Source organism: Myroides sp. WP-1, from assembly GCF_014145635.1.
In the GTDB taxonomy this organism is placed as follows: Bacteria; Bacteroidota; Bacteroidia; order Flavobacteriales; family Flavobacteriaceae; genus Flavobacterium.
Genome location: NZ_JACHTC010000005.1, coordinates 57672 through 115342 on the forward strand (window position 1 = coordinate 57672; position 57671 = coordinate 115342).

General features: G+C 34.9%; 56 protein-coding genes and 2 tRNA genes (1 of these 58 only partly in view). 16 read left to right on the forward strand and 42 right to left on the reverse strand.

The window, feature by feature from the left end:
- Positions 1-64 precede the first annotated feature (64 nt).
- Positions 65-883, forward strand: coding sequence for a DUF2971 domain-containing protein (locus H4K33_RS06660; RefSeq protein ID WP_182647694.1), 819 nt, complete (start codon positions 65-67; stop codon positions 881-883).
- A gap of 703 nt (positions 884-1586) precedes the next feature.
- Here the strand turns inward: H4K33_RS06660 and H4K33_RS06665 are convergent.
- The 4 genes from H4K33_RS06665 to H4K33_RS06680 all read right to left on the reverse strand — a co-directional run bounded on the left by H4K33_RS06665 (position 1587) and on the right by H4K33_RS06680 (position 5708).
- Positions 1587-2612: a hypothetical protein gene (locus tag H4K33_RS06665; RefSeq protein WP_182647695.1), complete on the reverse strand. Its 1026-nt coding sequence runs from the start codon at positions 2610-2612 to the stop codon at positions 1587-1589.
- Between the two features lie 729 nt (positions 2613-3341).
- Positions 3342-3415: transfer RNA gene (locus tag H4K33_RS06670), tRNA-Arg, on the reverse strand.
- Positions 3416-4185: 770 nt separating this feature from the next.
- Positions 4186-4965: a hypothetical protein gene (locus H4K33_RS06675; protein WP_182647696.1), complete on the reverse strand. Its 780-nt coding sequence runs from the start codon at positions 4963-4965 to the stop codon at positions 4186-4188.
- Positions 4966-5634: 669 nt separating this feature from the next.
- Positions 5635-5708 (reverse strand) — tRNA-Arg (locus H4K33_RS06680).
- A gap of 210 nt (positions 5709-5918) precedes the next feature.
- Here H4K33_RS06680 and H4K33_RS06685 point away from each other — a divergent pair.
- Both H4K33_RS06685 and H4K33_RS06690 read left to right on the forward strand, forming a co-directional pair.
- Positions 5919-6803, forward strand: coding sequence for a hypothetical protein (locus H4K33_RS06685; RefSeq protein ID WP_182647697.1), 885 nt, complete (start codon positions 5919-5921; stop codon positions 6801-6803).
- Positions 6804-6939: 136 nt separating this feature from the next.
- Entirely contained in the window at positions 6940-7323 is a 384-nt protein-coding gene (locus H4K33_RS06690; protein WP_182647698.1) for a hypothetical protein, read from the forward strand.
- A gap of 149 nt (positions 7324-7472) precedes the next feature.
- Here H4K33_RS06690 and H4K33_RS06695 read toward each other — a convergent pair whose 3' ends face one another.
- Entirely contained in the window at positions 7473-7838 is a 366-nt protein-coding gene (locus tag H4K33_RS06695; RefSeq protein WP_182647699.1) for a hypothetical protein, read from the reverse strand.
- 129 nt (positions 7839-7967) lie between these two features.
- Positions 7968-9794 carry a transcription termination factor Rho gene (gene rho, locus H4K33_RS06700; RefSeq protein ID WP_182647700.1) on the reverse strand — a complete coding sequence of 609 codons (1827 nt, stop codon included), beginning with the start codon at positions 9792-9794 and terminating at the stop codon, positions 7968-7970.
- A gap of 192 nt (positions 9795-9986) precedes the next feature.
- Between rho and H4K33_RS06705 the strand changes: the two genes are divergently transcribed.
- Positions 9987-10403, forward strand: coding sequence for a DUF4293 domain-containing protein (locus H4K33_RS06705; RefSeq protein ID WP_182647701.1), 417 nt, complete (start codon positions 9987-9989; stop codon positions 10401-10403).
- Between the two features lie 43 nt (positions 10404-10446).
- Here H4K33_RS06705 and H4K33_RS06710 read toward each other — a convergent pair whose 3' ends face one another.
- Entirely contained in the window at positions 10447-10959 is a 513-nt protein-coding gene (locus H4K33_RS06710) for a metallophosphoesterase (RefSeq protein WP_182647702.1), read from the reverse strand.
- A gap of 20 nt (positions 10960-10979) precedes the next feature.
- Positions 10980-12260, reverse strand: coding sequence for a M64 family metallopeptidase (locus tag H4K33_RS06715; protein ID WP_182647703.1), 1281 nt, complete (start codon positions 12258-12260; stop codon positions 10980-10982).
- 203 nt (positions 12261-12463) lie between these two features.
- Between H4K33_RS06715 and truA the strand changes: the two genes are divergently transcribed.
- The 3 genes from truA (at position 12464) to lpdA (ending at position 16904) form a co-directional block, all read left to right on the forward strand.
- Positions 12464-13201, forward strand: a complete 738-nt coding sequence (gene truA, locus H4K33_RS06720) for a tRNA pseudouridine(38-40) synthase TruA (protein WP_182647704.1) — start codon at positions 12464-12466, stop codon at positions 13199-13201.
- On the forward strand, positions 13198-14952 hold the full coding sequence (locus H4K33_RS06725; RefSeq protein WP_182647705.1) for an ABC transporter ATP-binding protein: 1755 nt from the start codon (positions 13198-13200) through the stop codon (positions 14950-14952). The genes truA and H4K33_RS06725 overlap by 4 nt, the downstream gene beginning before the upstream one ends.
- 560 nt (positions 14953-15512) lie before the next feature.
- Positions 15513-16904, forward strand: a complete 1392-nt coding sequence (gene lpdA / locus H4K33_RS06730) for a dihydrolipoyl dehydrogenase (RefSeq protein ID WP_060875137.1) — start codon at positions 15513-15515, stop codon at positions 16902-16904.
- A 584-nt stretch (positions 16905-17488) separates the two neighbouring features.
- On the opposite strand, the gene H4K33_RS06735 is transcribed toward lpdA, so the two are convergent.
- Both H4K33_RS06735 and H4K33_RS06740 read right to left on the reverse strand, forming a co-directional pair.
- A complete protein-coding gene (locus H4K33_RS06735) occupies positions 17489-18181 on the reverse strand; it encodes a LytTR family DNA-binding domain-containing protein (RefSeq protein WP_182647706.1) in 693 nt (230 codons plus the stop codon).
- Positions 18157-19149 carry a sensor histidine kinase gene (locus H4K33_RS06740; RefSeq protein WP_255493598.1) on the reverse strand — a complete coding sequence of 331 codons (993 nt, stop codon included), beginning with the start codon at positions 19147-19149 and terminating at the stop codon, positions 18157-18159. Before H4K33_RS06740 ends, H4K33_RS06735 begins: the two co-directional genes overlap by 25 nt.
- Before the next feature lie 160 nt (positions 19150-19309).
- Between H4K33_RS06740 and H4K33_RS06745 the strand changes: the two genes are divergently transcribed.
- Both H4K33_RS06745 and H4K33_RS06750 read left to right on the forward strand, forming a co-directional pair.
- A complete protein-coding gene (locus H4K33_RS06745; protein WP_182647866.1) occupies positions 19310-21691 on the forward strand; it encodes a TonB-dependent receptor in 2382 nt (793 codons plus the stop codon).
- A 4-nt stretch (positions 21692-21695) separates the two neighbouring features.
- Positions 21696-22538 (forward strand): DUF4249 domain-containing protein, encoded by an 843-nt coding sequence (locus H4K33_RS06750; protein ID WP_182647707.1) that lies wholly within the window; start codon positions 21696-21698, stop codon positions 22536-22538.
- A 300-nt stretch (positions 22539-22838) separates the two neighbouring features.
- Here the strand turns inward: H4K33_RS06750 and recN are convergent, their stop codons facing one another.
- The 11 genes from recN to H4K33_RS06805 form a co-directional block, all read right to left on the reverse strand.
- Positions 22839-24494: a DNA repair protein RecN gene (gene recN, locus H4K33_RS06755; RefSeq protein WP_182647708.1), complete on the reverse strand. Its 1656-nt coding sequence runs from the start codon at positions 24492-24494 to the stop codon at positions 22839-22841.
- A 36-nt stretch (positions 24495-24530) separates the two neighbouring features.
- Positions 24531-25421 (reverse strand): DUF4835 family protein, encoded by an 891-nt coding sequence (locus tag H4K33_RS06760; protein WP_182647709.1) that lies wholly within the window; start codon positions 25419-25421, stop codon positions 24531-24533.
- Positions 25414-26619: a bifunctional phosphopantothenoylcysteine decarboxylase/phosphopantothenate--cysteine ligase CoaBC gene (gene coaBC, locus H4K33_RS06765; protein ID WP_182647710.1), complete on the reverse strand. Its 1206-nt coding sequence runs from the start codon at positions 26617-26619 to the stop codon at positions 25414-25416. The genes H4K33_RS06760 and coaBC overlap by 8 nt, the downstream gene beginning before the upstream one ends.
- 13 nt (positions 26620-26632) lie before the next feature.
- Positions 26633-26950, reverse strand: coding sequence for a DNA-directed RNA polymerase subunit omega (locus H4K33_RS06770; RefSeq protein ID WP_182647711.1), 318 nt, complete (start codon positions 26948-26950; stop codon positions 26633-26635).
- 12 nt (positions 26951-26962) lie between these two features.
- Positions 26963-27769 (reverse strand): outer membrane protein assembly factor BamD, encoded by an 807-nt coding sequence (locus H4K33_RS06775; protein ID WP_182647712.1) that lies wholly within the window; start codon positions 27767-27769, stop codon positions 26963-26965.
- Between the two features lie 134 nt (positions 27770-27903).
- On the reverse strand, positions 27904-28308 hold the full coding sequence (locus H4K33_RS06780) for a hypothetical protein (RefSeq protein ID WP_255493599.1): 405 nt from the start codon (positions 28306-28308) through the stop codon (positions 27904-27906).
- Between the two features lie 143 nt (positions 28309-28451).
- Positions 28452-28970, reverse strand: coding sequence for a ferritin (locus H4K33_RS06785; RefSeq protein WP_182647713.1), 519 nt, complete (start codon positions 28968-28970; stop codon positions 28452-28454).
- Positions 28971-28974: 4 nt separating this feature from the next.
- The gene (gene dapA / locus H4K33_RS06790) at positions 28975-29859 is read right to left on the reverse strand and encodes a 4-hydroxy-tetrahydrodipicolinate synthase (protein WP_182647714.1); all 885 of its coding nucleotides are present in this window, start codon (positions 29857-29859) and stop codon (positions 28975-28977) included.
- Positions 29860-29865: 6 nt separating this feature from the next.
- Entirely contained in the window at positions 29866-30378 is a 513-nt protein-coding gene (locus H4K33_RS06795; protein WP_182647715.1) for a hypothetical protein, read from the reverse strand.
- A gap of 64 nt (positions 30379-30442) precedes the next feature.
- Positions 30443-32443, reverse strand: a complete 2001-nt coding sequence (ligA, locus tag H4K33_RS06800) for an NAD-dependent DNA ligase LigA (RefSeq protein WP_182647716.1) — start codon at positions 32441-32443, stop codon at positions 30443-30445.
- Between the two features lie 10 nt (positions 32444-32453).
- Entirely contained in the window at positions 32454-32927 is a 474-nt protein-coding gene (locus tag H4K33_RS06805; protein WP_182647717.1) for a DUF6495 family protein, read from the reverse strand.
- Positions 32928-33085: 158 nt separating this feature from the next.
- Between H4K33_RS06805 and H4K33_RS06810 the strand changes: the two genes are divergently transcribed.
- Positions 33086-33556, forward strand: a complete 471-nt coding sequence (locus H4K33_RS06810; protein WP_182647718.1) for a DinB family protein — start codon at positions 33086-33088, stop codon at positions 33554-33556.
- Between the two features lie 34 nt (positions 33557-33590).
- Here H4K33_RS06810 and H4K33_RS06815 read toward each other — a convergent pair whose 3' ends face one another.
- The 14 genes from H4K33_RS06815 to H4K33_RS06880 form a co-directional block, all read right to left on the reverse strand.
- On the reverse strand, positions 33591-34547 hold the full coding sequence (locus H4K33_RS06815) for a YafY family protein (RefSeq protein ID WP_182647719.1): 957 nt from the start codon (positions 34545-34547) through the stop codon (positions 33591-33593).
- Between the two features lie 107 nt (positions 34548-34654).
- Positions 34655-35098, reverse strand: coding sequence for a 50S ribosomal protein L9 (gene rplI, locus H4K33_RS06820; RefSeq protein ID WP_115091383.1), 444 nt, complete (start codon positions 35096-35098; stop codon positions 34655-34657).
- 65 nt (positions 35099-35163) lie between these two features.
- On the reverse strand, positions 35164-35460 hold the full coding sequence (gene rpsR, locus H4K33_RS06825) for a 30S ribosomal protein S18 (RefSeq protein WP_002987043.1): 297 nt from the start codon (positions 35458-35460) through the stop codon (positions 35164-35166).
- Positions 35461-35465: 5 nt separating this feature from the next.
- Positions 35466-35807, reverse strand: coding sequence for a 30S ribosomal protein S6 (gene rpsF, locus H4K33_RS06830; protein WP_002987044.1), 342 nt, complete (start codon positions 35805-35807; stop codon positions 35466-35468).
- Between the two features lie 169 nt (positions 35808-35976).
- Positions 35977-36558 carry a helix-turn-helix domain-containing protein gene (locus H4K33_RS06835; protein ID WP_182647720.1) on the reverse strand — a complete coding sequence of 194 codons (582 nt, stop codon included), beginning with the start codon at positions 36556-36558 and terminating at the stop codon, positions 35977-35979.
- A gap of 61 nt (positions 36559-36619) precedes the next feature.
- Positions 36620-36931: a hypothetical protein gene (locus H4K33_RS06840; protein ID WP_182647721.1), complete on the reverse strand. Its 312-nt coding sequence runs from the start codon at positions 36929-36931 to the stop codon at positions 36620-36622.
- 177 nt (positions 36932-37108) lie between these two features.
- Positions 37109-37672: a DUF4375 domain-containing protein gene (locus H4K33_RS06845; RefSeq protein ID WP_182647722.1), complete on the reverse strand. Its 564-nt coding sequence runs from the start codon at positions 37670-37672 to the stop codon at positions 37109-37111.
- A gap of 80 nt (positions 37673-37752) precedes the next feature.
- Positions 37753-40203 (reverse strand): primosomal protein N', encoded by a 2451-nt coding sequence (gene priA / locus H4K33_RS06850; RefSeq protein WP_182647723.1) that lies wholly within the window; start codon positions 40201-40203, stop codon positions 37753-37755.
- 62 nt (positions 40204-40265) lie between these two features.
- Complete coding sequence (locus tag H4K33_RS06855; protein WP_182647724.1) at positions 40266-40619, reverse strand: WG repeat-containing protein; 354 nt, start codon at positions 40617-40619, stop codon at positions 40266-40268.
- A 199-nt stretch (positions 40620-40818) separates the two neighbouring features.
- On the reverse strand, positions 40819-41259 hold the full coding sequence (locus tag H4K33_RS06860; protein WP_182647725.1) for a DUF2147 domain-containing protein: 441 nt from the start codon (positions 41257-41259) through the stop codon (positions 40819-40821).
- Between the two features lie 200 nt (positions 41260-41459).
- Positions 41460-41885, reverse strand: a complete 426-nt coding sequence (locus tag H4K33_RS06865; protein WP_182647726.1) for a DUF2147 domain-containing protein — start codon at positions 41883-41885, stop codon at positions 41460-41462.
- Positions 41886-41928: 43 nt separating this feature from the next.
- Positions 41929-42825, reverse strand: coding sequence for a YihY/virulence factor BrkB family protein (locus H4K33_RS06870; RefSeq protein WP_182647727.1), 897 nt, complete (start codon positions 42823-42825; stop codon positions 41929-41931).
- A gap of 18 nt (positions 42826-42843) precedes the next feature.
- Positions 42844-43704: a carboxylating nicotinate-nucleotide diphosphorylase gene (gene nadC, locus H4K33_RS06875; RefSeq protein ID WP_182647728.1), complete on the reverse strand. Its 861-nt coding sequence runs from the start codon at positions 43702-43704 to the stop codon at positions 42844-42846.
- Positions 43705-43792: 88 nt separating this feature from the next.
- Complete coding sequence (locus tag H4K33_RS06880) at positions 43793-44368, reverse strand: DJ-1/PfpI family protein (RefSeq protein WP_182647729.1); 576 nt, start codon at positions 44366-44368, stop codon at positions 43793-43795.
- A 162-nt stretch (positions 44369-44530) separates the two neighbouring features.
- Here H4K33_RS06880 and H4K33_RS06885 point away from each other — a divergent pair, with 162 nt between their 5' ends.
- The 3 genes from H4K33_RS06885 (at position 44531) to H4K33_RS06895 (ending at position 47166) form a co-directional block, all read left to right on the forward strand.
- Complete coding sequence (locus H4K33_RS06885) at positions 44531-45028, forward strand: hypothetical protein (RefSeq protein ID WP_182647730.1); 498 nt, start codon at positions 44531-44533, stop codon at positions 45026-45028.
- 290 nt (positions 45029-45318) lie between these two features.
- A complete protein-coding gene (locus H4K33_RS06890) occupies positions 45319-46020 on the forward strand; it encodes a YceI family protein (protein ID WP_182647731.1) in 702 nt (233 codons plus the stop codon).
- Positions 46021-46185: 165 nt separating this feature from the next.
- A complete protein-coding gene (locus tag H4K33_RS06895) occupies positions 46186-47166 on the forward strand; it encodes a YpdA family putative bacillithiol disulfide reductase (protein ID WP_182647732.1) in 981 nt (326 codons plus the stop codon).
- Here H4K33_RS06895 and H4K33_RS06900 read toward each other — a convergent pair.
- Positions 47163-47573, reverse strand: a complete 411-nt coding sequence (locus H4K33_RS06900) for a Fur family transcriptional regulator (protein ID WP_182647733.1) — start codon at positions 47571-47573, stop codon at positions 47163-47165. The two genes, H4K33_RS06895 and H4K33_RS06900, sit on opposite strands and share 4 nt — an antisense overlap.
- A gap of 419 nt (positions 47574-47992) precedes the next feature.
- Between H4K33_RS06900 and H4K33_RS06905 the strand changes: the two genes are divergently transcribed.
- On the forward strand, positions 47993-49189 hold the full coding sequence (locus tag H4K33_RS06905) for an aromatic amino acid transport family protein (protein ID WP_182647734.1): 1197 nt from the start codon (positions 47993-47995) through the stop codon (positions 49187-49189).
- Between the two features lie 57 nt (positions 49190-49246).
- Here the strand turns inward: H4K33_RS06905 and H4K33_RS06910 are convergent, their stop codons facing one another.
- The 3 genes from H4K33_RS06910 to H4K33_RS06920 form a co-directional block, all read right to left on the reverse strand.
- Complete coding sequence (locus H4K33_RS06910; RefSeq protein ID WP_182647735.1) at positions 49247-49963, reverse strand: ThiF family adenylyltransferase; 717 nt, start codon at positions 49961-49963, stop codon at positions 49247-49249.
- Between the two features lie 43 nt (positions 49964-50006).
- Positions 50007-50642, reverse strand: a complete 636-nt coding sequence (locus H4K33_RS06915; RefSeq protein WP_182647736.1) for a TatD family hydrolase — start codon at positions 50640-50642, stop codon at positions 50007-50009.
- A 76-nt stretch (positions 50643-50718) separates the two neighbouring features.
- Complete coding sequence (locus H4K33_RS06920) at positions 50719-53352, reverse strand: valine--tRNA ligase (RefSeq protein WP_182647737.1); 2634 nt, start codon at positions 53350-53352, stop codon at positions 50719-50721.
- A gap of 224 nt (positions 53353-53576) precedes the next feature.
- Between H4K33_RS06920 and H4K33_RS06925 the strand changes: the two genes are divergently transcribed.
- Positions 53577-53966 carry a DUF1573 domain-containing protein gene (locus H4K33_RS06925; protein WP_182647738.1) on the forward strand — a complete coding sequence of 130 codons (390 nt, stop codon included), beginning with the start codon at positions 53577-53579 and terminating at the stop codon, positions 53964-53966.
- Positions 53967-54014: 48 nt separating this feature from the next.
- On the opposite strand, the gene H4K33_RS06930 is transcribed toward H4K33_RS06925, so the two are convergent.
- The 3 genes from H4K33_RS06930 to H4K33_RS06940 are packed head-to-tail and all read right to left on the reverse strand — an operon-like array spanning position 54015 to position 56966.
- Positions 54015-54752 carry a tyrosine-protein phosphatase gene (locus H4K33_RS06930; RefSeq protein WP_182647739.1) on the reverse strand — a complete coding sequence of 246 codons (738 nt, stop codon included), beginning with the start codon at positions 54750-54752 and terminating at the stop codon, positions 54015-54017.
- 6 nt (positions 54753-54758) lie between these two features.
- Positions 54759-55886 carry a DUF4105 domain-containing protein gene (locus tag H4K33_RS06935; protein WP_182647740.1) on the reverse strand — a complete coding sequence of 376 codons (1128 nt, stop codon included), beginning with the start codon at positions 55884-55886 and terminating at the stop codon, positions 54759-54761.
- A 3-nt stretch (positions 55887-55889) separates the two neighbouring features.
- Positions 55890-56966 carry a PorV/PorQ family protein gene (locus H4K33_RS06940; RefSeq protein WP_182647741.1) on the reverse strand — a complete coding sequence of 359 codons (1077 nt, stop codon included), beginning with the start codon at positions 56964-56966 and terminating at the stop codon, positions 55890-55892.
- Between the two features lie 150 nt (positions 56967-57116).
- On the opposite strand from H4K33_RS06940, the gene H4K33_RS06945 reads away from it, so the two are divergent.
- On the forward strand, positions 57117-57671 hold the 5' portion of the coding sequence (locus H4K33_RS06945; protein WP_182647742.1) for a phosphatidylcholine/phosphatidylserine synthase. It continues 186 nt past the right edge of the window; 555 of the gene's 741 nt are visible here — the first part of the coding sequence; it begins with the start codon at positions 57117-57119; its stop codon lies off the right edge, out of view.

Sequence of the window (57671 nt, forward strand, 5' to 3'; positions counted from 1 at the left end):
GATTTTTTTGTTTTTTATAAATGTACGACATTTACCAAGTTTAACATAAAAACAAACATAATTTATGAAATTTAAAGATCAAGAAGAGCTCGTTGCTCTATTAACACAAGGTATAGAGTTAGGGCAATTTCCAAACACATTATATCAGTTTAAACCATTAACAAAGTATACTGAAAATATTTTTCAGAATGATGAAATATTTTTCTCATCTATAACTAATTTTAATGATCCCTTTGAAGGCAAATTTATTCATGATGTAGACTATAAGGATTATGAGGTATATTTATATCTACTTGGACTTAAATATCAAAAGCATAATATTGATATTGATATTAATATTCTATATAACGCTGTTATAAATGATAGAATAACCTTTAATAAAAATAATTTAACGACTATAAATAATTTGTTAGAGAATTCTGGAGTTGGGTGTTTTGTCACTAATTATAATAATCTTTTAATGTGGAGCCATTATGCAAATAGTCATAAAGGAGTATGTATTGAATATGAAATTTTAAAGAGCCCTGAGACTTTTGTTTCTCCTATCCCAGTTGAATATAGTAACAAATATCCAAAGTTAAATTATATCAGAAATCAACATGATTTATTAGAAAAAACAATATGCCGTAAATCTACAGAATGGAGTTATGAAGATGAATTTAGGATATTAAAACCAAAGAATGGTGTTTATAAAATAAAAAAAGAATCTATAAGATCTATAAGTTTTGGCGTAAAATGTAGTGAAAATGACAGAATTGAACTTGTTAAAATATTAAAAAACAATAATTATAACCACGTTAAACTATATCAATGTTTATTATCACAGCGTTCTTTTGAGTTAGAAAGAAAAGACGTTACAGTTGATCTTTTTAGTAAAGTTTAAACTCTTACAATCCCAAAGCGCTTTCACTGTCTTAATCTTCTCTTTTTTATTGAGTTTTTCAATGATTTCAACCTTCATCAAATCCCTTTTAGAGGCACCTTTTACGTTATAAAGTTCAATAGGTATATCTACTCCCCAGTTAACATTTCGTGCATTTCTTGGCAAATTTGACGCTCTTTTACGGGCATGATATAAAGATGCTCATGTTTGTTTTTGTCTTTAGCTGCACAAGATACATATCCCATTCGGATAAGGCAGTCGATATTTTTGTAGGCACATTAGGTCTTGATTTTATACTATTCGATAATTCATATTATTATATACATAAAAACAACTTTATGGAAAGCTAGAAATATTGAAGGAGTTTGCGTTTTTGATTGGTTATTACATCTAATAGATAAAAATTGGAGTAAGGAGAATATAAACAGATTTAAATATAGCTTTTTCTTTTTGTTTAAATTAAATAAACTATCTAGTAAGAGGGAAATTTCTTCCGCTCAAACATTATATATCCAAGAGTATATGGTTAAAATTGATGAAGAACATAATAAGAATAACAATAATCAATATTCGAAAACACTTGTTGATTTTAATCCCTCTCATTTACTTCATGCTCTGTCAAAAAAAGCTAATATTAAAATCCTAAACTAAAAAAGCCCCAAGTAAGGGGCATTTTTAGTTTTATGGTTTATGTCTATTATTCTTAAGGTAATGCTACAATTGCTGCTTCTAATTGTTGATAATTCGTTGTATGAATTAAACTATTGCTAGTTATGGTATAAGTCGAATTATTTCCAACAGGTGCAGATAAAATACTATATACGTAATTTCCATTCACTTCAGCTACGAAAATAAGGTGAACATCTAAACCAACAGATGCTAAATCTGAAGGAAATTGAAATGAATTATTACCTGAATCAAATGTATCCAGTTGAAACATCATATTATTTTGTCCTTCTACAGCCATGTATACAGCTGAGTTTGTATGGTTAAATACTTGTGGAACAACTACTTTAATATTTGTTTTTTCTCCTGGAAATTTAATTAATTTATCAACATTACACCATCCAAAATTTCTAGAGTTCTTAATTAATACATCATACATTACTCCTCCTTCTCTTCCACTAAAAATTTGTCCATCATTTTCAAAATTTAAGTCATTTGGATCTGCTGGTAACCAAGTTAAATTATCATTTTGATCAATATCTCCATTCCATAAAACCATCCCGCGAGGTTCTGCCTCTGAGTTCCATGTACCAATATTGACTTTAATAGGGCTAACTATTTCTACTTGCTCTCTTCGATATCTAATATCTAAGTAAAACTCGCCACCTGTTACTAATAACTCTTTTTGTCCATTGACTAAAGCCATTGTAGGTGTATTAGCTACTAGCATTTTACTTCTATCAAAAATCTCTATGTAATCAATTCTTAAAACTCCATTGATATCTTCACCTCTCTTAGTTTTAATTGAAAAAGGTGGAATTACAATGCTAGATTTACTTTTTGTATGAAAAACAGCTCCTATTTCTGCATAATAATAAATTTCCCCTCCCTGGTTAAGATCATTCAAAGCCTCTCTTCTAAGGGCCCTTAAATTGTCATTAACCTCTGATGTTGATTTTAATAAAAGCTCATTTGAGTTTCCACTATCAGTACTAACTGAATCCGAACTACAAGAAGCAAGCGTTAATGACAAAGTCAATAACATAAAAAAAATTTTTTTCATAATTTAAGATTTAAATTGGTAATTATCTTTAATTCTACTCACAATAAGTAAAACCTGCTACTATATCTCATAAAATATTCCGGACTAAGTTTAAAAGAAGTTATAGCGACATAAATTTAGTTAAATAAAGTTAATTTACAAATTATAAATAAATTATATTTACTAAAAAAATATTGTTTAGGTATTTTTTTAAACAATAAAACAAGAGAATACACAGAAAAACACGCTATTTAACAACTTATATTGAATAATCAATATTCAAAAAAAAGCCCTAATCAAGAGACTTTTCTTGTTTATTTAGTATCAACATTCATCAGCTTTATTTGATCTTTGCCTTCAAAGTCTATTAAAAGATCGCGCAATTAACTTTTCTATTCTTTACCGCAAGAATGTTTTTGATTTGCGCTTTTTTGAATCCCAGTGATCAGGATTAATCGAAATTTGTGTTTTATGAAACACATCTATTTGTTTTGTATATAAAAATCTTAGATACAAAGTTGAGGGGATAGAATTCTCTTTGATAAGAAATTTAGAAGTAGCTATGTTTAATAGGGTTTTACTTCGATAAAATATTTTCACAACAGTCAAGAGTAGTAAATCTTGCACGACTATTGCACGATAAGTATCCTATTTACTTTTATTAAACAATGAAATCACATAAAATATTCTATGTAATTTGGCTAAAAAGCACAAAAAAAGGTTACACAAATGTGTAACCTTTTCTTTTTGTGACGATGACAGGATTCAAACCTGTAACCTTCTGAGCCGTAATCAGATGCGCTATTCAGTTGCGCCACATCGCCGTTGTTATAGTGACCACGGCAAGAATCTATAAAACATTCTTAACACTGTGGAAAACAAATGGTTATCATACCTTTACTTGTGTTTTGCACAACCCTTGTACAGCAAACCGTTTGTTTAACCGGTGCAAATATAGGTAAATAGATATAACTACCAAAACTATATTGTGATTTTTATATGTTTACAAAAATAGATTTAGCTGTAATTACTTATTTACAGACACTTAAATCAAATATTTTTTTCAATTTATTTGTTGGTGACACTCAAATTCATCCATAAAGCTTCTAAAAACAGCTCCAAAGTATCTAAGGAAAAACTCTTTTCCCATTTTCATAGTTAGGAATTTGAGCTCTCTTAGTTGGATCTCCCCAAACAAGTATCGCGAGTTCTTTCATGTAAGGCTAAGTTCTATTTAGGAATTGGCTATCTCCAAAAAGCCCTAATCCGCTTTCTGTTTTTTTTACAGTTTCATTAAAGATAACTGCTTTATAAACAACAAAGTTCTGTATTGATTTCATTAGTAAAAGTTATTACGAATTAATTCAAAAACAGAAAAATTCTATTTAAAAATATAAGTTTTACAGAAAACAAACAATAATGATTCACTTGTTGATATCAAGTTAACCTATTAAGTTTCTTTGATTAATAATAAAGTTATCATGAGATAGAAGATTTTTGAAGTTATTTGTTTGAAATCATCACTTTTCTTAATTAAAAAAGCCTATCATAATACGTGATAGGCTTTTTTAAATATTTAATACTAACTTGGTTTTTAAATTTTAATCATTTTAAATTCAACACCAGAAGTATTCACTTCAGCGGAAATTTCGTAAGAGCTTCCCTCATATACAAATTTCAGATAATCTTTCACTACATCAGTACTTCTTATTGTAGAACAAATTTCTAAAGATTCCCTGTTATAAATTAATTCATGTCCAAAAAAACTATCATTTATATTCAGAGATTCCCATGGATAGCTAAGTCCCGTAGTACTATCAAAATCATATTTAATAGGTATTTTAACATAGCCTATAAGTTCATTTCTGACATAAACTTCTATAAAATACAACTTCCCTCTCTTAGTTAAAATTGATAAATCTTCACCTGTATTTGGAGAATACAATGGAAAATTAAAATATCCTTGTCCTCCATTCCCAATATTAGTAGGAACAGAAGTTATATCAGATTTATTACTATACGAGCTATTTCCTTTAATAGTAAAATTTTCGGAAGACATAAAATTAGTGTATATCACTCCATTACTATTTAGTATTGGAAGATTTGAATTACTATAAGTACTATCACCGGTATAAAATGCTATTCCAAAGTAAGGAGTAATACTTATCTCTAGACTAGTGGTATTAGAAAAACTATAGCTAATAGAACCTGATTCCAAATTATATAGTTTAGTGTAATTATACGGCGACTTATACCCAATATTCGCATCCTTCGTTTTAGTTTCTTTCTCTGATTGATAACTTTCTACTAAACCATCTTCTTTTGAACAAGAAAAAAGCATTAAGATTAAACCTAATATTAAAAATTTCTTCATGATAAATATATTTGATTGATTTTATTTAACTAAAATTAACAACTATAAATTAATCATTTCTACAGTTAAACTACACAATTTGTTAATCATCTAAATTTTAATATACTACTCACTTTCCGAAGCTATCCATCCTACTATTCCCAAAACAAATAACACAATCATCCACTATCTCTACCAATCGAGATCAACTCCCTTTCTTATTTTAACATTAACTCTAATCATTATTTTAGTGATGACATCAACCCGTAATATCAGTTCATGTGTCAAAAAAATTGTAGGCAGAGTAACTTTACAACAAGGTTTTAAAAAAAGTGAGTAAATACAGTTGCTCTAACCACTTTATTATTTTCAATGGAAATCGTTGAGCAAACGTAGCGTTTCAATACTACCAATTACAAAGGCACATAAATTAACTCCTTTTGGTTTGAAGATTTTCATCCCCCAAAATATCTAGACCAAGGAAATGCACCATCCTATATTGCAAATCCTATTTGTTACCAGCGATTATTAGGATTTTGTAGCCTTCTTTTTTACAGTTGAAAAATTAAAACTCCTTGGACTAGTTTACCAAGGTCTCCCCCGCTCTTCGAAAGCATATAAAATATCTTATACTCTTTGAGTTAAAAGCATAAAAAAAGGTTACACAAATGTGTAACCTTTTCCTTTTTGTGACCACGGCAGGATTCAAACCTGCAACCTTCTGAGCCGTAATCAGATGCGCTATTCAGTTGCGCCACGTGGCCTAATTGCTTATTGCGAGTGCAAATATAAGACGATATTCTGTAAAACCAAACTAGAATAAGGAAAAAATAGATGTTTTTTTATTTCTCCCTATTAATCAATTAAGACATAGCTTTTTAGCAAAAAACTTTTTTTCTATCCCAACCCTTTTTCTTTTTCTGCGTCTATCCTATAGTAATTAACCCAACACATAAAACACAAACGAAAAAACGATGAAAAAACGCACACACACCTTAGCCTTTGCTTTTTTAGCCCTTTGCCTAACCAGTTGTAGTTCTGATGATACTACCTTAGAGATTAAACAACCGGAGCCAACCTATGAAAAACACTATTTTATTTCACAAATACAAACCGCTTTGTATTCTAAAGAATTTAAGCACGAAACCAACGGTTCTTACGAAGTACTTCCCATTCTAGAACAAGAGGATCTATTTCAACTCACCTATACGGAAGATTTTAAACTACAAACACTGCGTGATGTTTCAACGCTTTATAAAGACACAAAACCCAACAAAACCCACACGATCGACTACAACTTCGAACTAGACGAAAAAGGGCGCTTACAAACGATGGAAAAACAAACAGGCAACATCCTCATCAGCCATCTAGGTTTTGCGTATAAAGACAATTTGTTGCACACAAATATCATGCAAGAGGAAGGAGAAACATTAGAACAAACCTTTTTTTACAACCAAGCCAACCAATTTACCAGTGCCTTAGTCAAACCTTATAGTGTTAAATTTGACTACACCTACAACGACAAGAACCAAATGATTTCCATGAAAACCCAAGGCCTAGCGATAGAATTTGGCTATACAGATGGAAAAAATCCCTTTTCACACTTGCCTTTTGATATGACAACCCTCCTCCTAGACGAGTTAAGTTTAATCCCTTTAACCTATCACTTTCCCAATCTTATCCATTCTCTTGTCAGTCCTGACCAGGAAAACTTTACTATCGAATACACCTTCAATGAAGATCTGTACCCAATAAAAGCAACCATGTATGAGATTTTAGGCAAGAAAAAAGTAATTTACAAAGAATTCACCTATACCTATACGATTCAAAAAGTAGAAACAACAAAGCCCTTAAATTAAGGGCTTTGTTGTTTTGATGCTCTACTAGCATGGAGTACAGAAAAACTGTACATTATACTAAAGTTTTTAAAATGTATTTTATTGACTAAAAATAGTTAGTATTTTAACAATACCAATTCTATTAAAATACAGTATTATGAAAAAATTATTTTTAGCTCTTGCCTTTGTATTTGCATGTGGAACAACAACAGCTTTCGCGAATGAAAGTGATAGCCCAGAACAGATTTACAAGTATTTTAAACAATATGACTACGAAATTGTTGTTTGGAAACAATTGAGAAACAATGGTTCTGGTCCAACTATGATGCAGATACTTCACAAGGAAGTAGGAAGAAACACGATGTCTTTTATCAATAATCGCATCAATGCTTTAAAGCAATCCTATCCTGGTACTCCACAAGAACCCATTACGGTGATGAATATGATACCGTATGAGTATGAGCCGGGGGATTTTTATGATCCAATAATTACAAATCCAAATCCTAACGTTCCTTTTGAAGAAGTTATACCAAGAGGCTAATTTCAACTAAGTCAATGCGCTAACTAATCATTTTAAATAAAGCATGAGGAAGTCGTTTTAACGAATACTTCATGTGGTTTTTACACCTTAAAAGTTTATCAGTAATGTTCTAAATTTTTTTTGAACTTCTGATAAACTTTTTTTTATTACTACATCTTGTTGTAAAACAAGTAGATCAGCGTTGTAATTAAAAAAATAAGTAGGTAAAAATAGAGTGGATTTCCTGTAAACATTCCGATAATCAAGAACAAAAAAGTGGCTACCGCACCTATTAACAGGAAGTTAAACGTTTCTTTGTCGATAAAATCATCGAATTCATCTTCTTCTTCGCGTATTTCCTTTTCTAGTTGTTGGGTGCGTTCTTGCAGTTGGGCTCTTTTTTCTGCCCATGTTTTTTTTAGCGACTTATCCTTGAATTTTTTTGCCTTTTTTCGCACTACGAGTTGTGACTTACCGTAGCGATATCCTAGGTAGTCAAGTAATAAAACAAGTAATAGAAAGACAAATTTAATCATAGAATATAATAATTCACCCAATGGCAAAGCGCAAAAATAGTAAACTATCTAGTTTCTCTACAAAAAAAATAAAAAAAGAGAGTGTTTCAGCTGAAACACCCTCTTTTCAATTATATTCAAAATCACTAATTATCCTTGAATTTCAGCAAAAAACTCTTCGTTGTTTTTTGTGTTTTTGATCGAATCAATAATCGATGTCATCGCTTCAATAGAGTTCATGTCATCCATTACTTTTCGAACGGTCCACGTGCGTTGCAATGCATCTCTGTCTAGCAATTCATCATCGCGACGTGTACTTGATGAAGTAATATCAATTGCAGGATAAATGCGTTTATTCGCCAATTTACGATCCAATTGAAGCTCCATATTTCCAGTTCCTTTGAACTCCTCGAAAATAACCTCATCCATCTTAGATCCTGTATCAACTAAAGCCGTAGCAATAATACTCAACGATCCTCCGTTTTCGATATTACGCGCTGCTCCGAAGAAGCGTTTTGGTTTTTGTAGTGCATTAGCATCTACCCCTCCACTCAATACTTTTCCTGAAGCAGGTTGTACGGTATTGTAAGCACGTGCTAAACGCGTAATTGAATCTAATAAAATTACAACATCATGTCCACACTCCACCAAACGTTTGGCTTTTTCTAAAACGATATTGGCCACTTTTACGTGACGTTCTGCTGGTTCATCAAATGTTGAAGCGATTACTTCTGCACGTACGCTACGTTGCATATCCGTAACCTCTTCTGGACGTTCATCAATTAACAATACAATCAAGTAAACCTCAGGGTGATTGGCAGCAATTGCATTAGCAACATCTTTTAACAACATGGTTTTTCCCGTTTTCGGTTGGGCAACGATCATGCCGCGTTGTCCTTTTCCGATTGGAGCAAACATATCCATAATACGCGTTGAAGTTGTACTTCTCAACTCGTCTAATTTAAATTTTTCTGTTGGGAAAATAGGTGTTAAATGCTCAAATGAAACGCGATCTCTCACACTTTGAGGATCATGTCCATTGATTTTCAATACGCGTACCAAAGGGAAAAACTTTTCACCTTCTTTTGGTGGACGCACCACTCCTTTTACAGTATCTCCTGTTTTCAATCCAAAAAGGCGAATTTGAGATTGAGACAAATAGATGTCATCTGGTGAAGATAAATAATTGTAATCTGCAGAACGCAAGAAACCATAACCATCAGGCATCATTTCTAATACTCCTTCGCTTTCAATAATACCATCAAACTCATAATCAGGTTCTCTGAAATTATTCTTTTGTTGTGCGTTATTGTTGTTGGATTGGTTTTGATTTCGCTGTTGATTTCTATTGCCTTGTTGATTGGGATTTTGTTTTTTAGTTTCCTGTTCAACTGAAGGCTGTTCACTTACAACTGAAGGCTCAGTTTCGTTTTTTGTAGTATCTTGTGCAATAGGTTGACGTTGATCTTCTCCTTGTTGCTTTTTGTTATTCTTGAAGTCGCGCTTTTGGAAATCGCGCTTTGCGTTGTCATTTTTTTTCTTTGGGCTGAATTCTTTGCGGTTATCACGTGGATTCGCTTTTTGATCAGCTTTAACGGTATCTCGCTCTACTATTGCATTTTCTTCCGCAGATTCAATGACTTTATGTTCTATTTTTTCAGTCTTTTGTTGTTGTTTCCCTTCCACTGGTGTTGTTCCAACCTCCGTTGTTTGTTTCGCTAGTCTTGGGCGTTTAGTTTTTTCGACTGTCGTAGCTTCTGCTGGCGCTGTTTGCACTGCCTCTGCTTGAACTGCTTTTTCTTTTTGTGCAACAGGCTTCGGCGCTTTAGCTTTAACTTCTGTTGGAGCTTGAAGCGATATTATTCGCTCAATTAATTCTCCTTTTTTTAAAGTCGACACCTTAGTCAGCTTAGCCTTCTTCGCGATCTCCTGAAGGTCAGAAACCTTCATTTTTTCTAATTGGGAAATGTCAAACATATAAATGTTTATAGATTATAAATAAATGAGTTGTGTCTTAAAAATAAGAATGGAATTTTTATTAGTAGAAGTGTCGTATTATGAAGTACTTACGACATAACTGTTGCAATAATACGAATTATTTTTAATATTTAATATGTTTTTATAAAAAAGAAACCTTACTTTTGTGTGAGTTACAGAAAACCAATCATCATGCTACAGCGAATTCAAACCGTATATATGTTATTAGCCTTAATTGCGCTAGGCGTATTGCCCTTTGTTTTTCCTTTATGGTACAATGCACAACAAGAGGAAGTTTACTTTATGTTTGTTCCTAGTTTCACCATCTTATTTGGGGTGTGTACAGCATTGACAGCCGTAAGTATTATGAACTACAAAAATAGACAACGACAGTTTGTTTGCAACAGACTGACTATGATATTAAACGTTATACTATTAGGATTATTTGTTTATCGAACACTAACTGTATCTGGAGAAGCGTCAGAAATCGTTTCTGAGAAAGGTATTGGGATGTTCCTCCCTATTGTTTCTATCCTGTTGCTTGTATTAGCAAACAGAGCCATCAAAAAGGATGAGGATCTTGTAAAATCTGTGGATCGTTTGCGATAAACCTAACATCTTAGTTTATTAGTGCGTAGAAAAAACCGAACAATTACAATTGTTCGGTTTTTTTGTTTTTAGACCATTCTATTACCTCTAAATCCTTGATCGTACCCTGATCTACTACAAAACGCAGCATGGTTCGAACTTGATGGAAGCCACTAATACCTGCAGCTCCTGGATTTAAATGCAATACTTTGTATTGCGGATCATATTGCACTTTCAAAATATGGGAATGTCCACAGATATACAAACCTGGTTTTTCTTTGCTCAACTGATTCTTTACTTGCGTGCGATATTTTCCTGGATACCCTCCGATATGAATCATGTACACCTTCATTCCTTCACAAGTAAACAACTGTTCTTCTGGAAATTCAACGCGTGCTTCTGCATCGTCGATATTGCCATATACAGCGCGCAACGGTTTGTGTTTTTTTATCTCATCTGTCACCTCGAGATTTCCAATATCTCCTGCATGCCAAACTTCATCGGCTTGTTTGACATATTTAAGTATAGACTCATCCACACAACTATGTGTATCAGACAACAATAATATCTTCTTCAATTTACTCGTTTTAGTTGCTGTTAATCTATATAAAAATGAATCAATTTTTCAATCGCGTTTTGACAAACTACACAAAATTCATGGTGTTGATTGGTGCGCATACGACACTCCAACGCACCTTTGTAAATTCCATTCCCAGGCAACCCTTCATATACTCCTAATGGATATTTCTTCGCCTGATCCAACGATGTTGGCACAGGGGTTCCCTTCTTTAGCTGTCCCTTCCATTTAGATTCAAAATCCTTTAATGTCGTGATATTTTGTTCCCATGGCTCCGTCTGATTAGAAATGAAATCACTCAATACGTCTTGTTCATAAAAGTATTCATCTGCCAACCCAGCAAAACTATGTCCAAACTCATGAACTACCACAGGTTTGAAATCTTTGTGTCCTGTAGTGGTCAATGTATACGAATTGTAAATACCTCCTCCACCGTACACCTTAGTATTCGCCAAAATAACAATATGTTCATACGGAATTCCCGCTAAGAGATCGTGTACTTTCTTCAGGCGATTGGTCGTTAAATAACGTTCAGAATAAAACGTGTCAAAGTTAGACTCTACTGCTGTTTTCTTCCATTCTCCAGTACGTGGAACACTAACTCCTGAATCAATAGAAGTGCTCTTAACAGCAATAAAATTAAAATTATCCGAGAATTGATCAAAAGGTTTATGCTTGAATATTTCTTGTACAGCTATGCGTGCTGCTTCCATAAACTGATCCATTCCTTGTTCTGTGTATCCTTCTGCCATTAAAACCACATTGATCGCCTTGTTAGTATCCTTTGCACGGTGAAGATATTCATGAGGTGTTAACTCTTGTATTCCTTTATCGTGAATCAGGATATCATTGGGTTGAATAACGTGAGATAGCCTCGTTTTCTCTGCTCCTGATTCATCAAACAAAACAACTTCTACTCGCGTTTTTTGTTTGGGAAAAGGAACTAAAAATACATTTTCAAAACTCTTTATTGTCGTTCTGGCTTCTTCTGTTGATAACCATTCTTGAAATAAAGTACTAAAACTCGTGGTGTAAATTAACTGATTGGTTGCTTCATCGTAGAGGTGTATTTGTCCGTTACCTCGTAAAGCATTTTCCCCTAAATGATGTGTTCGCCCTGCCCATAAAGGATAACGTCCTAGCTCATCCAAAGAGATAAACTGTTGCGCTGCATTTCCTCCAAAAACATAATCTAAACGCAACGTCTTATTCTCAAAATACTGATCAAAATCTTGCGCTTGCATTGTTGTGCACATTCCTCCTAGTAATAGTGCTAAGGCGAGTTTTTTTATCGTTCTCATGATATCGTTTCTTTTCAAAAAGTAAAAATAGGATTATTTCGTTATTGTTTGGTATTTGTTTGATGTTTGTTGCTTGATGAATTCTCAATTAAAGATGATATCGCCTAACTTTAGCTAATACTCTTCATAATCGATTACTGCTTCCTGCTAACTATTTTCCACTTTTTTAAAGTATATTTGTAGCCTTATAAACTGAATTTATTTTGAGATATTTTATCGAATTTGCATATAACGGTACGGATTATCACGGTTGGCAATTACAACCCAATGCCCCTACTGTACAGCAAACGCTAACTGAAGCTATTTCGACTTTACTACGTCAACCCATCGAACTTGTTGGTGCTGGTAGAACAGATGCTGGTGTACATGCCAAGCAAATGTTTGCTCATTTTGATTATGAGCTACCGTTGGATAAATCTGCTTTAATTCAAAAAATGAATTCTTTTTTACCCCCAAATATAGTGGTCTATCAGTTTCACGATGTTGCGGCTGATGCTCATGCGCGATTTGATGCAACAGATCGAACATATGAATATCACATTCACCTGTTTAAAGATGCCTTTGTCCATCCGTTGAGTTATTATCACCACCGCCCTTTAGATGTGACATTGATGAATCAAGCGGCTCAAATCCTATTTGAATATGAAGACTTCGAGTGTTTTTCAAAAACACATACGGATGTTTTCACCTTCAATTGCACAATCTACAAAGCTGAATGGACTATAATCAACGACAATCAATTGGTATTCACCATACGTGCCAATCGATTTTTGCGCAATATGGTACGCGCTATTGTGGGGACTTTAATTAATGTTGGTTTACACAAAATCACATTGGATGATTTTAGAGCCATTATCGAAAGCAAAGACCGAGGAAAAGCTGGTTTCTCAGTTCCCGGAAAAGGCTTATTTTTAACAAAAGTAGGTTACCCTTATTTATGAAAAAACTAAACTCCATATCCCTGCGCAAAACCTTAGCATATGCCAAACCGTATCAAAGTAGATTTCGCTGGGTCATATTCTTTGCTATTGCCCTATCAATTTTTGCCGCGGCTCGTCCGTATATGGTTAAAGAAACGGTGAATCAATACGTTCAACCTCAAGATCAAAATGGTTTATTAATCTATGTTGGGTTAATGGCGATTGTGCTCTTTTTAGAGGTGATGTTTCAGTTTTTGTTTACCTATTGGGCAAGCTGGCTAGGTCAGGATATCGTCAAAGATATTCGCGAAAAGTTATTCAAGAAAATTATCTCTTTCCGCATGCGATACTTCGACAATGAACCTGTAGGAAAACTCGTAACTCGTTCGGTATCGGATATCGAATCAATTGCCAGTATCTTCAGTCAAGGACTGTTTATGATTGTCAGTGACTTATTAAAAATGGTTGTTGTTTTGGCGATTATGTTTTACATGAATTGGAAATTGAGTTGCATTGTTTTACTAGCGATGCCTATTTTACTGTATGCAACGCGTATTTTTCAAATCAAAATGAAAGATGCCTTCCAAGAAGTACGCACCCAAATTGCCAACCTCAACACTTTTGTTCAAGAGCGAATTTCGGGAATGAAAATCGTTCAACTATTTACTCGTGAAGAGATTGAGTATGAAAAATTTAAAGAAATTAACGAGAAGCACAACCAAGCATGGTTGAAGAATATTTTATATAACTCTATCTTCTTTCCCATTGCGGATATTGTCTCTTCTTTAACTTTAGGTTTAGTGATTTGGTACGGGGGAATGTCTATTGTACAAGGCGATAACCTAACAACCTTTGGAGATTTATTTGCCTATACGATGTTAATCAGTATGCTATTTAACCCATTGCGACAAATTGCAGATAAATTCAATGTCATGCAAATGGGAATCATCGCTGCAGAACGCGTATTTGAGGTGTTGGAAATGGATGAGACAATTGAAAACAACGGTACAATTCAAGCTACGTCATTCAAAGGAGATATTTCATTGCACAACGTTCACTTTAGTTATATTCCAGGGGTTGAAGTACTCAAAGGCATTGATTTAGAAATTAAAGCAGGACAAACCGTTGCCATTGTGGGTTCTTCTGGTGCTGGAAAATCAACAATTATTAACTTGTTAAATCGCTTTTACGATATCAATGCTGGAACTATCAAAATTGACAATATTGATATTCACGATTTTGAGTTGGCTTCACTTCGCAAACAAATTGCCATTGTTTTGCAAGATGTCTTCTTATTTAGCGATAGCATTATGAATAACATTACCCTTCACAACCCTGCTATTACTAGAGAATTTGTCATCGAATCAGCTAAAAAAATAGGCATACACGACTTCATCGTAAATTTACCTGGAGGTTACGACTATGACGTAAAAGAACGCGGAGTCATGCTTTCATCTGGGCAAAGACAATTAATTGCTTTTTTACGCGCTTATGTAAGTAAACCTAGTATTTTAATATTGGACGAAGCTACCTCGTCTATTGACTCTCACTCGGAAGAACTACTCCAAAAAGCAACCGATTACCTCACACATAATCAAACGTCAATTATCATTGCACACCGCTTAGCCACTATTGTTAATGCAGATGTGATTATCGTAATGGACAAAGGAAAAATTGTAGAAAAAGGTACGCATCAAGAGTTGTTATCCTTTGAAAATGGATATTATAGAAACTTATATGAATCGCAATTCAAGGTAGTAGAATCTGCTTAATGCGTTCTATTTATCAAAAAAAGGTCTGTTTATGTATAAACAGACCTTTTTTTTGGCTTCTACTTTTATTGACAAATCAAAAAAAACTTTCTTAAAAATATAATTTGGCTCACTTATTGAGGTTAGTATCTTATTAGGTAAGATAAAGAAGGTAAAACACTTTATTTCAATCTCTTCGCATGACTCTGAACAACAAAAAAGATGGAAGACAGCTTGATCTCAACTCTAGTAAACTTTTTCATCTGGATTACCTCGGGTAGTCTTAAATACTAACGCTTTGACCAATGGTAATACTGTATTACCCCGTATTGTTTTATTTTGATTTGAGCGTGAGATTTCTCCATAATCTCACGCTCTTTTATCGCTACACAAGGTCAATCACATTTAAAAAATTTATCGCATTTTAGATTAATAGTTAACAATCATCTTCCAAAACTCACACAAAAAGCACATCCATTTACAATTCGACAATTTACGGTCTATCAACTTTTCAAACCGAAAGTTTCAAGAACGGAAATAATTGATTATTTTCGTAGCGTAAAATATAGAAATACATACATATGAAATTCGATATTATTGTTTTAGGAAGTGGCCCTGGAGGTTACGTTACTGCAATCAGAGCATCTCAATTAGGCTTTAAAGTCGCAGTAGTTGAAAGAGAAAATTTAGGAGGTATTTGCTTGAACTGGGGATGTATTCCTACAAAAGCGCTTCTAAAATCTGCACAAGTATTTGAGTACTTGAAACATGCTTCTGATTATGGTTTGACAATTAATGGAGAAGTTGATAAAGATTTCGACGCGGTAGTTGCACGTTCACGTGGAGTTGCAGCAGGAATGAGCAAAGGTGTTCAATTCTTAATGAAAAAGAACAAAATTGAAGTTATCGATGGATTTGGAAAAGTAAAACCAGGTAAAAAAATTGATGTAACAGATAAAGATGGGAAAGTAACAGAATACAGTGCTGACCACATTATCATTGCAACTGGTGCTCGTTCTAGAGAATTGCCAAACTTACCACAAGATGGTACGAAAGTAATCGGATACCGTCAAGCCTTAACTTTACCTAAACAACCAAAGAAAATGATCGTTGTTGGGTCTGGTGCAATTGGAGTTGAGTTTGCTTATTTCTATAACGCAATGGGTACAGATGTAACTGTTGTTGAATTTATGCCAAATATCGTTCCTGTTGAAGACGAAGATATCTCTAAACAATTTGAGCGTTCATTGAAGAAAGCTGGAATTAAAGTGATGACGAATGCTTCTGTTGAGAAAGTTGACACAACAGGTGAAGGAGTTAAAGCAACAGTAAAAACAGCTAAAGGAGAGGAAATCATTGAGGCTGACATCGTTTTATCTGCTGTTGGTATCAAAACAAATATTGAAAACATCGGTTTAGAAGAAGTGGGAATTGCTACAGATAGAGATAAAATCTTAGTAAACGATTTCTACCAAACTAACATCCCAGGTTATTATGCTATTGGAGATGTTGTTCCTGGACAAGCATTAGCACACGTTGCTTCTGCAGAAGGAATTTTATGTGTAGAAAAAATTGCAGGTCACCATGTTGAACCATTAGACTACGGTAATATCCCTGGATGTACATATGCTACTCCTGAGATTGCTTCTGTTGGATTAACAGAGAAAAAAGCAATCGAAGCTGGTTATGAAATCAAAGTTGGTAAATTCCCGTTCTCAGCTTCAGGAAAAGCTCAAGCTGGTGGAACACCTGACGGATTCGTAAAAGTTATTTTCGATGCTAAATACGGTGAATGGTTAGGATGCCACATGATCGGTGCTGGTGTTACTGATATGATTGCTGAAGCTGTTGTAGCTCGTAAATTAGAAACAACAGGGTATGAAATCTTAAAAGCAGTTCACCCTCACCCAACAATGAGTGAAGCGGTAATGGAAGCTGTTGCTGATGCTTACGGTGAAGTAATCCACTTATAGTAGTAAATTCATTATAGTTTATATATAAAAAGTCTGTCGTAATTCGACAGACTTTTTGCATTTGTCTCTTTTCTCAATATAAATATTTATTCCTCAATCTTTTGAAATAAAAACATAATTAGCTATATTTAAACCTATTAACTATAAATATTCTATTTATGAAACGTTTTTCAACCTCCTTTTTACGGAGTCTTACCTTTTTATTTTTGGTCGTCGGTATGATACTAATGGTTCAAAATATCGATCACTTTCTCTATAAACAAACATTAGAATTCGGATCGTTAACCCTTGCTCTCACCTGCATTGCCATTAGTATTTATGGACAGCGAAAACTGAAGAAATCAACCCGCATTTCTCCTCTATAAGGATAGTCTAAAAATAGATCTACCTTCAAGAAATGGCTGTAAGGTAGATCTAAAATTGTATAACTCTATTTTATTCAATGCTAGTTAAATCCTCGTATTCTAGTTCTCTCTAAAACTCATTCACTACCTCATGTCTGTATCGACGCAAAAAAAATTGAGCTAATCATTAAACAGCAACCTAATGAGGTAAAAAAAGCAACCTCACAAACTCTTGTTGAATTACTCAATTAAAATCTGATACTTTCTACCAACCGGAATTTCGATATGGGTATGTAGTGTTACTTTCCCTAATTCTTTTTTCACAATCTGCTTGCGATTGACGATAAACGAACGATGTACCTGAATAAAATCGTCGGATAACTCCGTTTTAATACTCACTAAAGAGCCATAAACGAAATAACTCTTACTTCTATTCTCAACAAAAATCTTGATGTAATTCCCCGCGCTTTCGACAAAAATAATCTCGTCCATATCGATGGCTACATCTAATCCATCCTCGCGTATTCTCAATACATTGTCTTTGAATTCTTCTGTCGTTTCTTTTCTATTCTTACAAAAGATCTTAGCCTTTTCGATCGCTTTCAAAAATTTGCCAAACGAAATTGGTTTCAACAAATAATCTACTGCATCTTTTTCATACGACTCCAAAGCAAAATCAGAATAAGCTGTTGTAATAATTGTAATAGGCTTAACCGCCAACATATCTAAAAACTCCAACCCTGATATTAAAGGCATATTAATATCCAACAGCAAAATATCCACTTCGTTTTTTTGCAAAAAAAGCAGTGCTTCTTTACCCGAAAAAGCATTGCCTATACATTCTAAATCTTCGCATTGACTAATGTGGCTCATCAAAACTTGATGCGCTGGCTTTTCATCATCTACAATTAAACATTTGTATTTAGTCCCCATAATGTAAGTTTTGCTTTATAAATATTTTTTTGATCTTCCGATACAAATCGAGCGTGTATACCCGATACTTCCAATCGCCTTTTTAAATTACTCAATCCCAAACCTGTTCCTTGCTTTTGCTTTTCTTTAGATAAACAGCTATTAATAATCTCGAAGTAAATCTTTCCTTCTACCTCTTTCCACGAAATAGTAATAAAAGGGTTCTCGGTTTGTAAACTGAACTTCACCGCATTTTCTACTAAGCTAAAAAACAACAAAGGAGGAACGTTATATGCTTCAAGATCACCTTGATAATCAATATTTACCACAAGTGAGTCGCTGGTAAATTTATAGTAATCCAAATATTCATTGACAAAATCAATTTCCAACTCTAGTCGTACCTCTTCTTTTTTACTTGCTTCAATTTGATAGCGAAATAAGTGAGATAACTGCAAAATACGATTGGGTGTATCATTGGGATTCGTCAAGGCTTCTCCATACAAATTATTCATTGCATTCAATAAAAAATGCGGATTGAGCTGCATTTTCAAGAACTTGAGTTCTGCTTCGGTATTGGCCAACTTTCGTTCGCGCAGAGTGATATTCTGGAAAGCCCATTGGTGAATAAAATACGTTCCTGTACCCAAAATAGTAAAAAACAAGGTGTTGGTTACCTCTAGAATCAAAGACTTAAACTCTCCTACGTAAATGGCGTATTGACTCAAACAAAATACACTAAAAACCAAGTATACCAAAAACCACAGTAAAAATGAATCATACTTTTTGGTCAATAAAAATCGCTTGATTACAAACACGTTGTTGATATAAAGCAAGGAATAAATCAAAGCGATTGCAGGAACCATCTCCAACAGAATCTCGCGGATACTTTTATCACCTATCGTTGTGTATTGAATGAATCCAAAAATCAAACACAAAGTTAATAAACCAAAAATATTGCGATACCATATATTAGAATACCATCTCCACATGCTAAAAACTTTATGGACTAAAGATAGTTAATCCAACACATTGACTGCAAAAAACTTATACAAAAACCATTAAGATAAAAGTTCTTCCTTTTATATATTCTTTTCTTAAAAAACGCTAAAACTTACCTATTTTCGTACTCGAATTAATTATCAAATTATGATGATACATAATCAAATAAGAACAGTATTTCTATGCTGTGTATTGTTTTTTATCACTTTAGGAATGAAAGGTCAAGCGACTTATCTGCTACAAGGAACAATAAAGGACAACCATGAACCTTTAATTGGAGCTACGATTTATATCAATGAAATTAGCAATGGTGCCATCACCGATGAAAAAGGGCATTATTCTATTGAATTAAAAGAAGGTTCTTACACCTTAAAAATATCGTATATCGGCTATACAGATAAGTTCACAAAAGTTAACTTAACCAAAAACCAAACGTTAGATTTTGTACTATCTACAGATAATTCTGAGTTATCTGAGGTCGTGATTGTGCAAAACAGAAACAAAGCAGACATTCGAAAACCCGAAATGAGTGTCAATAAACTAACGACAGAAGAAATCAAAAAAATGCCTGTTGTATTAGGTGAATCTGATATCTTAAAATCTATTCTTCAATTACCCGGAGTGACAAACGCCGGAGAAGGTGCAGCGGGATTTAATGTACGTGGTGGAAGTGCAGGGCAAAACTTGGTTTTATTAGATCAAGCTACGGTATACAGTTCGTCACACCTTTTTGGATTCTTCTCTGTTTTCAATTCAGATGCTATACGTGATTTAAAACTCTATAAAGGAGGAATTCCTGCTCGTTTTGGAGGAAGAGCCTCTTCTGTACTAGATGTCAATCAAAAGGAAGGAAATAAAAACGATTACGCTCTTGAAGGAGGGATTGGAGTTATCTCTAGTCGATTACTTGCGCAAGGTCCTATTCAAAAAGGAAAATCGTCTTTCTTGATTGCAGGACGCGGGTCTTATGCCCACCTATTCTTAAAAATGACAGATAATAAAAACTCAGCTTATTTTTACGATATCAACACCAAATTGAGTTTTGAACTCAATAAAAAGAATAAAATCTTTTTCTCTGCCTATTACGGAAAAGATATTTTTAGCTTTACCGATTTGATGAAAAACAGCTTTGGAAACTTAGCTGCAACATTGGATTGGCAAACAACCTATAACGATAACCTAAGAGGAAACCTCACTTTATCTACTAGTCATTATACCTACGATTTAGACTTGGATTTGGTTGGATTCAACTGGACTAACGGAATTAAGAGTACACAATTGAAGTACGATTTCTTACACGATATCAACTCAGCCTTACAATTGCGCTATGGAGTTGGTCATATGGAGTATATTTTCTATCCTGGAACAATCAAACCTACAAAGAGTGACTCTTCAATCAATTATAAAAAAATTGACAATAAATACGCTTCAGAAAGCAGTGCATATGTGGAGGCCGAACAAAATTTTGGTCAGCATTTTAGTGTGAACTACGGACTTCGTTTTTCTCATTTTAATGCCAAAGGAAAGGGAATTGAACATACCTATGCCAACGATCAACCTGTTTGGTATGATCGCGAATTAGGTATCTATAAAATGGCTGATATGTTAGATCCGATCTACTACAAAAAGAATAAATCTATCGAACATTTCAACAATATTGAGCCACGTCTGGGAGTAGCGTATATCATCAATGACAATCAATCGATCAAGGCGAGTTATAACCGCATGACACAGTACATTCACTTGATGTCTAATACGGCTGCACCAACTCCTTTAGATATTTGGACACCTAGTGGAAAATACACCGATCCAGAACTAGTAGATCAAGTGGCTCTAGGGTACTTTCAGAACTTTTCAGAAGGTAAGTACAGCTTAGAAACAGAGGTTTTCTACAAAAAAGTAAAAAACAGCATCGATTATATTGACGGTGCTCAATTAGTGGGTAATGAAGCTATTGAACGCGTGATCCTCAATGGAGAAGCAAGAGCATATGGACTAGAAGTACTCTTCAGAAAAAACTTAGGCAAATTAACGGGATGGGTAGCCTATACTTTATCAAGAGCAGAGCAACGCACTCCAGGGAGAACTGCTGACGAACCAGGAATTAACAACGGAGATTGGTATAGAGCTTCTTATGATAAATTACACGATTTATCTATTACTGCCATGTATGAATACAATCCGAAATGGACCTTTAGTGCAAGTTTCACCCTTCAATCCGGACGTCCTATCACGTATCCAGAAGGACAATATGAATACTTAGGACTACGCGTACCTAAATTTGGAGATCGCTATGCAAACAATATGCCTGCTTATCACCATTTGGATGTTTCTGCTACGTATACGCCAAAACCAAATTCAACAAAACGCTGGAAAGGCGAATGGGTATTCGGCATTTACAATTTATACAGCCGATACAATGCTGCTTCTATCTCGTTTAGAGAAAATGAAGATATCCGAGGAAAAAATGAGGCAGAAAAAATGTCCATCTTCGGCTTAGTACCAAGTGTTACCTATAATTTTAAATTTTAAGCAGATGAGAATTTTACCCTATATACTTATTCTTTTCACCTTATCCTTTACTTCGTGTACAAAAGTAATTGATATTGATTTACCAACGGCTGAACCGAGATTAGTCGTAGAAGGAAATTTAGATTTCAACAAAATGGGAGATACAGACACTGTATTTGTAAAACTGAGTTTGACTACGGATTATTTTAATACAGAAATACCTCCCGTTAACAACGCGATTGTGCGCATTAGCGACAAACAAGGCAACCAATTTCTATTGCGTGAATTAGCACAAACAGGAAGCTACTACACCACAGAAATTGCCAAACCAGTAGATGGTGATACATTCAAATTACAAGTAGAATATGACAACGATTTATATGAAGCTACTGAAACCTATAGCTCAAGTCCCGAAATTCTTGAAATTACACAAAAACGCGAAAGATACTTTGAGAAAGATTACTATGTATTACGCGTCTATTACCAAGATACACCACGTGCAACTCAAAACTTAAATTACTACTATTTCTTTTATCAATATGCCTCAACAGCTCCACAACCGCGTGTATTGTCTAATGAATACTCTAAAGGCAATAAAATGGAATCGCTGTTCATCATTGATGAAGATGCACGTCCAGGAGAAAAAGTAGAAATCGAATTCGCACAAATTTCTAGAAACTACCACGATTTTGCCATGAGCTTTTTTGATGCTATCGGCAATGGTGGCGGACCGTTCCAAGTACCAAGCGGGCGAATTATAGGAAACATGAAAAATAAAACAACACCTGAAAAAGAAGCCTTAGGCTACTTTAGAGTGATTGAAAAACAAACGGCTACGCATACTATTTTTGAACAGTCTAAACAATAAAAAAAAGCGACAAAAACATTTCCGTTTTTGTCGCTTTTTTTTCAATTATCAGTGATTTGTCATGAGGTATCGGTAGATTTTTCTAAAATAAAAAGGTATTTTCTTTAAATGAAAATCTCAACGTCTCACCACCTCAACGTCTCACCACCTCAACGTCTCACCACCTCAACGTCTCAACACCTCAACGTCTCAACACCTCAACGTCTCACCACCTCATCATCTCACCAATCAAACAAGCAACACAAAAAAGCCATCCCTACAAAGGAATGGCTTTTCTATATTTATAACTGCTGTTAACCGTTAACTATTTAATAGTTCTTTCGCGTGTTGCAAAGCAGATGCGGTAATATCCTTTCCGGATAGCATTTGCGCAATTTCTTCTACCCTATGAGCTTCATCTAACTGAATGAGCTTCGACGTTGTAGATTCGCCTTCAGAGGCTTTAAATACTTTATAATGCTGATGTCCTTTAGCGGCAATTTGCGGTAAATGTGTAATAGCAAATACTTGCATGAGTGTACTCATATCCTTCATGATTACGCCCATCTTATCCGCTACTTCACCAGAAACTCCCGTATCGATCTCATCAAAGATAATGGTTGGCAAATTAGAATAGCGAGCTAAAATGGCTTTAATGGCCAACATAATACGCGACAACTCTCCACCAGAGGCCACTTTCTTTAGTAATCCAAAATCCATTCCTTTATTAGCAGAGAATTGCAACTGCATTTGATCTTTTCCGTTAGTCAAATATTGCTCTACTGTTTTAAAATCAAATTGAAACAACGCATGAGGCATCCCTACTAAGGTCAATATCTCAACTAACTGGTTTTGCAGTGCAGGAATTGCTTGCTGTCTTGCTTGAGACAATTGATTCGCTAAATCATCGAGTTTTACAATTAGCGCAGCGATTGTCTTTTCTACCGCAATAATCTTTTCCTGTACCTCTCCTACCTTAAATACTTTGTCGTTTAGTCCTGTTTCAATAGCGACTAATTCCTCAACCGTACTAACTTGGTGTTTCTTTTGTAGCGCATACAAGATTTGCAAACGTTCATGTAAAACGTTTAAACGCTCTGGATCTGAAACCACATGATCTACTTCGCGTTCAATTTCATTTGCCAAATCTGCCAATTCAATTTCAGCACTTACCACGCGATTGTATAATTCTTCGTAATCTTTAGAAACAGTTGCCGTTTTTTGAAGCGCTTGACGCAATTCTTTGAGTCCTTGAATAACGCCCATTTGATCCGCTGTTAAAATTTGCGTCGCTAAAGCAAAACTCTCGCGTACATCTTCTACATTATTCAATTTTTCAAACTCACTTTCAAGTTCCCCTTGATCAATGGTACTCAACTGTACTGCTTCTAATTCTTCTAATAGAAAGGCATTGTAGTCCTGTTCTTTTAGCAATTCTACTTCCTCTTCTTTGAGTTGTTTAAGTTCAGTAAGAGAAGCTTTGTATATTTTTAATTGCTTTTGATATTCTTCTAAAGTTTCTTCGTTGTTTGCAATGGCGTCGATCACCTTAATTTGATAGGTTTCTTCATTCAACTCACTCGTTTGATGTTGGGAATGAATATCGATCAATACGGCGCTCAACTCTTGTAAATCTGTTAGATTTACTGGAGAGTCATTGACAAATGCTCTTGATTTTCCAGAAGGTAAAATCTCTCTTCGAATAATGGTTACAGGTTCGTAATCCATATCTAAAAAAGAGTACAACTCTTCTAGCTTATAGGGATCAACGTGAAATTGACCTTCAATCACGCATTTTTCCTCTTTATTTTTTAGTGAACCCAAGTCTGCTCTTTTCCCTTGTAAAAGTCCTAATGCACCTAATACAATTGATTTTCCAGCACCAGTTTCACCAGTAATAATAGAAAACCCTTTAAAAAATTCAATTTCTAAATGGTCTATTAAAGCGAAATTTTTTATACTCAAAGAAGTAAGCATAATCCGAGATGATTTAATTTTACAATGGAAAGATACTTATAAATTATTCCACTTCGAAGCATTTAAGGGAGATAATGCGTGTAAAGTTTCAACAACGCGTTTCTTGTTTTGATCAGCAACCCCCGTATAAAGGTTTAGTAATTCATCTGTTTTTGCATCAAAAAACACGCGTATTAAAAAGGCATTTGAACGTACAGCATTGTACTGCTTTAGATCGTTTAGCGCGAGATAAATACCATTTCTTCCTTCTTCTAAACTTTCACTCATCAAATCAAGTCCTTTTCTATGATAGTTGTATAATGCTTCTCGAAAAGGTCGACTAGCCCCTGAAGACAAGTCGTTAACTAAAGTATAGCGAGACGTAGGTCCGTCTCCTTGCTTCCATCCTTTTGCACCTGATTGTTGTGCCATAGAGGCAATTAAAGATGCTTCTTGATAGTAAGCCGTTCCACCTTCTTTAGAAAAAGTATCACTATCCATGCCTAAAATCATATTGACATAGAAAGACACTAGAGAAATTAGGTTCGACTCGTAGCTACCTGCACTATAACGCAGTGGTTCAAATTCGGTATAACTGAAAGCAATATCCTTATCATTAAAATTCATGACAGGGCTCATATATGTAGTGTTATAGGTAGGGCGACCAAATTGCACCTGTAGTGTACCTGAAACATTGGTATTATTGTCAAAAGAACTCACTGTTAATAAAAACGTACAATCGATCTTCTCATTGGGATTGACGCGTTGCGATGTCCAATTCGTTTGATTCAACAATTCTTTAAGCGACTTTTCTAATGTACGAAAATAATTCTGATGCGCATTTCCCACCTGTGCAAAGTTCACACTTACATTAGCGTTTAATTCTTGTGCATGGCAAGTTCCGATCCACAGAAAAAAACAAGCGAAAAGTCCAAAAAGTTTATTCATAGTGTTGAATGATTTTATTGACAATGTCTTGAGCAACGGCCTCTTTTGATTTAAGTTCCATCGGTTGTACAGTAAATGCACGATCGATAAAGGTAACTTTATTCGTTGGTTTTCCAAAACCTGCCCCTTGATCATTAAGGGAATTTAATACAATTAAATCTAGGTTTTTCTTGGTTATTTTTTGCTTGGCGTGTTCTACTTCATTTTCCGTTTCCAATGCAAAGCCTATTAAGTATTGCTGTTTTTTGATCGCACCTAAAGAAGCTAATATATCTGGATTTTTATCCATTGTAATGGTGAATTCCTCGGCGTTCTTTTTAATTTTCTGCGTCGCAATTTCCTTTGGTCGATAATCTGCTACAGCAGCTGCAGCTATTACTGCGTCGACTTGGTCAAAATAACGATGGCACGCCTCATACATTTCTAGTGCAGACATAATCGACACTACTTTCACTAGGGGATGGTCTATCTTTTGGTTTGTCGGTCCACTTACTAGAATCACTTCACCACCTTGTTTGGCTACTTCTTTCGCAATATCATATCCCATTTTTCCCGAAGAGTGATTTCCTATAAAACGCACAGGATCTATTGGTTCGTATGTGGGACCAGCAGTAATTAGCACTTTTTTACCATGAAGAGGTAAACGTTGATCGAATGAAGCTTCAAGTACAGAGACGATCGTCTCTGGTTCAGACATTCTTCCTCTTCCGATTAAACCACTTGCTAATTCTCCTTCTTCAGCGGGAATAATCACGTGATTATAAGAAGCTAACGTCGTTAAGTTTTTTTCTGTTGAGGGGTGAATATACATGTCTAAATCCATAGCAGGCGCTAGGTAGACAGGGCATTTTGCGGACATATAAACCGCCATAAGTAAATTATCACAGAGTCCATGAGCCATTTTAGCTAACACATTAGCTGTAGCTGGTGCAATGAGCATTAAATCGGCCCAAAGCGCTAACTCAACGTGATTGTTCCATGTACCTCCTTCGCCTTCATTAAAAAACTGAGTATAAACAGGTTTTTTAGATAACGTTGATAACGTATAAGGAGTGACAAATTGATGAGAAGCAGGTGTCATGATCACTTGGACCTCGGCACCTGCTTTAATAAGTAAACGTACTAAATTTGCCGTTTTATAAGCGGCGATTCCACCAGTAACACCTAGTAATATTTTCTTTCCGCTTAACACTGACATTTTGTAGTATATGTTATTGGTTAACTTCTTTGAATGAAACTTTTCCTTCCAACCATTCTTCAACTGCTAACGCTTGAGCTTTTGGAAGTTTTTCATAGAACTTTGATACTTCAATTTGTTCTTTGTTTTCAAAAACTTCATCTAAGCTGTCATTGTTAGTAGCGAACTCCTCTAACTTATCGATCAATTCGTTTTTAATTTCAACGTTGATTTGACTTGCTCTTTTTGCGATAATAGTAATAGCTTCATAGATATTACCAGTTGGCTCTTCAATTTTACTTTTGTTGTAAGTAATTGTGTTTACTGGAGCAGTTGTTTTCTTTAAATCCATTTTACGCTTAGGTTATTTTGAAATTTTTTGTAATTCTGTGTTTATATCTTCAAGCATATCATCTGCTTTTTCTTTGTATTTTGTTTCACTGTTAAAGCGAATCAATGCATCGTACATTCCCTTTGCATTGTTTAAACGCTCTTCCATGCGACTGTGAACACTATTCATGGCCAATTTATAGGCAGAATCCAATTTGTAAAAAAGCGCTTCCTCTTTGAATTCCGTTCCAGGATAATCATAGATAAAGTTGTCTAATGCTACAATGGCTGCTCCATAATTTCGAGTGTATGGACCGATTGTATTCAATTGTTTTGCATTTTCAAAAGCTTTTTTCTCTAGCTTTTTGTTCATCGAACTCATGATTGAATTAGCTTCGAAGATAAAATCCGAACCAGGATATTGATCGATAAACTTTTGCAATTTATTAATTGTTGTATTTGTAATTGTTTGGTCTAAAGAGTAAACAGGAGATAATTCCACTCCACATTTAATCTCTTTTAACAACGCATCTTCTCTTTTCTCACTTCTAGGGTAGGTTGCGGCGAACAATTTAAAGCGTTCTGCGGCAGTCATGTATTCCTTAGTTAGATAAGTAGCTTGTGCGAAATTAAAATACATATCCTCATAATCTGGTCGACCTCGAAACGAAGTCTCTACTTGCTCATATAATCGGATAGCTTTTCTATACTTTTGTTGTTCGTAATATTGATTTGCAACTTTCGTCTTAAATTCCAAATCTTCTGATTTCATAGCTTTTTGCAAAGGGGAACACCCTACAAAAGTTAACGCTAAAAGAGATAATCCGACGTATTTTTTCATTTCGTTTATTCGGTATTAAACAATTGCTGCTCGAGTTAATGCACTTCAAAAGCAACTGCAAATTTAGTTATATAATTGCATTATACAAAAACCTTTCTTTACTAAAAAGAAAAAAAGCCCTTTTTTGTTTTATTTTAACAAGATATTTTAGTAAGCGTTTGTTCATTTGAACAGACATTCGTTCTATTTTCTAACCAATTAGCCCAATATTTTTTATCTTTTATCGAGAGAAAATAGTCTTTATCTGCGGTTTTTACGCATAAAAAATCACCCGAATCACTAAAAACATAAGCATATCTTCTTTTAAATCGACGATATCCATACCCTCCAAATTTCCCCATATAATCGAGATTTTCAAGGGTAATTTCTTCTATCTCCTTCAGTAAAATCGTGTGTTTCTTACGCCATCCAAACACTAAGGCGTCAGTCGTATGTGCGATGGTATAATCGAATGACCGAGTATACAAATGGACGACTAGTATCAGAACTGTCATAGATCCTAGAAACAAGTAATCTGTGGTCAAAATAGCGAAACTCAACAATATTATACAAACAAAAAGCACAATAAATTGGGCTGATCTTTGTTTATAAATATTCATTTTTTCCCTATACATGCTTGCTTTCTTATTTTAAAGATAAAAAGATGCCAATTGGCATCTTTTTATCCCTGTTTTTTTCTTTATTACACGGTTGCAGAAGTTGCACCCGCATCTCCTCTAAAGCTCTTCATGTCATTGTCGAATAAATAAAGTCCTCCTTTATCATCTCCAATTAAATTGATTTTATCTAAAATCGTACGCGCTGTTGCTTCTTCCTCAATTTGCTCAGATACATACCATTGTAAGAAGTTATGTGTAGCATAATCGCGTTCTTCTAAAGCTATATGCACTAGTTCATTAATACTTTTTGACACAAATACTTCATGTGCAAATAATTGTGTAAAAAGCGTTTTAAATGACGCATAATCCAACTCTGGTTTTGCTACTGCAGGAATTGTTGCTTCTCCACCTCTTTGATTGATATACTTAACTAATTTAAGCATATGTGTACGCTCTTCATTCGATTGATCATACATAAAAGAAGCAATTCCTTCAAATCCTTGAACTTCTGCCCAAGTTGCCATCGCTAAATAAATTTGAGATGAATCTCCTTCTATTTTAATCTGTCCGTTTAAAGCATCTTGCAATTTTTTCGATAACATAATTTTACTTTTTGAGTTTTAAAAATTCTTTTTCTATACGTTGTTCTAAATCTTGGTCTACAACTACCAAAGGCAATCGCAACTCATTGTCAATTACACCTGCCTTTGTCAATACTGCTTTTATTCCGGCAGGATTTCCTTGTTCAAAAATCATATCGATAATAGGCATCATTTGATATTGTAAATCAAAAGCATCTTTAATATTCCCTTCTAATCCCAGGCGAATCATGGTTGAAAAAGGTTGTGGGACACCTTGTCCAATCACCGAAATAACTCCAGCTCCTCCAGCTAATACTAAAGGCAATGCAATAGCATCATCTCCAGAAATCACCAAGAAATCTTTACGCGTTGATTGTCTAATCAACTCCATTCCTTGAACGATATCTCCTGCTGCTTCTTTTATCCCAACAATATTGGAAAACTCATTCGCTAAGCGGATTACCGTTTTAGGGCTCATATTACTTCCTGTACGTCCTGGTACATTATACAACAAGATTGGCAAACTACTTTGTTGTGCAATCGCTTTAAAATGTTGATAAATCCCCTCTTGTGTGGGTTTATTGTAGTACGGAGATACAGATAAAATAGCGTCAAATCCTTCTAAATTCTTCGGATTCAAATCGTCCAATACTTGTGCCGTATTATTTCCTCCAACACCTAAAACTAAAGGTAATTTACCTGCATTCGCCTTTATTACAGTCTGTTTTACCACTTCCTTTTCCTCCGTAGTTAGCGTAGCTGATTCTCCTGTTGTTCCTAAAACAACAAGATACTCTACTCCTCCTTGTGTTACGTAGTCTACCAAACGCTGTAGCGCTTCAACATCAACAGATTTGTCTTTTTTAAATGGAGTAATCAAAGCTACTCCCGTACCTTTTAGCGATTGCATAGTCGTTTATTTCGTTTTAAAAATTGTTATATAATTCATTAAATGCTTTACATATTGCGAAGCCTGAAGCTCCTGCATATCCAAGCTAAAGTGATTGATTCTTGGGGTAACCGTTGCAAGTCCAACTTTAAATTTCGCCTTAGATTTTGCACTTACCCATAGTAAAGGTACGATATCTTTGGCGTAAAAATTAATCAACAAGTCAAAAGATTGTTCCATAAACTTTTTCGCTTCTTGATTGTGAAGATCTCCAATCAGAGTAAAATCCTTCATACTAAAAGAAGGATCCAGCAACTGCTTAGACTTCGTTAATCCGGTATAAACCAAAACGTGTATTTCTTTTGCTGCTGCCCCATTTTGACGTAGTGCTTGAATTAATTCATCCACTTTCGCTACTTCACTTTTTTCGATCAATATCCCGATGGTCTTTAAGGAAAAATCAAAATTCGATTCCAATCCTTTTAGCGTGGCTTTATTGATCGCTTTTCTTAATGTTTTCTTTTTGAAAGTACTAAACATAATTCTTTGATAAGAAGTAAAGTTAGAAAAAGCTTAATAATAAACTAATGACTTTAACAACAAATTATTTAATCATCGCCAAAAATTCATCCTCCGTCAAAATGGTAATCCCCAATTGATTGGCTTTTTCCAATTTTGAAGGTCCCATTTTATCACCCGCAACAACGTAATCCGTTTTTGAACTGATAGAACTCCCATTCTTTCCACCGTGATCTTCAATCATCTGTTTTAGCTCATCTCTACTTACTTGAGTAAATACTCCTGAAACAACGATAGTCTTTCCTTTTAAGAGATCTGACACAACGGTTGATTCCTTTTCTTCTAACACCATTTGCACACCATACGCCTTTAATCGTTCTATGGTTTGTTTGTTGATATCATTGCTAAAGAAATCGATTACACTTTGCGCAATTCGCTCTCCAATTTCATCAACCATCATCATTTCAAGCATTGGCGCTACAGCTAAAGCATCGATTGATTTATAGTGATTGGCCAATTTTTTAGCCACTGTTTCCCCAACAAATCGAATTCCCAAAGCATATAAAACGCGTTCAAACGGAATAGCTTTTGACGCTTCAATTCCCTTGATTAAATTATCAGCTGATTTTTCAGCCATTCTTTCTAGGGGTAAAACATCTTCTTTCTTTAATTCGTATAAGTCGGCATAATCTTTCACTAAGCCGTTTTTATACAATAGCACAACTGTTTCTTCGCCTAGTCCTTCAATATCCATAGCTTTACGCGAGATAAAGTGCTGAATTCTACCTGCAATTTGCGGTGGGCATCCATAAACATTTGGACAATAATGCTGAGCCTCGCCTTTGTTTCTCTTCAAAGGAGTATCGCATTCAGGACAGGTAGTAATATAAACTGTTGGTTGAGATTCTGCCGTGCGAACATCGGTGTTTACCCCTACAATTTTAGGAATAATTTCTCCTCCTTTTTCCACGTAAACATAATCTCCAACGCGTATATCTAGTTTGGCAATTTGATCTGCATTGTGCAAAGATGCACGTCGAACGGTTGTTCCTGCCAATTGCACAGGTGCTAAGTTCGCTACAGGAGTAATTGCACCTGTACGTCCTACTTGATACACGATCGACTCTAGCAGTGTTTCGCCTTGCTCTGCTTTAAATTTATAGGCAATCGCCCAACGAGGAGATTTAGCTGTGAATCCCAATTCTTCTTGATCATGTAAGGAATTCACTTTAACCACAACGCCATCAGTTTCATAGGGTAATTCATGACGATGTATGTCCCAATACGCAATAAACGCCAAAACTTCATCCATGCTTTTAGCCAATTTAGAAACAGTTGGCACTTTAAAACCCCACTGACGTGCTTTCTCTAATCCTTCATATTGCGTTTCGAAACCTAAATCTGAACCCGTTAAGTTATACAACAAACACTCCAATGGTCGCTTAGCCACTTCTGCACTATCTTGTAATTTCAAACTTCCAGAAGCTGTATTTCTCGGATTTGCATAAGGTTGTTCTCCAATCTCGATCAACTCTTCGTTCATGCGTTCAAATCCAGCAAACGGCAAAACGATTTCTCCGCGAATATCAAAACTCTTCGGATAATCACTTCCTTTTAAGCGAATAGGAACCGATTTTATTGTTTTAATGTTGTTCGTAACATCATCTCCTTGTACTCCATCCCCACGGGTAACCGCACGAAATAAAACGCCATCTTCATAGGTAATACTTATTGACGCTCCATCGTATTTTAATTCGCAGGTATATTCCATCGGAACATCGCCCAAAACTTTTTGGATGCGTTTTTCCCAATCTAAAAGATCTTCTTGTGAATAAGAATTATCCAACGAATACATTCTATTTCGATGTACAATAGTTTCAAAGTTTTTGGTAATTGTTCCCCCCACGCGTTGAGTTGGTGAATCAGCATCAAAAAACTCAGGATGCTTTTGCTCTAAAACTTCTAGTTCCTTTAGTTTTTGATCAAATTCAAAATCAGAAATAGTTGCATTATCTAATACATAATAGTTGTAATTATGCTCGTTTAATTCTTTTCTAAGGGCTTCTATTTTGCTTTTCACTTCCATGTCACCTAAATTACAGCTTCAACATCTCTTTAAACTGAGTATACAATACGCCATCGCTGAGAATTGCCCCTTGGCGAATGATATCAAAAATCTCTACATTGCGATCAGAACCAAAGTTCTTTCCTCCGTGTTTCACTTCCACCTCGGCTGTAAAAACAGCTTCAGAGAGCCATTGCAACCCCTCTTGCGTCAAGAAATCAATATCCTGTTGCAGTGTTTTAATCACAATGGTATTGATGTATTGCTCATCAAACCCAAATAAGAAAATATGATTTTTTGAATAGTGCTCTAAATATTGAGCTTTGGTCAATACACCTTCCCAGATCAAATCTGAAAACACATCTAATTCTTGTTCAGCAACTTCTGGCTTTTCTTCTTTTAACTTATCCCATTCATTTTTATCGATTTGCTGTGCAGCTAAAAATTTTACAAATTCCGGATGTAATTCCTCAAATTGTTCTTTCGTCAGACGAGAATACTTCATAATAATTTCTTTGAAAGACAAAAATACTAATTATAAAACGTAATTTTCGCTTTGAAACGTTAAGCAAAAAAAATATTTTTTCAAAACAAACATACTGACAAACCGTTGTCAACTCCCATTTCTACATTTGTGGTATAACAAATAAAAATATACTTCAAATGAACACCGTTATTATTACAAAAGAGCAATTTTTACAGTACTGGCAAGGACAAAGAAATTTAACAAGACGAGTAATCGAAGCTTTTCCTGAGCATGATTTATTCAATTTTACTATCGGAGGAATGCGTCCTTTTTCGGATATGTGTGCCGAACTAATCGCTATTGCGGTTCCCTCTTTGACTTCTATCACATCTAATCAAATAACCAAATTTGACGAGAAACCAACTTTTACCTCAAAAGCCGAACTTTTAAAACAATGGGATGAAGACACTGTTCAGATAAACACGTTATTTCCACTTCTTACTGAAGCGCAGTTTCAAAACAACTTTGTGCTATTTGGAGAATACGATTTAAAAATCCAACAACATTTCTTTTACTTTATTGACAATGAAATTCACCATCGTGGGCAAGCTTATGTTTATCTACGTGCATTGGGGATTGAGCCTCCTTTTTTTTGGGAAACATTCTAATATAATAAAGTCCTTTCGCTATTGTGAAAGGACTTTATTTTTTGTGTTTTTGCAAGCTGTGTTCTAATAACTGTACTACTTTTTCTTGTAACTCTACTGGCTCTATAATCTCCGCATGATCGGCAAACATCAAGAACCAACGGGGAAATCCGTTGTTAAAATCTTTCATTTTAAAATGCATTTCAACATGTTCTCCTCGCTCAATTTCTTCGACAAATCCATAATATTTACGCTCCCAAACCAAATAAGCGGCCATTTGTTTTGATACTAAAATACGAGCTTCAAGATTGCGCTCCACATTTCGACTAGGCAAATACAATTCTAATTCTCCATGTTCTAAAGTAAACACATCCTCTAGTAATTCGATAGACTGAATTCGATCAGATCGAAACTGACGATAAGATTGACGCAAGTGGCAATACGCCATAAAATACCAAAAGCTATTTTCATGAAATACACCTATAGGTTCTACTTCTCGAATGGTAGCCTCTGTTTCCACTCCCGCTAAATAAGCAATACGAACTTGTTGTTTAAGTGATATACTCTTAAATAAGGTAGCTAGTGCTGAGGGCACCTTCTTATTAAAAACCGTCTTATTTGAACGCATAACAACCGCAGGAGCAATACCCGACACTTCTGCTTTTTGAGAAGAACGCAATACCGCTTTCATTTTAAATAGAGCTGAAGTAAAATGCTCGCTGAGTTCTTGATCCACATAGACTTGCATAATTTTCTCTGCAGCGACAAAACTCAAAGCTTCCTCTCTTGTAAACAACGTCGGTGGAATCTTATAGCCATCAACAACAGCATAACCAACACCAGGCTCACTATACAATGGCACACCTGCTTGCTCTAAGGAGCGAATATCTCGATAAATAGTACGCAAACTCACCTCAAACCGATCTGCCAACTCTTGAGCTGTCACAATTGGTTTGGACTGTAAATGAATAAATATACTAATGATGCGATCAAATCTCTTTTTTATATCCATAGATTGGTTACGGTTTACGGTATTCAAAAATACAAAAAAGCCTTCCTGAAAAGGAAGGCTTTTTATATAAGTTATATTTACATTGAACTGAAAACAGTTCAAGTGAATTACTCTTGTTCAGCGATTACTTCGTAATCTACTTCAACAATTACGTCACGGTGTAAACGTACTGTTGCAGAATATTTACCTAAACGTTTGATAACACCTGAAGCGATGAATTTTCTATCAATTTCTTGACCGTTTTTAGCAAATACTTCAGCTAAATCTTGGTTTGTTACTGAACCAAACAATTTCTCTCCACCAGCTTTAACAGCGATTTTGATTTCAATTGCTTTTAATGCTTCAGCAATAACTTTAGCGTCAGCGATTAATTTAGCTTCTTTGTGCGCTCTTTGCTTTAAGTTTTCAGCTAATACTTTCTTTGCAGAAGGAGTAGCTAAAACTGCAAGTCCTTGAGGAATTAAATAGTTACGTCCGTATCCTGGTTTTACAGTTACTACGTCATCTTTAAATCCTAATTTTTGAACGTCTTGTTTTAAGATAATTTCCATGTTGATGTCCTTTTAATAAGAAGTTAGGTTTCTAAGGTGAAAACCAACAACTTGTTTTTTTTATATTATTTTAATAAATCCGCTACGTATGGCATTAAAGCTAAGTGACGAGCTCTTTTTACCGCTACAGAAACTTTTCTTTGGTATTTCAAAGAAGTTCCAGTTAAACGACGAGGTAAAATTTTACCTTGTTCGTTAACGAATTTTAATAAGAAATCAGCATCTTTATAATCGATATATTTGATTCCTGATTTTTTGAAACGACAATACTTTTTAGTTTTGTTTGTTTCTATGTTTAAAGGCGTTAGATATCTGATATCTCCGTCTTTTTTTCCTTTTGCAGATTGCTCAATAGTTGACATAATAATTAAGCTTTTTTAGATTTTAATTTTTCTCTTCTTCTCTCAGCCCAAGATATAGCGTGTTTATCTAAAGCAACAGTTAAGAAACGCATAACTCTTTCGTCACGTCTGAATTCTGTTTCAAGGTTGATGATCACATCTCCAGCAACTTTGTACTCAAACAAGTGATAAAAACCACTTTTCTTGTGTTGGATTTCGTAAGCTAATTTTTTTAAGCCCCAATCCTCTTTAGCTACCATTTCAGCTCCTCTTGATGTAAGAAATTCTTCGAATTTCTGTACTGTTTCCTTTACCTGTGTTTCAGATAAAACGGGATTCAAGATGAAAACAGTTTCGTATTGATTCATAAAATAAAAATTTATTTTGTTATAAAATTGAGTGCAAAAATAGTACTTTATACAACATCAACCAAAGTTTTTTTACTTTTTCTTCTTTGTATCTTTTTGTTCTTACGCTTCTTCGCTTTTTTGTTGAATTTCTTCGTTTAAAGAAAGTATTCTTTTAATACTCTATATCTCATAATGGATCATTGATAACTTTAAAAAAAGGAATATGTATTTTTCTCTCCCCCTCAGATTTAAGTCCACTGTATAAAGCTAATCCATAATTGCAGATCACTAAGATAAAACCGAGACCTATTAACCACTCAAAAGTATAATCCTCATGATTTCCCAACTTATTAAAAACAGCATATATAATGAGACTAGTAACACATAGACTATAAACCACTTGGGTTAAGATGATGTTCTTTCCTTCTCTATCGAAATTAGCACTCCCTTTCCGATGAATACTCCAACCTATCAATGGAGCGATGATATTACCCAAAGGAAGGACAAGCCCCAAAAGCACTAAAAAATATATCGTTCTAATAGACATCACTGAAGTTGACGGAATGTGTTTTCTCTCATTAAACAAATCTTCTATGTTTATATGTAATACCTCACCTAATTGTTGCAAGCTATTTCCTCGCGGCATCGTTTCTCCCTTTTCAATACGCTGAATTGTACGCACAGACAATCCTGATCGATCTGCTAATTCTTCTTGAGAATATCCTTTAACTACACGCAATTCTCTTATTCTTTCTCCAATGTTCTTCATCCTTAATTTCCTTAAATTATTTAAACAAACCTAGTGATTCACAACCATATCCCTTCTGTCATTAGGGCGACATATTACTGACATTTCTTTGTTTTTTTGCTCTTTGTTCTTTGCTCTTTGTTCTTTGCTCTTTGTTCTTTGCTCTTTGTTCTTTGCTCTTTGTTCTTTGCTCTTTGTTCTTTGCTCTTTGTTCTTTGCTCTTTGCTCTTTGCTCTTTGTTCTTTGCTCTTTGTTCTTTGCTCTTTGTTCTTTGCTCTTTGCTCTTTGCTCTTTGCTCTTTGCTCTTTGCTCTTTGTTCTTTGTTCTTTGTTCTTTGCTCTTTGTTCTTTGCTCTTTGTTCTTTGCTCTTTGTGAAGTCGTAAATTCTCTGCAAAGTACAAACCTCACAAAGTACAAACCTCACAAAGTACAAACCTCACAAAGTACAAACCTCACAAAGTACAAACCTCACAAAGTACAAACCTCACAAAGTACAAACCTCACAAAGTACAAACCTCACAAAGCACAAACCTCACAAAGTACAAACCTCACAAAGCACAAACCTCATCAATTATTCTCGCTCTACTTTTTTGCCCAATAGCTGTTCTGCATAATCATACATTTCATCAATTGATAAGACTAAAAGTTCTGGATGTTGTTTCAACCAATGCGCATTCAAATCAATTAAATCCTCTTCAATATTGAAAAAAGCATCGTCATTTAAAAGATCGCGGGTTGGATTAGTTCCGAAATAGTCACTTTCAATAAAAGCTTCTAAAACCACCTCATCCATATTTTCAAGCACTTCCAAACGCTTTTTCAATAAAGCCAAGTGCGCTACAGATCCCATTTTCTCCAAGCCTTCAATAATCCAATCAATCAATTCCAAATCAGCACCTGTATTGTAAACAAATTGAGAAAAATTTCCATTTTCATATTGAGATAAATAATAGTCTACATAATAACTTAAAAAAGCATCATGTGGAATCATTTCATCTACGCGGTCTTCTTCTGGATCTTCTTCCTCTGCTTCTTCGCGGATTAAATTGATAAAAGTAATATTAGAATAGATGATATCGTAATTATCTTGACTTTGTGCCGCTTCTTGGGACACTACAATTTTCGGTTGACTCATTTTCTTTCGAATTTTATTTGGTTTGTGTAAAAATACTATATAGTAAAGCATTCTGAACAAGCAGTACTGTTATTACTGGCTTAATAAAAATCAACATTCGCTACCACGTGAACGGATCGATACGCTCCAATAGATTCAAAACTCTTTAAAATACGTCTTACTTGTCCTTTGGTTTGGTTGAGCATGACTTGTTGTGGAATCTTAATTAAAATTACGCGAATATATTGATTTCGAATGCGGTTAATTGCGGGTTCTTCTGGTCCTAATACAGGAATCCCCAATTGGCCTTTAAGGTTGTTGTACAACCAGAAAGAAGCTTCTCTTAACTTTTCAAAATCGCGGTGTTTTAAAGTTAAGCGAATTAAACGGTAGAAAGGCGGATATTGAAAATTGTGACGTTCATACATCTGCTCTTTATACATGGATTTATAATCGTAATTGGTTACTTGCTGAATAATATTGTGGTAGGGATTAAACGTTTGAATGACCACCTTTCCCTTTTTGTCAAATCGACCTGAACGCCCTGCAATTTGTGTCATCATTTGAAAAGCGCGTTCATGGGCTCTAAAATCGGGATGATACAAACTATTGTCGGCATTCATAATTCCCACTAAGTTTACATTGTCAAAATCAAATCCCTTGGCTAGCATTTGCGTTCCTACCAAAATATCAATTTGTTTGCTTTCAAAGGCCTCGATCAACTTTTCATAGGCATATTTTCCCCTAGTCGTATCTTGATCCATACGGGCAATGCGCTTATTGGGGAATAGCTCATTCAATTCCTCCTCTACTTGCTCTGTTCCAAAGCCTTTTGTATTTAAATCAACGCTATGACAACGCACACATTGTTTGGGCATCGGTAAAGTATAACCACAGTAGTGACAGCGCAATTCATTTCTGTATTTGTGGTAGGTTAAACTCACATCACAATGTGGACATTCCGGAACAGCACCACAGGTCATGCATTCTACCACAGGAGAAAAACCTCTTCGGTTCTGAAAGAGAATCACTTGCTCTTCTAAGGACAAAGCCTGATTGATCTCGTCGATCAATTGATCTGAAAAATGTCCTGTCATCTGCTTGCGTTTGTACTTATCTTTAATGTCAACCAAAAGAATTTCTGGCAACAATACATTGGTATAGCGCTTCGTTAGTTCAACTAATCCATATTTCTTTTGTTCTGCATTGTAATAACTCTCCAAACTCGGAGTTGCTGATCCCATCAGTACTTTAGCTTTGTGTTGCATCGCTAAAACTACCGCTGCATCACGCCCGTGATAACGAGGTGCTGGATCGTGTTGCTTGTAATTAGCATCGTGTTCTTCGTCAATCACCACTAAACGCAAATCTTGAAACGGCAAGAACACCGATAAACGCGTTCCGATTACTACTTTAGCCTTTTCCGATTGTTGTAAGACTTGATTCCAAACTTCCAATCGCTCATTGTGTGAGTAACGCGAATGATATACTGCCACTTGATTGCCAAAATAGGCCGTTAATCGCTGAACCAATTGCGTACTAATTCCAACTTCGGGCAACAAAAACAACACTTGTCCTTCTTGAGCTAAGAATTTCTCAATAAGCTTAATATATACTTCCGTCTTGCCAGAGGCCGTCACCCCATGCAACAAGACCACTTCTTTTTCTTTAAATTGCTGTTCAATCTCCCAAAGCGCCTTGCTTTGATCGTCTGTAAGTTGAATCGTATCTGAGGTAGCATCATTAAACACAACGCGATCATGATTGAGGTAGTAGGATTCAAAAACGCCTTTTTCCAACAAAGCATTGACAATAGCTTGGCTACTCTCTCCTTCTTCTATTAGCTGTTTTACGCTAATAGGGTTTTTATTCATTGCCTGCAATTGAAAGTATTTCAATACTAATTCGCGTTGTTTCGCTGCACGATTGACTACTTCCATTAGTTTAGTCAATCCATCTTCTTGTATATATTCTGATGCCAAACGCACGTAACGAACCTGCTTAGGCTTGTATTTTTCGACCATTTCTTCTTGCAGCAAGATAGCTCCTTTGGTCAATAAGCTATTAATTACAGGAAAAACTTGTTTGCGGTTGAGAATGGCAATAATTTCATCTAATTTCAAAATCGACTGGATCTGCATAGCTTCATACAACAAGTATTCTGCATCATTCAAATCTGCTGGTTTTAAATCTGTTTTGTCATTCCACTGGATGATTGTTTCACTCTCTAAAAGTAAACGCGAAGGCATAGCTCCTTTATACACGTCTCCAAGTGTACACATATAATACTCTGCTAGCCAATGCCAAAACTTAATTTGATCTGGCGTGACTACAGGCTCAATATCTATAATTTCGTGAATATCTTTTGCTTCGTATAACGCAGGTTGTCGATGATGTTTTTCTACAACCAAGGCAGTATATACTTTATTTCGCCCAAAAGGCACTGCTACCCGCATCCCGATTTGAATAAAATCAAATTCAACTTCGTTGATTTGATACGTAAACGTAGGATCTAGGGCTAAAGGTACAATGACCTCAACAAAATATTGCATGTTTGGGCTTGTTAATCAATACAAAGGTGAAGACCTTCATACAAAATGAATTGAAAAAGAAATTAATTATTGGTTTTAGCTGAAACTATATTTCCTTTTTGATCAATGTAAAACCACGAAGGACTATCCCAATAGTGATATTCACCACGCGATCCAGCTACTTCTCTACTTCTTCCTTCAAAGGTAGCTTTTGCTACACCATTTTTAAAAGGAAATACAAAAGCAAATTGAGGTTTGATTACAACTTGCCCTTTGACATTTGCAAATCCCATTTTCCCTTCTTCATCTACAATACGATACATGCCTTCTACAACAAAATCAGGTCCATTGTCATACAAATATGGAGAATGTGTAGACTTTGATGTCATACACCCCATAGTCATAACAAGTAGAAAACACACCAATACTCTATTCATCTAATACTATAATTAATTTGTATTTACATTTGATTTTTTCAATTTCAAAAATACATGATTTATACCGTATTTCCATAGCATATATACCATATACTTCTTACTCTTTAGATATTTTAGCATAAATCATACTAGAAAAAGTTTCCTAATACGATCCTTAATAAACAAAAAAACTACCTTTTTGAAGATAGTCTCTTCTATTTTAGGGTTGTTTTGTCCATGTTTGCGATCGTTTAAACAATAAAACACTCGAAATACCGCTCACTTCTAACTTACTATAACCGACTAATTTTAACGAACATTTATATTCTGCTCCTGTTTCTGGATCAAAAATCGTCCCACCTGAATATTTATTATCCTTTTCTTTAACTACATTCTTCATGATTGTAAGGCCTTTATATGTCTTCATCCAATCCTTTCCCTTACAATTTTCACATTTCGAATCCTTACTATCAACAGCTAAAACCTCAATGATCTTGCCTGAATATTTTCCTTTATCTTCTTTGATCTCAATTACCGCTGTTGCATTACCCGTAGTATCATCAATGGCTTTCCATTTACCTACAATTGAATATTGAGGTTGCGCCTGTAGGTTTAGGAAACTAAACAATAGAAAAAGTAGAATAAAGATTAATTTTCTCATCTTGTTTTCTTTTTAAACTGTCCAACGAGATTAAAGGTACAATCCTTGTTGGGGCAGACCTAAACAATTAACAAAAACAAAACACTTAACACACTCAAATTCAAAACAAAACAAAACAAAACAAAACAAAACAAATCAAAACAAATCAAACTGACTTAGATAGCTAAAAAAAGGCTACCCAAATGAGATAGCCTTTTTATTTACATTTTTGTCCACGTTTGCGTTCGTCCAATTAATGAAATTCCAACATAACCGCGTACTTCTAATTTTGTTTTTCCATTCGTTTTAATGGAGCATTTATATTCTTTTCCAGATTGAGGATCAACAATTGTTCCTCCTGTATATTCTTCTCCTTTTTTGGTCAGATTTTTAATAATCGTCAACCCTTCAATTGGTTTTCCCTTATCTTCTCCTGAGCATTTTTCACATTTAGAATCCTTTTTTGCTGGATTCAATATTTCGATAACTTTTCCGTGGTATTTCCCTCCTTTTTCTGAGATTTCTACGATCGATTTCGCATCTCCCGTTTGATCGTCAAACGTTTTCCATTTCCCTACAATGGATTGGGCTTGTGTTGTCAACAATCCGCCCACTAAAAACAAGAGCACTAGTATTGAGTTTTTCATATTATTTTCCAGTTTTTAAATTAAACATCACAATCAAATATACTTATTTTTTCAATTTAATCTTACGAATTGCCAAATTTAATTCAAATCCCAATAACAGAATCATACAGTTGATCCACAAATAAAACATGACGACTAATAACGTTCCAATAGACCCGTATAATTCGTTGTAACGCGCAAAGCGAAGAACGTAAATTCCAAATCCATAAGAAGTCAATACGTAGAGAATTGTTGTAAATACGGAACCGATAGATATAAAAGAAACGCCTTTCGTTTCTTTAGCTCCAAACTTATATAAAATAGAAGTTGTCAGTAGAACCACAAGAAGTAAATAGATATTTCTTACCCAAACAAGCCAATTCACACCAATACTAAATCGATAGATCAACACTTCTAATATCACATAAAAGGCAACAGAAAAAATTAAGACAAAAGACAAGATTAACGATAAAGCTAATGCTACTAAATACTGCCTGATAATATTACGCGAAATAGTAATGTGGTAAGAAGATTCAAATCCACCAATAATAGCAAACACTCCATTAGTCATTAAAAAAATAGAGAGTAAGAATCCCGATGACAGGAGCGATTTATAGCTATTATTCATAATATCAAGAATAATAGACTGGATGGCTTCATACGTATTGGGAGGAACAGAATTTTCAATAAACTGTAGAAAATCTGCTTGGAAATTATCAATCGGGATATAGGGAATCAAATTTAAGATAAACAGTGCAAACGGAAATAGCGCCATAAAGAAACTGAAGGCGATCGATCCGGCGCGATAGGAAAATGCGCCCTTAATGATCCCTACCAAATACAATTCAATCAAGTCATATAAAGAGTACCCTTCAAGAAAAGAAAACTTTACTCGTTTTAATCCTCTTACAATTTTATTGATGATCGGTATCCGATCCAGTTTATTTTCTACTTCTGACATGCACTTTTTTTAGCGCTGCTATACAACAGCTTTTAAACTTAAATCCATATTGTAAACGGAATGTGTCAATGCACCTGAAGATACATAATCTACTCCACAAAGGGCGTAGGTTCTCACCGTTGTTTCATCTATATTACCAGATGACTCCGTTTGGCATTGATTGCCAATTAAAGCTACTGCTTGTTTGGTTGTTTCAAAGTCGAAATTATCTAGGAGAATGCGATGTACATTATCACAAGCTAAAATTTGTTGTACTTCGTTTAAATCGCGTGCTTCAACAATAATTTTCAACTCTTTGTTGTTGTTTTTCAAATAGGTATTTGTTTTTTCAATCGCTTCTTTGATACCGCCCGCAAAGTCGATGTGATTGTCTTTCAACATAATCATATCATATAAGGCAAAACGATGATTTTCTCCACCTGCAATTTTTACGGCCCACTTTTCAATGGCACGTATTCCAGGTGTCGTCTTTCTCGTATCCAGAATTTTAGTACCTGTTCCTTCTAATAAATCAACAAATACGCGTGTTTTTGTAGCAATTGCACTCATGCGTTGCATGGCGTTTAACATAAAGCGCTCTGCTTTTAAAATAGATTGAGAAGATCCCGCTACACAAAGAACAACATCTCCAATTCGAACCGCTTCTCCATCTTGAATAAACACCTCAACTTCTAGTGCCGGATCAACATAGTTCAAAATCATAGTAGCAAATTCTACACCTGCTATTATTCCCTCTTCTTTTACTAAAACCTGTGCTTTTCCTTTGGCAGTATCAGGAATACACGCTAAAGAACTATGGTCGCCATCTCCTACATCTTCGCGAATAGCATTGACGATAATTTGATTTAATTCGGCTTGAAATTGTTGTTCTGAAATCATAAATAAAAAATTTGCGCTGCTAAAATAAGAAATGTTTTACAAGTGTTCTTCTTTTAGCCTCGCAAACTGTCAGGTAACGATACCCTACTTATCCGATTTTTATTCCTAACAATTTATAGAATTCACTGAGGATTGCAGGATGTCCTGGCCAAGCAGGCGAAGTCGTTAAATTGCCATCAGTAATGGCCTTATCCGCATCTATTTCTTTATAAATTCCTCCGGCTACAGTAATATCTGGCCCTACTGCAGGATAAGCCGTCAGTGTTCTTCCTTTTAAAACATTGGCTGGAGTCAATACCTGAATACCGTGGCATATTGCGGCAATAGGCAGATTCTTCTCAAAAAAGTATTGTACAATTTCAATCACTCTTTTGTTTAAGCGAATATATTCTGGTGCACGTCCTCCACATACATAGAGTCCCGCGTAATCTTCTACTTTAACCTCATCAAAGCTTTTGTTGATAACAAAATTATGTCCTCTACTTTCAGCATAAGTCTGAAAACCCACAAAATCGTGAATGGCCGTTGCAATGATATCATTTTTTTTCTTTCCCGGACAAACTACATCTACTACTACACCTACCGAAAGCAAAGCCTGATAAGGAACCATTACTTCATAATCTTCAACAAAATCTCCTGCTAACATTAAAACTTTTTTTGCCATAACTTTTATTTTTTTGATTTATTCCTCCTAATTTACAACAATCTATTCAATTCAAAAAACACCTTCTTTAAATGACGATCGAAAATTTTTTATCTCCAACTTTCCAAACTCTACACATTTTGCCTTAACTTTAATTTTTCTTTATTTAAAATTTGTGTTCAAATGAAAAAACTACTCTTTATTCTTTGTGTAACCTTGGGAATGGCTAGCTGTAATCAAAAAGTAGCACCTCCTCAAACGGTAAGTGTGAACGATCAGTTCTCAATGGAAATACCAGCTACTCTAGCTGTCATGACAGATCTGTATCCTGATGCAGCTATTCAATACGGAAATACGTTCAGACAGGTTTACATCATTGCTAAAGAATCTCCTAAAACAGCGGACGAGTCTTTTGCTGCTTTTACACAAAAAGCATTAGCGACGTATGCAAGCAGACCTGATTATGAAATCACAAAAGAAGACGACGTTCGAATTAATGGATTACAAGGAAAAATCTATAAAATATCCATGTCACAAGAAGGAAACTTCATGTTTATGATTCAGACCCTGATTGAAGGAAAAAAAGGAAACTATGAAATCATTGGTTGGACCATAGGCCAAAACAAAGATTATCAAGGTGACGAGTTGATGAATATTATTTCGACATTCAAAGAGATCTAGTACTCTTTATATCGTATACTAATAAGAGAGGATGACTTCAAGGTCATCCTTTTTTAATACAATCAAATGAGTTTTTTACAATAAATCAGGTGTTCTATTTAAGAAAAATTCACGCAAGGAAAATCTTTTTTTATCCCAAAAGACACCTATTCAAGCATAAAAACAACAAAAAATGCGTCCTTAGTTCAAAAAAAGCCTGTATTTATAACTTTTTAACATTCAGTATTTTAATAACCTATTGTATATCCATTTTTGTATTGTACATTTGAGGAAACAAAATAGCGAATAACATGAAAAAAATTTTATTATCAGTAGCAGTAGTAGCTGCTCTTTCATTAGCATCATGTGGAAATAAGAATGCTGATAAAGTAACAACTACAACTGAACAAGAAGTAGCAGTAGAACAAGGAGACAAATACACTGTTAACTTAACAGAAAGTAATGTAACTTGGAAAGTAGGACACAAAGGAGGATTAAACCCTCGTTTTGGTACTTTAATTTTAAAAGCAGGAGATATTGCAATTGATGCAAATGGACTAAACGCAGGTTCATACACTGTTGATATGGCTTCTATCAAAGCTGACCGCGCTTCTGTTGATGCTGATGAGGATGTAGCAAAATTAGAAGGACACTTAAAAAGTCCTGATTTCTTCGACGTAGAGAAAAACCCTACAGTTGATTTCAAAATCACTAAAGTTGAAGATTTTGATGCTGCAAAACACACAAGTACAATCGAAGGTGCAAACAAAATTGTAAGTGGTAACTTAACGATTTTAGGAAAAACAGTAAACATCACTTTCCCTGCTAAAGTAACAGTAGAAAACGGAAAAGCGGTTATGGATGCTTCATTCATCGCTGATCGTACAGCATGGGGATTAGTATTCGGAACTACAGATAAAGAATCTGGAGCTGCGCTTAACCCTGCTGATTGGGCAATTAGTAAAGACATGGAAATTGGAATCCATTTAGTTGCTGATAAAGTAAACGAATAATCCATTCTAAATCATACACAAAGAGGATAATCCACAGGGTTATCCTCTTTTTTTATCTGGTTTAAATTGGGGGTTTCTTATGCTTTTACTTCCCCTTACCAAAATAATTCAATATTTTTGTTTAGGCGAACAAACATATCCCCGCGTGGGTTTATTAAAAAGAGAATGAAACATACAGATGTACTAATCATAGGTGGAGGTCCGATAGGGATTGCCTGTGGTATTGAAGCTAAAAAAGCAGGACTATCTTATCTTATTATCGAAAAAGGTTGTTTGGTGAATTCACTGTATCACTATCCGATCAATATGCAATTCTTCTCTACTTCTGAGCTATTAGAACTTGATCAAATTCCATTTATCAGTGCAGAAACAAAACCTAGACGCAAGGAAGCATTGGAATACTACAGACGTGTATCTCATCTGCACGACTTATCGATCCACTTGTTTGAAAAAGTTCTTCATGTCAACAAACAGGTAGAAGGTCATTTTACGATAGAAACTTCTAAAGCGAATTATACAGCCAAACAAGTCATTGTAGCGACTGGTTTTTATGACTTTCCAAATTTGCTTCATATTCCGGGAGAAGATCTTTCCAAAGTATCGCATTACTACAATGATCCGCATTACTATGCCAACATGAATGTAGTCGTTGTAGGAGCGAGTAATTCGTCTGTAGATGCGGCGCTTGAATGTTATCGAAAAGGAGCAAACGTTACTTTAGTTGTACGAGACAAAGAGATTAGTTCTCATGTCAAATATTGGGTTAAGCCTGATATTGAAAACCGCATAGCAGAAGGAGCCATTCAGGTGTACTTCAACAGCAATTTAACGAACATAACCCCTACTACTGTTACCTTAGAGCAAAAAGGAAAATCAATACATATTGCCAATGATTTTGTCTTAGCCTTAACGGGATATCGCCCTGATTTTGATTTCTTGCGTCGACTGGGAATCACCACACAAAACGATGATGAACAATTGCCGACATTCAATGCAGAGACGATGGAGACCAATATCGAAAACCTCTATTTAGCAGGTGTTGTTTGCGGTGGATTAAATACCCATACCTGGTTTATTGAGAATTCAAGAGTTCACGCTAAGTGTATTATAGAACATATAACGAAGCGTTCATCAAAGAACAACTAAACTTGACAATGTTCACATATTCCCTTAGCTACTACTTCAATTTCATTTAATTGAAATCCGATTGGAATATCAATTGTAGGAATTGCTACCTGGGTAAGGCAAATTGTTTTTTTACAATGATTACAAACAAAATGCAGATGCGTATCTCTGTGGTTATCTTCAGAGCACTTGGAAGAACACAAGGCATATTGCGTTACATTGTTTGCTGTTATACTGTGGAGTAAACCTTTACTTTCAAATGTTTTTACGGTCCGATAAATCGTTACACGATCTGATTGATCAAAGCTATTTTCTATATCCGCCAAAGACACGGCTCCTTGCTGCTGTTTCAAAAACTTGAGCACTAAAATTCGCATCGCGGTAGGTTTGATGTTTTTGGCAACTAACTCTTCTTCAATATTCTTCATTTCTCATTGCTTTTAATTGATTCAAAGGTAAGCATTGTTCCTCAATTCCCTCCTTCACAAAAAAAGGAATTAATTGTCTTTTTTATTTATTCTCAGTAACATCATCCTCTCTCACTCCTGATACTCAACACCTTCTATTGCTATACTTGTATATTTCATTGAAAAATAATCATTGAAATTCAAGAGAAAATGCAACAAATACTCGCTTCATTTCATTTACTGTTAGTTTTTGATGATTTTTATCGCAAAAACTACAAATAAAACATATATTTATTTTTTTTAGATTCATTTCAAACAAAAAGAGAAAAAGAATAAAATAGAGGTATGATTCTTGTGTACGTGTAAACAAGTAAGTCTTTTTTCGAAACAAGATCGATGACAAAGTAATTTTCAAAACAAAACAATAAATTTTAAACAAAATGCAAAAAATTATCGGAAGTATTCTTATTGTAGCAGGTACTACAATAGGCGCAGGAATGTTAGCAATGCCCATTATATCGGCCAATGTTGGTTTTTTATTTATGTCATTTATCTTATTCTGTATTTGGTTTGCTATGTTTTATACTTCCGTTCTCTTAGTAAACGTCTATCAATACAACCCTACTTCAGCAGGTTTTAATACACTTACCTTAAAATATTTGGGCAAACCCGGTGCATTTATTACGGGTTTGAGCATGTTGACGTTGATGTATGCTTTGGTGAGTGCTTATATTGCAGGTGGTGGAGATATTTTGAGGTCTAACCTCAGTCAACTAATGCACCTTGAGGTTTCACCTCAACTCAGTGCCATTCTCTTTACACTTTTTTTTGGAGGTATTATTGCTTTTGGAACAAGAGCAGTAGACTTTAGTACGAAAATAGTTTTTTCCATTAAAATTATTTGTCTTTGTTTGGTACTTGGTCTTTTATTACCTCACATTGAAATGGCGTATTTAAGTTATTTACCACAAAGTCCACTTCCTGTATTAGCGACGATTCCCATCATATTTACTTCCTTCGGATTTAGTGTTGTTATTCCGAGTTTAGTCAAATATTTAGATGGCAATTTACGCCAATTAAAATGGGTCTTCTTTATTGGAAGTATTATTCCATTGGTCTTATATTTAATCTGGGAACTTACAATTCTCGGTAATATTGAAAGTAGTGTATTCAGTGAAATTTTAAAAAATAACGCAGGTTTAGAAGGCTTACTTGTCTCAATAAAAGAGATCAATAGTTCTCCATTTATTAAAGTTGCCTTTACTATTTTTGCGGCAGCAGCCATCTTAACTTCTTTTTGGGGTGTGGCTTTATCACTAAATGATTATATCAAGGATTTGGCGAAAGATCGTCCTAAGATCAAGCACAATCTAAGTGCGTTTATTTTGACTTTTTTACCGCCTATTCTCTTTGCTTTATTTTATCCTGATGGATTTGTTATTGCTTTGGGATATGCCTCCATTTCACTGGTTATTTTGGCTTTGATTATTCCCATGCTTATGTTGCAAAGAGCAAAAAAACTTGCAGGCGTCAAGACCAATCCATTTCAGTATATTATTTATGGTTTCTTGTGGATTTTATCCCTTTTAATTATTGTCTTACAGCTATTATTAGCCTTAAATATACTTCCTTCATAAGAAGGTGAAAATTCATAAAAAAGGGAGTTCCATCGAGAACTCCCTTTTTTTGTTTTCTTATTTTGATAATAAATGGCGAATCACATTTTCTGCCGCATGCAAGCCAAATAAAGCAGGCATCCAGCTATTCGTTCCGAAGAACGACTTTTTAAAATTAGTTCCATCCGTCATTTTCAAACTGCTTTCATCTGGTTTTTCTGTTGAAAAAATAGCCTTAACACCTGAGGAGATCCCCTCCTTTTTCAAGCGCTTTCTGATTTGTTTAGCTAAAGGACAAACATCTGTTTTACTAATGTCTTTTACGACAATTTTCGAAGCCAACATCTTTCCACCAGCTCCCATTGCACTAATCACTTTTACGCGCTTGCGCTTGGCTGCCAAAATCAGATTAATTTTAGGCGTAATGCTATCAATACAATCCAACACATAGTCATACTCTTCCGTAACTACTTCATGTGTGCGTTCGGGAGATAAAAACTCCTGAATACGCGTTAATTTTAATTCAGGATTAATATCCATCAAACGATCACCCACGACATGTACTTTCGCCATGCCTACTGTTGAATGTAGGGCAGGTAATTGTCTATTTATGTTCGTAATGTCTACTGTATCTCCATCTACAATTGTCATTGTTCCAACACCTGCACGCGCTAAAAACTCAGCGGCAAATGATCCAACTCCACCTAATCCTACAACTAATACATTAGCGTTTTTTAATTTTTCTAGTCCTTCTTCTTTAAAAAGCAAGGCTGCTCTTTCTTGCCAAATAGCCATTCTATTTCTCGTTATTAATCACCTTAAAGGCTCTAAATTAGTATTATATCCTAAATATGCGTTTAAAATTTGACGCTACAATTTGCTCAATTTTTGGTTGATATTCCGCTGCTTTATTATAGATCTCTTCAATGGAAATGATTTGATCATCATCTGTTTCCAAAAAGATATACTGTTCTGGTACTAAAGCTAACGTATCCTGTAATCGCTTGCTACCCAATAAAGCCCGACCGAAAGACAAGTGGAATCCATTTTTCCACAAACTCTCCGCTACTTGTTGGTGTTTATTAAATCCGTGCACGATCAAAGGAACGGTTAAATTCAATTGTTTCTTGAGGGTAATAATCTCTTGATACGCAGAAACAACGTGCAAAATTACAGCTTTTTTATTTTTTTCTGCAAGAAGTAATTGACGAACCAACACTTCTTTTTGTAAGGTTAATGGAATATCTATTTTTTTATCAAGTCCACACTCCCCCAATGCCAAACAATTGGCTTGTTGAAGATGCATTTCAATAATATTTAGTTGTTCCTCAACCAAGTGTTCTTCAATATACCATGGATGAATACCCACAGAAAAATAAGGAATAGATAAATCTACCTTAGACAAGTCTTGGTTAACAAGCTCTAACGTATCTTTTTCCTTGTGCAGGTAATGGGTGTGTATATTGTACTTCATGGGAACGAAGATAAAAAAAAAGGTCTTTGATTCGCATATGCGAATCAAAGACCTTTACTATGACTGTGCTAATTTATTATTTTAAACCAGCTAAACTTTGTTCAATTGTAGCGATTTTAGCTAAAGCATCTGCTTCTTTTTTCTTTTCGCTAGCTACGACTTGCTCAGGAGCACCACTTACGAATTTTTCGTTCGATAGTTTACCTTGTACGGATTTCAAGAAACCTTTTAAGTATTTCAACTCTTCTTCTAATTTCTCAATTTCTTCTGCAATATTAACGTTACCTTCCATTGGAATAAAATACTCATTGGATTTTACTCGGTATGAAAGAGCTCCGCTTACTTGATCCGTCACGTACTCCATACTTTCAACATTCCCCATTTTGGAGATAACGCTATCAAAATATGTCGATACTTTTTCATTATTGATAATTTTCAGATCAATTGTATCCTTGAAAGAAATGTTTTTATCTTTTCGGATTGTACGAATACCCGCAATCACCTCCATGGTAAATTCAAACTCTTTGATTATATTTTCATCAAAAGCTTTTGTTTCTGGCCAAGAAGAGATTACTAACGCTTGGTCTGCTGTACGCTCATTAATATGTTGCCAAATTTCTTCCGTTAAGAAAGGCATAAATGGATGTAACAATTTCAAGTTTTCTTCCAATAGATCAATTACTTTTTTGTAAGTAATAGCGTCTATTGGTTGTTGGTATCCTGGTTTAATCATTTCTAAGAACCAAGAACAGAAATCATCCCATACCAATTTATAGATTGCCATTAAAGCATCTGAAATTCTGTATTTAGAGAAATGATCTTCAATTTCCACTAATGTTTTCTGCAATTTAGCTTCATACCAAGCCAAAGAAACTTTTGCAGTTTCTGGTTGTGTTAATGTCTCGGAAACTTCCCATCCTTTAATTAATCGGAAAGCATTCCATACCTTATTAGTAAATGCTTTTCCTTGAGCACACAGTTCTTCGTCAAAAAGAATATCGTTACCTGCAGCAGCAGACAACAACAGTCCAACACGAACTCCATCCGCACCGAATTTATCGATTAGACCTAAGGCATCAGGGGAATTCCCTAATGATTTAGACATTTTACGACGTTGTTTATCACGTACAATTCCCGTGAAATAAACATTTGTAAACGGTTGTACACCTGTATACTCATATCCAGCCATGATCATACGTGCCACCCAGAAGAAAATAATATCTGGACCAGTAACAAGGTCATTTGTTGGATAATAGTATTTAAATTCTTCGTTTTCAGGATCTATTAATCCGTTGAATACAGACATTGGCCATAACCAAGAAGAGAACCACGTATCTAACGCATCTTCGTCTTGTTTTAAATCTGCAATTGTTAAATCAGACTTTCCTGTTTTCGCTTTTACTAATTCGAGAGCAGCTTCTTTTGTTTCTGCAACCACGAAATCTTCTTTTCCGTCCCCGTAGTAGAAAGCCGGGATTTGATGTCCCCACCACAACTGACGAGAAATATTCCAATCGCGGATATTTTCCAACCAACTTCTATATGTATTATTGTAGCGACTTGGATACAATTTTACATCTTCTGTTGTCATTACAGCATCTAACGCTGGTTTGGCCAACTCTTCCATTTTTAAGAACCACTGATCCGATAAGCGAGGTTCGATTACTGCTTTTGTACGTTCAGAAGTTCCTACATTGTTCATGTAGTTTTCAACTTTGTCTAAAGCACCAATAGCTGCTAATTCCGTTTCAATTTCTTTGCGAACCACAAAGCGATCTTTGCCTTTGTAGTGTAATCCTAAATCATTTAACGTAGCATCTGCATTGAAAATATCAATAATTTCCAAGTTATGACGTTCCCCTAAATCTTTATCATTTACATCGTGTGCAGGTGTAACTTTTAAACATCCTGTTCCGAATTCCATATCGACATACTCATCGAAGATAATAGGTACCACGCGATTACAAATAGGCACAATAGCCTTTTTACCTTTCAAATGTTGGTAACGTTCATCATTTGGATTAATACAAATTGCAGAATCTCCTAAAATCGTTTCAGGACGAGTTGTTGCAATAGTCAAATAATCCGAAGTACCTTCAATTTGATATTTTACGTGATATAATTTTCCTTGGCGTTCTTCATAGATTACCTCTTCATCTGATAAGGTTGTCTTTGCTTCAGGATCCCAATTTACCATGCGATAGCCGCGGTAAATTAATCCTTTGTTGTACAAATCAACAAATAACTTAATCACTTGTTGTGACATTTCAGGATCCATCGTAAATTTTGTACGATCCCAGTCACAAGAAGCCCCTAGTTTTTTCAGCTGGTCTAAAATCACACCTCCGTATTCTTCTTTCCATTCCCAAGCGTGTTTTAAAAACTCTTCTCTAGTTAAGTCGTTTTTATTGATTCCCTGCTCTCTCAATTTAGCGACGACTTTGGCTTCAGTTGCAATAGATGCGTGATCCGTCCCAGGGACCCAACATGCGTTTAGTCCTCTTAAACGTGCGCGACGTATTAATACATCTTGAATTGTAATATTCAACATATGCCCCATATGCAATACTCCTGTTACGTTCGGAGGAGGTATTACAATTGTGTACGGCTGTCTTTCATCTGGTACAGATCGGAAAAAATTATTCTCCATCCAATACTGATACCATTTTTGCTCTACTTGCTTTGCGTCAAATTGTGCAGGAATTACCATTATTCTATAATTTAATTATTAAAAAAAAAGAAAAAAACTCTCTATGAAAAGGATAAAAAACAAAATTTTCCATTCTCAATACCTACAGTTTTTTTATCTTTGTATTGTACAAAAGTAATTATTACTCGTCAATTATAAAAGTATATCTGAAATCGAATATGCGAAAAAAATTTGCGAGTTTTATAAAAGTTTCTAATTTTACAGAACAACAAAAAGTTATAGTAATGAAAAAATTAATAGCAGTATTTGCATTAGTCTTATCTAGTGCCTTGACATTCGCTCAAAGTGGTCCAAAAATTCAGTTCGCTGCTGAAAACAACACCATCGATTACGGAACGGTAGTAAGAGGGAATGACGATGGATTACGTACATTCGAATTCACAAACACAGGAGATCAACCGTTAATTATCACAAACGTGCGTTCTACATGTGGATGTACAGTTCCTTCAAAACCAACAGAGCCAGTTATGCCAGGTAAAAAAGGAAAAATCGATGTGAAATACAACATGAGCATCGGAAGAATTAGCCGTACAATCACAGTTGAATCAAATGCAGTAAACTACGAAAACGGTACAGTGCCTTTGAGAATAAAAGGTGAAGTTGTAGAAAAGTAATTCTACTCAACATAAAAAAAGCCACTCAATGAGTGGCTTTTTTTATGCTTATTTTCTAAATTCTTGATTATTAGTAATGGCTTGTGTAAAAAACTCTACTCCTTTTACTTCCACTTTTGCATCAAAACCTCTTACGTGTTTGGCATGGTGAATATCCGAACCAACGAAGTCAATTAAACCATTAGACAAAAGAAAATTTGCTGCTTCTAGTACGTGTTTACCATAGTATCCCGTCACAGAAAGCAGATTCATTTGAAAGTAGCATCCTGCTTTTTTAAGTTTTTTATACATCGCTGTATTCTGATGATAAAAATTATAGCGTTCTGGATGTGCAAGTACAATATCATATCCGCTTGATTTCAACTGAAAAAGGATATCCATCAATTGAATGGGAGGATTCATATAAGACATCTCGACCAAAACATAATCGTTTTTTAAAGTCAAAAGGTCTTTATTTTCAATATGAGGCAACAAGGTTTCGTCCATCATATATTCAGAAGCTACCCGAAGTGAAATATCCGATGATTCTTTCGGCAGTTCTTCTTGTACTTTTTGGTACTGATTTAAAATTCCTTCTCTTGTATTTTCCCAAACTAAAGGTGTCGTATGTGGAGTGGCAATGGCTTGTTTAAAACCTAAATCTCGCATCGATGTAATAATCATGCGGGTATCGTCAATCGTCTGAGCACCATCGTCAATTCCGTAAATTAAATGAGAGTGTATATCCACATAATCATCCGGAATCAAATCTTTTAAAATGGGTTTAGATTTAAAAAAAGAAAACATAGTTTACTATTTATTCTTCCCTCTATTTTGTAAAACAGTTTTAAATTCTAAAAATAAAGTTGCTAGAGTTAATAGGTACAAAGGTAATGTTATTATTAACTTTTCTGAATAAAAATTCAATACAAAGTAGAAAATTAACAATATTACAACAGTAATGGCTAATTTTGACTTAATATTATTCAACTTTTTAACAAACGGGGTAAAAATAAACAAAGGATTACATAAAAAAACTACATTATTCAACAATATTTCCTTGTGTAGAGAATAAAATCCTACTAGTAAAAAAAACAATCCAAAACCCCCCATTAGTACAAAATACACAGATCGAATGGTTTTATTAAAGCATAAAACGAACAAGAGAAGTGTCATTACAGAAGCAAACCAATAGGTATTCCACCAAACATAAGCAGCGGTTGGTTGAGCTTGAAAGACAGTTATTTCTTCTTTTACTAAAGGTTGAGTACCATTCATTGAATGTGATAATCCCAATTGAAATTTATCGGGTAAAAACAAAAGTGTAGATGGATGATCTACTTTATATCCAAAAATTAGATTAATCCCCAATTTTTCAAAATAACGATCCTTTAAATAAGTATTTAAAATGGCACGATACGTTGTTGTATTGCCTTCTACTGCAGTTTCCACTGGTGTGGGTAAAACTTCATTGAGCACGTCTACTACCTTAGTTGTACAATTTTGGTCAATAAATTTGTAGATATAAGAGCGTTTGTCTTCGGCTAAAGATTCATTTAATTTTTGCCAAATACTTTGTTTTTGTTCTTGTGACAGGTTTAATTCTTGTTCAATAACGGAGCGATTATCATACGCGTAGTTCATCACAAAACTCCTGTAGTCTTCATAATCAACAAAGTAGAGTAAATCACCTTTTACAAACTTGGCATAAAAGTTTGGTGTTCTAAAATTAAACAGTCCATAATTATACACGCGATCTATTCCTTCCGCAGGATCATATACTCGAATGGCAGTATGCCCAAAAAGAGAGTACAATTGATCTCCAGTTCCACAGGTTAAAACGCTGATTTGTGCTTTATCTGATAGCGTTCGTTGAGCAGCATAACCACAGTTTACTTGCAAGGCAAAAAAAGCAACAAGCAACGCAAATATCTTTTTCATGTTTTATTTTCTAAAAATTCCTAAATCTAACTTTAATGAGAACACATTGGAGTAAATAGCAGCACTTTGGTCTCCTATATCCGTTAAAGCATAATCAACTTGAATTCCTTTATAATGAAAACCAACGCCAATATTGGGTTGGAATTCCATTTTTTCGGTATTGTCCATTTGTCTATTGTTTTGGAAGTTTCCGACACCGCCACGTACAAAGACTAAATTAGCATAACCAAATTCCACACCTAAAGAAGGAGTCATACTCATTGATCCGCTAGAGATCATTGCATTGGTTTCTGCAAATTCAACATGTAGAGCAAATGCTGCTAACAAATTTAAATCGCGAGTAAGTTGCATGTTTTTTGACACTCCCATTTGCAGTTTAGGCAAGGTAATCTCAGTCGTTTCAGGTAGTTCTTGATTCATTCCTTCAATCGCTCCCTGTATCTTACTATACTCTTTTTTATTGATGCTCCACATATTATACGTGGTTGTAATATCTCTTGCCATTACTCCAAACATCCATTCGGATTTGGTTTTATACTGCACACCTGCATCGAAGCCAAATCCCCAAGAATTTGCAAATTTTCCGATCACACGTCTGACTACTTTTGCATTAACCCCATAGGTAAGTCCTTCAATAGGAGTTCGACGAGCATAAGAAAGGACAAAAGCATAATCTGCAGCAGAAAACAAACTAATACGGTTGTAATCGATATTTCCATGCTGATCAATAAGCTCTGTCGTATTCATAATATCATCCACACCGAATCGAATAACAGAAAAACCCAATGCGCTCTTTTCATCCAAAGGCATCGCAAAGGCTCCATAATCATATTGGGCAATATTAGCGAAATAACTGGCGTGCATCAGGGCGACTTGCTGATCTTCCAATCGCATCAATCCTGCGGGATTCCAATATACCGCATTCACATCTGAGGTTGATGCCACTACACTATTTGCCATCCCCATAGACACAGCATCTACCCCTATATTTAAAAACTCATTGGAATATTTTCGCGCTTTTTGACCATAAGAGGCAAATCCGACGCAAAGTAGTACTGTACATAATGTTAGCTTTTTCACAAACCTCCTTTTAATATTCATACAAAGTTGTAAAAATAGTAAAAAACTAAAAGGCGATGAAGATATTATTATTTGTAAGTTTATGATACCTTTGTCTAAGGTAATAACATCTGTTTTTATTCAAGAGATAAAAACTCAAATAAGATTTACATGAAAAAACACATTCCGAATTTCATTACTTTATTAAACCTAGCATCAGGACTAATAGCTTGTATCTACGCCTTTGACGACAATATCCACATGGCCTTTTTATGGGTTTGTATTGGTATTTTCTTTGACTATTGGGACGGATTTTTGGCTCGCATTCTCCATGTAAAAAGTGAATTAGGACTTCAATTGGATTCACTTGCTGATATGGTAACGAGTGGTGTTGTTCCTGGACTGATCATCTACAAACAGTTAGCTAATATTCAGGAAACACAAGGTCCATACAACCTTACACCTGAGACATTTTATATGGCTATTGTTCCGTATTTAGGTTTTCTAATCACCTTAGGAGCTGCCTACCGCTTAGCTAAATTTAATATTGATACCAGACAAACGGATTCTTTCATCGGATTACCTACACCAGGAAATGCGCTATTTATCTTGAGTTTGCCCTTAATCGTGAGCACAACAGATTCTGAAGCTATTATTTCCTTTTTGAGTAATCCATATGTATTAGTAATCATTAGCGTTTTAAGTGCTTATATTATGAACGCTGAA

Excerpts from the sequence above, each read along its gene's own strand:
- H4K33_RS06660 (WP_182647694.1), top strand. The coding sequence starts at position 65 with ATGAAATTTAAAGATCAAGAAGAGCTCGTTGCTCTATTAACACAAGGT.
- H4K33_RS06665 (WP_182647695.1), bottom strand. The coding sequence starts at position 2,612 with ATGAAAAAAATTTTTTTTATGTTATTGACTTTGTCATTAACGCTTGCT.
- H4K33_RS06675 (WP_182647696.1), bottom strand. The coding sequence starts at position 4,965 with ATGAAGAAATTTTTAATATTAGGTTTAATCTTAATGCTTTTTTCTTGT.
- H4K33_RS06685 (WP_182647697.1), top strand. The coding sequence starts at position 5,919 with ATGAAAAAACGCACACACACCTTAGCCTTTGCTTTTTTAGCCCTTTGC.
- H4K33_RS06690 (WP_182647698.1), top strand. The coding sequence starts at position 6,940 with ATGAAAAAATTATTTTTAGCTCTTGCCTTTGTATTTGCATGTGGAACA.
- H4K33_RS06695 (WP_182647699.1), bottom strand. The coding sequence starts at position 7,838 with ATGATTAAATTTGTCTTTCTATTACTTGTTTTATTACTTGACTACCTA.
- rho (WP_182647700.1), bottom strand. The coding sequence starts at position 9,794 with ATGTTTGACATTTCCCAATTAGAAAAAATGAAGGTTTCTGACCTTCAG.
- H4K33_RS06705 (WP_182647701.1), top strand. The coding sequence starts at position 9,987 with ATGCTACAGCGAATTCAAACCGTATATATGTTATTAGCCTTAATTGCG.
- H4K33_RS06715 (WP_182647703.1), bottom strand. The coding sequence starts at position 12,260 with ATGAGAACGATAAAAAAACTCGCCTTAGCACTATTACTAGGAGGAATG.
- H4K33_RS06725 (WP_182647705.1), top strand. The coding sequence starts at position 13,198 with ATGAAAAAACTAAACTCCATATCCCTGCGCAAAACCTTAGCATATGCC.
- lpdA (WP_060875137.1), top strand. The coding sequence starts at position 15,513 with ATGAAATTCGATATTATTGTTTTAGGAAGTGGCCCTGGAGGTTACGTT.
- H4K33_RS06735 (WP_182647706.1), bottom strand. The coding sequence starts at position 18,181 with ATGGGGACTAAATACAAATGTTTAATTGTAGATGATGAAAAGCCAGCG.
- H4K33_RS06740 (WP_255493598.1), bottom strand. The coding sequence starts at position 19,149 with ATGTGGAGATGGTATTCTAATATATGGTATCGCAATATTTTTGGTTTA.
- H4K33_RS06745 (WP_182647866.1), top strand. The coding sequence starts at position 19,310 with ATGATACATAATCAAATAAGAACAGTATTTCTATGCTGTGTATTGTTT.
- H4K33_RS06750 (WP_182647707.1), top strand. The coding sequence starts at position 21,696 with ATGAGAATTTTACCCTATATACTTATTCTTTTCACCTTATCCTTTACT.
- recN (WP_182647708.1), bottom strand. The coding sequence starts at position 24,494 with ATGCTTACTTCTTTGAGTATAAAAAATTTCGCTTTAATAGACCATTTA.
- H4K33_RS06760 (WP_182647709.1), bottom strand. The coding sequence starts at position 25,421 with ATGAATAAACTTTTTGGACTTTTCGCTTGTTTTTTTCTGTGGATCGGA.
- coaBC (WP_182647710.1), bottom strand. The coding sequence starts at position 26,619 with ATGTCAGTGTTAAGCGGAAAGAAAATATTACTAGGTGTTACTGGTGGA.
- H4K33_RS06770 (WP_182647711.1), bottom strand. The coding sequence starts at position 26,950 with ATGGATTTAAAGAAAACAACTGCTCCAGTAAACACAATTACTTACAAC.
- H4K33_RS06775 (WP_182647712.1), bottom strand. The coding sequence starts at position 27,769 with ATGAAAAAATACGTCGGATTATCTCTTTTAGCGTTAACTTTTGTAGGG.
- H4K33_RS06785 (WP_182647713.1), bottom strand. The coding sequence starts at position 28,970 with ATGTTATCGAAAAAATTGCAAGATGCTTTAAACGGACAGATTAAAATA.
- dapA (WP_182647714.1), bottom strand. The coding sequence starts at position 29,859 with ATGCAATCGCTAAAAGGTACGGGAGTAGCTTTGATTACTCCATTTAAA.
- H4K33_RS06795 (WP_182647715.1), bottom strand. The coding sequence starts at position 30,378 with ATGTTTAGTACTTTCAAAAAGAAAACATTAAGAAAAGCGATCAATAAA.
- ligA (WP_182647716.1), bottom strand. The coding sequence starts at position 32,443 with ATGGAAGTGAAAAGCAAAATAGAAGCCCTTAGAAAAGAATTAAACGAG.
- H4K33_RS06805 (WP_182647717.1), bottom strand. The coding sequence starts at position 32,927 with ATGAAGTATTCTCGTCTGACGAAAGAACAATTTGAGGAATTACATCCG.
- H4K33_RS06810 (WP_182647718.1), top strand. The coding sequence starts at position 33,086 with ATGAACACCGTTATTATTACAAAAGAGCAATTTTTACAGTACTGGCAA.
- H4K33_RS06815 (WP_182647719.1), bottom strand. The coding sequence starts at position 34,547 with ATGGATATAAAAAAGAGATTTGATCGCATCATTAGTATATTTATTCAT.
- rplI (WP_115091383.1), bottom strand. The coding sequence starts at position 35,098 with ATGGAAATTATCTTAAAACAAGACGTTCAAAAATTAGGATTTAAAGAT.
- rpsR (WP_002987043.1), bottom strand. The coding sequence starts at position 35,460 with ATGTCAACTATTGAGCAATCTGCAAAAGGAAAAAAAGACGGAGATATC.
- rpsF (WP_002987044.1), bottom strand. The coding sequence starts at position 35,807 with ATGAATCAATACGAAACTGTTTTCATCTTGAATCCCGTTTTATCTGAA.
- H4K33_RS06835 (WP_182647720.1), bottom strand. The coding sequence starts at position 36,558 with ATGAAGAACATTGGAGAAAGAATAAGAGAATTGCGTGTAGTTAAAGGA.
- H4K33_RS06845 (WP_182647722.1), bottom strand. The coding sequence starts at position 37,672 with ATGAGTCAACCGAAAATTGTAGTGTCCCAAGAAGCGGCACAAAGTCAA.
- priA (WP_182647723.1), bottom strand. The coding sequence starts at position 40,203 with ATGCAATATTTTGTTGAGGTCATTGTACCTTTAGCCCTAGATCCTACG.
- H4K33_RS06855 (WP_182647724.1), bottom strand. The coding sequence starts at position 40,619 with ATGAATAGAGTATTGGTGTGTTTTCTACTTGTTATGACTATGGGGTGT.
- H4K33_RS06860 (WP_182647725.1), bottom strand. The coding sequence starts at position 41,259 with ATGAGAAAATTAATCTTTATTCTACTTTTTCTATTGTTTAGTTTCCTA.
- H4K33_RS06865 (WP_182647726.1), bottom strand. The coding sequence starts at position 41,885 with ATGAAAAACTCAATACTAGTGCTCTTGTTTTTAGTGGGCGGATTGTTG.
- H4K33_RS06870 (WP_182647727.1), bottom strand. The coding sequence starts at position 42,825 with ATGTCAGAAGTAGAAAATAAACTGGATCGGATACCGATCATCAATAAA.
- nadC (WP_182647728.1), bottom strand. The coding sequence starts at position 43,704 with ATGATTTCAGAACAACAATTTCAAGCCGAATTAAATCAAATTATCGTC.
- H4K33_RS06880 (WP_182647729.1), bottom strand. The coding sequence starts at position 44,368 with ATGGCAAAAAAAGTTTTAATGTTAGCAGGAGATTTTGTTGAAGATTAT.
- H4K33_RS06885 (WP_182647730.1), top strand. The coding sequence starts at position 44,531 with ATGAAAAAACTACTCTTTATTCTTTGTGTAACCTTGGGAATGGCTAGC.
- H4K33_RS06890 (WP_182647731.1), top strand. The coding sequence starts at position 45,319 with ATGAAAAAAATTTTATTATCAGTAGCAGTAGTAGCTGCTCTTTCATTA.
- H4K33_RS06895 (WP_182647732.1), top strand. The coding sequence starts at position 46,186 with ATGAAACATACAGATGTACTAATCATAGGTGGAGGTCCGATAGGGATT.
- H4K33_RS06900 (WP_182647733.1), bottom strand. The coding sequence starts at position 47,573 with ATGAAGAATATTGAAGAAGAGTTAGTTGCCAAAAACATCAAACCTACC.
- H4K33_RS06905 (WP_182647734.1), top strand. The coding sequence starts at position 47,993 with ATGCAAAAAATTATCGGAAGTATTCTTATTGTAGCAGGTACTACAATA.
- H4K33_RS06910 (WP_182647735.1), bottom strand. The coding sequence starts at position 49,963 with ATGGCTATTTGGCAAGAAAGAGCAGCCTTGCTTTTTAAAGAAGAAGGA.
- H4K33_RS06915 (WP_182647736.1), bottom strand. The coding sequence starts at position 50,642 with ATGAAGTACAATATACACACCCATTACCTGCACAAGGAAAAAGATACG.
- H4K33_RS06920 (WP_182647737.1), bottom strand. The coding sequence starts at position 53,352 with ATGGTAATTCCTGCACAATTTGACGCAAAGCAAGTAGAGCAAAAATGG.
- H4K33_RS06925 (WP_182647738.1), top strand. The coding sequence starts at position 53,577 with ATGAAAAAATTAATAGCAGTATTTGCATTAGTCTTATCTAGTGCCTTG.
- H4K33_RS06930 (WP_182647739.1), bottom strand. The coding sequence starts at position 54,752 with ATGTTTTCTTTTTTTAAATCTAAACCCATTTTAAAAGATTTGATTCCG.
- H4K33_RS06935 (WP_182647740.1), bottom strand. The coding sequence starts at position 55,886 with ATGAAAAAGATATTTGCGTTGCTTGTTGCTTTTTTTGCCTTGCAAGTA.